Origin of the sequence: Nonomuraea sp. AD125B (assembly GCF_041402765.1) — a bacterium.
In the GTDB taxonomy this organism is placed as follows: Bacteria; Actinomycetota; Actinomycetes; order Streptosporangiales; family Streptosporangiaceae; genus Nonomuraea; species Nonomuraea bangladeshensis.
The window spans coordinates 1-56625 of sequence record NZ_JBGLOU010000007.1 but is presented as its reverse complement, the minus strand read 5'-3'; the positions used below and the strand labels follow the sequence as shown (position 1 = coordinate 56625).

Sequence of the window (56625 nt, the reverse complement as noted above, 5' to 3'; positions counted from 1 at the left end):
CGCACCAGCCGCACCGTCTCCGCCCGCCACGGCGAGCCGCTGAACCCCGACAGCGACTCCACCAGCGGGCGGAGGTCGGTCTCGGTCCTGGCGCGGGCCAGCGTGAGGTGCGGGTGCATGGGTTTGGCGTCGGTCTCGGTGGCCCCGGCGCGGCGGGCCCCGGCGCGTACGGAGTCGGCGAGCCTGGTCATGGAGTCGCCGGTGACGCCGATCCAGAAGACGCGGGCGCGGCGGGCGGACGAGAAGGCGCCGAATCCGGCGAAGGCCAGGTCGAGCGCGTGATGCCGGCGCACGGCGCGGGCCAGGCGGGTCTCCAGCTCGGGCAGCGCCCGCTCGGGCACCTCGCCGAAGAAGCCGAGCGTGATGTGCCAGGTGGCCCGGTCGGGCCAGCGCAGCCCCGGCACCTGCCCGACGTGCGGCGCGATCGCGCGTTCGATCTCGTCCAGCACCTCGTCGGGCGGCACCAGGGCCGCGAAGAGCCTCATGCCAACACATTGTGCCCGCTCGGAGCGGGCGCGGACGGGTCAGGCCATCGCGAGGGTGGGGCGGGAGACCCTGCGGCTGATCAGCCGCGACACCACGACCGCGAGCCCGGTCCCGGCCAGCACCAGCACGCCGGACAGCAGCACCCCGAGGCGCGGCCCGCCGAGCTCCGACAGCCAGCCGACCAGCGGCGCGCCGAGCGGGGCCCCGCCGGTGAAGACCAGCATGTAGATGCCCATCACCCGGCCGCGCATCTCGGCCGACGTGGCGAGCTGCACGCTGGCGTTGGCGGCCGTGTTGACGGTGATCAGCGCGACCCCGGTGGGCACCAGCAGCAGCAGGTAGACCGGGTAGAACGGGGCCAGCGCCGTGAGGATCTGGAACGCCCCGAACCCGATCGCCCCGGCGAACAGCACCTTGTTCGTCAGCTTGGCCCTGCGCGCCGCGAGCAGCGCGCCGCCCAGCGCGCCCACCGCGAACATGCTGGAGGCGAGGCCGAACGACGACGCGCCCGCCTTGAACACCTCGCGCGCCATCAGCGCTATGGACATCGAGAACGACTGCGAGAACATCGACACGAACCCGATGAGCAGCACCGGCAGCAGCAGCTCCTCGCGCCGTACGACGTAGCGCAGGCCCTCGCGGAGCTGCCCCTTCGCCCTCGGCACCGGCTCGGCCGGGTTGAGCTCGGAGGCGCGCATGAACACCAGCGAGGAGATCACCGCGCCGAACGTCAGCGCGTTGACCAGGAAGATGGGGCCGGTGCCGCCGAGCACGTAGATCAGCACGCCGGCGAGCGCCGGGCCGACCACGCGGGCCAGGTTGAAGATGGAGCTGTTGAGCGCGATCGCGTTGGGCAGGTCGCGGCGGCCGACCATCTCGACCACGAACGCCTGCCGGGTCGGCACCTCCACGCAGGAGATCATGCCGAGCAGGAACGCCATCACGTACACGTGCCACACCTGGGCGCTGCCGGTCATCGTCAGCACGCCGATGGTGAGGGCCAGCATGGCCATGAGACTCTGGGCCGCGACGAGGATGGGGCGCTTCGGGTAGCGGTCGGCGAGCACGCCGCCGAACATGCCGAACAGCAGCATCGGCAGGAACTGCAGCGCGGTCGCCGTGCCGAGCGCCGCCGCGCTGCCGTTGGTCAGGTCGAGCACCAGCCAGTCCTGGGCGGTGCGCTGCAGCCAGGTGCCGACGTTGGAGACGGCGCCACCGGCCGCGAACATGCGGTAGTTGCGAATCCTGAGCGACCGGAACATCCCGGTCCTGGGTTGCTCAGGCTCTATATCCTGCTGAGCTTCTCCAGAATCGGCGCGGCCTGCCTGAGGATCGACTTCTCCTCCGGGGAGAGCTCCTTCAGCCGCTGCGTCAGCCACGCGTCCTTGCGTCGGCGTTCCTCCTTCAGCAGCTTCTGGGCGGCCTCGGTCACGGTCACGGTCACCTGGCGCCGGTCGGTCGGATGCGGGCCACGGGCGACCAGTCCGCGCTCCTCTAGACCGGCGATCACGCGGGTCATCGAGGGCGGTTGCACCTTCTCCAGCTCGGCCAGCTCTCCGGGCGTAATCCCGGAGTGCCGCTCCACGGCGGCGAGCGTCGCGAACTGGGTGGGCGTCAGCGAGTGCGCCGCCGCCTGTCGTCTGAGTCGTCGGTTGAGCCTTGTCAGCGACACGCGCAAGGCTGAAGCCAGACCCGCGTCGCCGCGCAGACCTGTCTTGTGCGGGGTGTTGGTTAGCATGAGTCATTACCTTTGCTAACTATACGGCAGTCCACGATATTTCCCCAACCGTTTAGGCGTCTCACCCCTTGATACCCCGGAGCCGCCCCGCGTGTGCGGGGCGGCTCCGGGCCTGCGTGACGCGCGTTCAGATGCCGAGCAGCGCCCGGATCGGACCGATCGCGAAGTAGAGCACGAACAGCACCGCGGTGCCCCACAGCAGCGGGTGCACCTCGCGCGCCTTGCCGCGCACCACCTTGATCAGCACGTAGCTGATGAAGCCGGCGCCGATGCCGTTGGAGACCGAGTAGGTGAACGGCATGATGACGATCGTGAGGAACGCCGGGATGGCCATCTCGTAGTCGTTCCAGTCGATGTCGCGGATCGCGGTCATCATGAGGAAGCCCACGACGACCAGCGCGGGCGCGGCGGCCTCGTACGGCACCACCGTCACGAGCGGCGCGAAGAAGATGGCCACCAGGAACAGCGCCCCGGTCACCACGCTGGCCAGGCCGGTGCGGGCGCCCTCGCCGACGCCGGCCGCCGACTCGATGTAGGTCGTGTTGGAGGAGACGGAGCCCGCGCCGCCCGCCGCCGCGCCGATCGAGTCGACGAGCAGGATCTGCTTGGTACGCGGCAGCATGCCGTCCTCCTGCACCAGCCCCGCCTGCCGGCCGACGCCCACGACCGTGCCCATGGTGTCGAAGAAGTCGGTGATGAGCAGGGTGAAGACGAACAATACGGCCAGCAGGATCGTCACCCGCTGGAAACCGCCGATCGGGTCGAACTCGGCGAACAGCGTCAGCGGGTTGTGGAAGCCGAAGATCTGCTCGGGGACGGTGGGCCGGTTGAGCTGCCAGCCGCCGGGGTTCTCGGCCGAGAAGCTGCCGGCCTTGGTGAGCGCCTCGACGACGATGGCGAGGACCGTGGTGCCGACGATGCCGATGAGGATGGCGCCCTTCACCTTGCGCGCCACCATCGCGGCGGTGGCGAGCAGGCCCACGATGAAGACGAAGATCGGCCACGAGGTGAGGTTGCCGGCGATGCCCAGCTCCAGGGGCGTGCCCTGGGCCTTGCGCACGAAGCCGGCGTCCACGAAGCCGATCAGCGCGATGAACAGGCCGATGCCCACGCTGATGGCGGTCTTGAGCTGGGCGGGGATGGCGTGGAAGACCGCGGTGCGTAGCCCCGTCAGCACCAGGATCGCGATGATGACGCCTTCCAGGAAGACCAGGCCCATGGCCTCTTCCCAGCTCATCACCGTCGCGATGTTGAAGGTCACGAAGGCGTTGAGCCCGAGCCCGGCCGCCATCGCGAAGGGCACCTTGCCGATGACGCCCATGAGGATCGTCATCACGCCGGCCACGAAGGCGGTGCCGGCGGCCACCAGCGCGATGTTGGGCGCGCTGCCGTCGCCGATGTACTCGCCGTCGATGTCCTTGCCGGTGGCGATGATCAACGGGTTCAGCACCACGATGTACGCCATCGTGAAGAAGGTGGCCAGACCGCCCCGGACTTCCCGGGAGACGGTCGATCCTCGCGCGGTGATCGCGAAGAAGCGGTCCAGTGCGGATCGGGGTTCAGTGTTCTTTGTGTCGCTCACGACGCGAAGGGTGACAGTATGGGATGACCTGCGGAAAGTGTCAGTAATACGATCGAGACACTATTGGAAGCTAGGCTGAACCACGTGAAGCAGTGGCACCCCGACCCAGAGCCGATCAAGACCAACGACGTCGCCGCCGTCGGCGTCGGCACGGCCCTCTGGGCCGTCGCCCTGGTCGTCCTGTTGATCTTCCGTCCCGCGCCCGGGAACGAGTGGTGGATCTGGACCTGCGTCACGGGAGTGGCGTTCGGCTTCCTCGGGATGTGGATGGTGCGCCGCCCCCGCGACAACTAGCCTCAGGGGCCCGCCGTCAAGCGGACCCCTGAGACGCGGCTACGACAGGTCGGCCTCGGCCAGCAGCAGCGGCACCGCGTCGGGATCGCGCAGCAGCGCGGCCACCGCGAGCCGGTCGCCCCACTGTCCCGTCGCCCAGGCGAGCCCCCGTGCCAGCCCGTCGACCCCCGTGCAGTGCACGGCGCCCTCGAAGTAGCGCCACGCGCACTCCACGCCGTCGACCAGCAGCTTCTCGTGCTCGACGTACGTGCCGGGAGCCGCGGGCAGCAGCGAGCGCACCTCGGCCGGCACCTCGCGCACCTCGCCCGCCGAGGTCACCTCACCGGTCGTCAGCTCGCCCGCCAGCGGCAGGTCGAGCAGCTCCGACAGCGACTCGGCCAGGTCGTAAGGGGCCAGCACCAGCGGCCGGTCGGCGACGAGCTGCAGCAGGTCGGGCGCCTCCACGACCACGGCGTCCTCGGCCGCCGCCACCACGATCGACCCGCGCAGCACCGCCCGCACCCGCGACGGCGGCGCCACCCGCTCGGGATCGACGCCGGCCAGCGCCACCCACAGCGTGCGCAACTGGGCCCGGTCGACCTCGACGGACTCGTCGGCCATGAGGTCGAGCAGCTCCTCGGGGCCGCCGTGCGAGGCCAGCAGCTCGGCCAGTGTGGTGCGGACGCCGATCATCGACAGCGCCCCCTCGTCGAGCCCCGCGGGCGCGTCGGCGTAGAGGCCCTGCAGCAGCGGGTCCGCGCCGGGCAGGCGCAGCTCCAGCGGCTTGCGCCCGTCGAGCACCGGATGGCGGGCCAGCCACCACGCGGTGTAGGACGGCACCTCGACGCCCGCGATCCGCAGCGGGTGGAGCGCGGCCCGCAGCGGCGGCCTGGCCAGCAGCGCCAGCGCCGCCGGCCAGTCGGCCACCAGCTCCAGGTCGCGCACGGCCGTGAACTCGGGGATCAGCGGGGGCACGTCGAGCTCGGGCAGCAGGTCGAGCACGTGGTCGAGCCAGTCGACCTCGCCGTCGAGGTCGTGGTCGCACTCGTCGGGATCGAGCAGGACGTCCTCGTCGTGGACGACCGCGAACCCGTCGAGCACGCCCGCCGCGGCCAGCACCCGCGAGCCGTACGTCTCCTCCAGCGCCGCCGAGGCGATGCCCAGGTGGCCGCCGGGCTCCAGCACGCCGGCCAGCGCGCCGTCGGCCAGCATGAGCTCGCCGGCCGGGTAGAGCTCGCCGTCGGCGGCCGGCAGGGCCAGCTCGGCCAGCCAGGGCGCCTCCCCCGGCGCCAGCCCGGCGGCCTGGACGAGCGAGAGCACGGCCCGCGCCACCGGCTCGGGCTCGGGGCTGTCGAGCGACTGCGCCACCGCGGCCTTGGTCAGCGGGTCCTCCAGGACCGTGCGCGGCGTGGCCTCGGCCGCCCCCAGCCGCAGCAGCGCCGGGTGGGCCGCCTCCGGGTGCACGATGCGCAGCCCGAGCGGCGTCAGGTCGAGCTCGGCCCCGCCGTCGGACAGGATGAGCGTGCCGCGCGGCCCGCGCACCACGCGCCCGTCGGCGAGCGGCACCGGCAGCGCGCCCAGCGACTCGGGGTCGTCGGCGGGCAACACCTCGTACAACGAACGCCACCAGGACGGCTCGCGTCCCTCCACGGCCTCGCCCGACAGCAGGTCGACCACGTCGGCCAGCTCGACCCGGCGCACGCCGAGCGCGGTCATCGCCGGATGGCGCGGCGGCCAGCCGGCCGGCAGCAGGCCGGGCACGAAAGCGGCGACCGTGGCCAGCAGCTCGGCCGACCCGGCGGCCAGCACGGCCGCCTCGCGGCCGCTCACCACCCAGCCGCCCGCCTCCGGCTCGGGCGCGGGCTGCTCGACCTGCCAGGCGGCGTCGGGCTCGTAGACCTCGGCGTCGGCGAACGACGGCGTCTGCACGGCAGGCGCGGGCGCGGACAGGGCGGGCAGCAGGGGCGTGCCCGGCAGCCGGTCCAGCACGGCCCGCCGGATCCTGGCGTCCAGCTCTCCCTTGCCCATGAACGCGGGCACCAGGTCGAGCAGCTTGGACGTGCGGGGCAGCTCGCGCAGCAGCCGGACGTAGGCGTCGGCCGCCTTCCCGACGAGGAAGTCGGCCAGCGGCCCCTTGGCGACGTGCCGCCGGTCGGTGGCCATCGGGAACGAGGCGATCAGCAGCGCGGGCAGGTCGAGCGGCTCGTCGCTCGGCGTGGGCGCGTGCACCACGGGCGGCACGCTCGCGGGCAGCGGCCCAGGCTCGCCGGTGCCGGTGACGGGCACCGCCCAGCGCAGCGACCAGAAGGGGCGGGACCGCTCCTCGGTGGGGCGGTCCGCGAACAGCGCGGCCACCTGCTCGGGTGTGAACTCCCCGGAGTCGGAGACCACGTGCCAGCCGTCGGCGACGACCCTGCGTGTCTCGCCCTCGACGTCGATCTCGATGAGCTCCAGCGCGGGCAGGCCGAGCAGCAGCGCTGGGCTGGTCTCGGCCAGCATCCGCCGCACCGCCTCGACCGTGGCCGCGTCGCGCAGCGGCAGGCGTACGAGTGTGTCGAAGCCCTCCGGGATGTCGACCAGGGGCGGCTCGTCGAACGGCAGCCGCAGCAGCGGCACGTGCCCCGAGCGGTCGGCCAGCTCGCCGGCCAGCGCGGGGATCTCCGCGACCAGCGCCGCGGTGTCGGTGCGCGACCAGCGCACCGCCTCGAAGCCGCGCGAGCCGATGGACGGCGCGTCGGTCACCGAGACCACCGCGGCGAACCCGACGCCGAAGCGCCCGGCCGCGCCCGCCTCGTCGCGCTTGCCGGAGGCCCGCAGCGTGGAAAGGCTCTGCACGCCGGTCGCGTCGAGCGGGGCGCCGGTGTTGGCCGCGGTCAGCACGTCGCCCCGCAACGTCAGCCGCAGCACCCCTGGCACGCCCGCGCGCAGGGCCGCGTCGGCGGCGTTCTGCGCCAGCTCGACGATCAGCCGGTCGCGGTAGCCGCCGAGCGCGAAGTCCTCCTCGGCGTTGGCGTCCTCGCGGAACCTGGCGGGCGAGGCAGTCCACGCGGCGAGGACGGCGGCCCGCATCCGGTCACAGCCAAAGGTGTCGGTCATCGATCACGATCCTGATGAGGTTGAGGGTGGGCCAGGGTAGGTTAGCGGCCACCGGCGACAGGAAACCCGGTTATCGCTCTGCCCCCAGCCTGACACCTCGATCAGGAATGACCGAGCTCCTCCGACCCCGACTCGTCGACGGAACCCGGCTCCTCGGCCGAGCCCGGCTCCTCGGCGAAGCCGGCGACGGCCCCCGGCTCCTCCTCCATCAGGTCGTAGCCGAGGTCGTCGAGGATCGGGATGGCCTGCTCCACCGGCGGCGGCAGCACGGCGGCCTCGGAATGGGCGCCGCACCCGTGGTCGGCGGAGACCACCTTGCCGTCGTCGGGGGCGTACTCGTTAGTGCAGACCCCGAACGTCTGCCGCAGCCCACCCGCGAGCAGCCAGTAGAAGCCGCAGGTGGAGCACTGCGCGGGAGCGGCGTGTGCGATCGGTGTATGCGGCCCGTGCTCGCCGGAGTGCCAGCGCCTGGCAGCCCGGTCCTTGCCGATGGCCGAGAGCACACGGGCCCGGCCCAGGCCGTACTCGAAAAGCGCCTGATGGTCGGCGTCGTCGTCGACCTCGGTGAAACCCGGCGCCAGCCGGTCGTCGTCCTCGGCGGCCGGCAGCAGGTCGCCCACGCCCAGGTCGCCGGGGCGCAGCCGCTCGCTCCACGGCAGCCACTCGGGTGCGAGCAGCGCGCCCGTGCCCGGCAACAGCACCGCCTCGCTGACCGTCACCTTCTTCGCCCGCGAGGCGCGCGTGACCGTGACCGCCCAGCGCCAGCCGCGGTAGGCGCGGTCGAGGCAGGCGAAGTAATGGGTGACGATGCGGTCGCCCTCGCTCTCGAAGCCGAGGTGCTCCCCGGGCTCGCCCGGCCGCGCGAGCTCCTCGGCCGCGGCGCGTGCCAGCTCGACCGCCTCGGCACACGCCTGGTCGGGAGCGGGGACACGGGCCCTTGTGCGGCTCATCGGGCCGCCTCCGGCGAAAGGTGCTGTTCGCTCACACTTCATTCTCACCCATCACGGGACCTGGACGGGCCGGGAACGGCGCATCGTCCGCCGACTCTTCGCCCGAATCGGGTAAGACTGGTAGGCGTGGACGCAGGCTGGGACCGGGCACGCGAGGCCGCGCGGCGCATGGGGCGCGGCGTCGCCGACGCCGGCCGTGCCGCCGGACGGGCCGGCCGGGCCACCGCCGGAGGCACGGCCAGGGCGGGCCGGGCCACCGCCAACGGCGTGAAGTCGGTCGGCAGGGCCACGCGGCGGCTGACGTACGCGGGCGGCGCGGGCCGCACCGGCCTCGGCCGGCTGATCGAGCTGTCGGCCGGCAACAGCGCCGGCGACGCCCTGGTGACGGTGGCGCTGGCCAGCACGGTCTTCTTCGGGGTGCCGGTCGGCGAGGCCCGCGGCTCGGTGGCGCTCTACCTCGTCATCACGATGTTGCCGTTCGCGCTGCTGGCGCCGTTCGTCGGGCCGATTCTCGACCGGTTCAGGTCCGGCCGCCGCTACGTGATGGCGGGCACGCTGTTCGGGCGGGGCCTGCTCTGCTTCGCGATGGCGGCCGCCGTCGGTCCCGGGGACCTGCCGACGCTGTTCATCGGGGCGCTCGGCGTGCTGGTGCTGTCGAAGGCGTACAACGTGTCGCGGGCGGCCATCATGCCGAACGTGCTGCCCGCCGACATCACGTTGGTGTCGGCGAACGCGAGGGTGGCGCTGTTCACGCTGGTCGCGGCCGGCGTGGCGGTGCCGATCGGCGCGGGGCTGACCGCGTGGCTGGGCAGCGCCGTGGTGCTGCGCGTGGCCATGCTGGCCTTCCTGGCGCTCGGGGTCGTCGCGGTACGCCTGCCGCGCCACATCGACTCCCCCGACCTGGAGGAGGAGGGCGCAAGGCACCGCTGGCGGACGCTGCTGAAGGTGGGCCCGGCGGTCGCCGAGGCCGTCTGGGCCAACGTCGCCATCCGCGTCTTCTCCGGCTTCCTGCTGTTCTTCCTGCTGTTCCTGGTGCAGGACCACGCGGTGCCGTGGCTGGCGGGCCGGGACCCGTTCTTCGACGTGCCGCGGACGATCGCGCTGCTGGCCGGCGCGGCCGGGCTCGGCGGCCTGGCCGGCGCGGCCGTGGCCAACTGGACCCGCAACCACGCGCCGCAGCTCATCGTGCCGGCCACGCTGGCCCTGACCCTCGTGACCGCCGTCGTGACGGCGCTGCTGTTCGGCGTCTGGGCGGCGCTGGCGATCTCGCTGGTCACCGCGTTCGCGCAGGAGCTGGGCAAGCTCGCGCTGGACGCGATCGTGCAGCGCGAGATCGGCGAGGAGGTCCGCTCGTCCACGTTCGGGGTGGTCGAGGCGGTGCTGCAGCTCGCGTGGGTGTTCGGCGGGCTGGTCGGGCTGGTGCTGTCACTGGCCCGCGACGCCTCCACCGGGCTGGTGGGGCTGGCGGTGGCGCTGGCCGCCGCGCTCGGGTGGCTGGTGTTCGCCCGCGTACGGCGGGTGCGCGCCGCCAGGGCCGAGGCGGCCAGGAAACACGGCCTGTACGACCCGGACGCCGGCTACGACGCTGCCGCGTCCGCGCCGACCGCCGAGTGGCCCGCGCCCACGCCCACGCCCGCGCCCGCCGAGCGTGACCCCAGGCGCGGGGACACGCTCGACTCCACCAAACCGCTGACCAACCCGTTCGGCTGAGCGGGCCGGAGTGCCGCTAGGCGTCGAGGTCGTCGGCGAGGGCGCGCAGCACCTGGGCGATCTTCTTGGCGTGCGCGGTCTCGGGGTGCTTGCCCCGGCGGTAGGTGCCCGAGACCTCGTCGAGCAGCTTGATGAGGTCCTCGACGATGACGACCATCTCGTCGGGCTTCTTCCGCTTGCCCTTCGGCTTGGGCTTGGCCAGGGTGGGCGGCTGCTCCAGGATCCGCACCGACAGCGCCTGCTGGCCGCGGCGGCCCTCGGCGACGCCGAACTCGACCTTCTGGCCTGGCTTCAGCGGGCCGGTGCCAGGAGGCAGCGCGGAGGAATGCACGAAGACCTCACCGCCGTCGTCACGGGTGAGGAAGCCGAATCCCTTGTCGGCGTCGTACCACTTGACCTTGCCACTCGGCACAGGAGGACCTCGTTCAAACAGTCGAAAAGGCTGGATGGATGTAGGTTATGCCCCGAAGGGCGGCGGAGCGACCGGGTAAATGCCGATGAATTACCGGACTTCATCGCGGCGGCACCAGCGGGCGTACCAACCGGCGAATTCGGTGAGGTCGGGAAGAGCCACATCCGCGCCGTGCTCGCGCAGCTCCTCCGCTGTGTACGGCCCCGTGGCCACGGCGACGCTCACGGCGCCTCCCGCGCGGGCCGCATCGATGTCCGCGACATGGTCACCAACATAGGCGGCGGCGCCGAACCTCGCGAGTGCCGATCCTTTGCCCGCGCCGAACAGCGAGCCGACCACTTCGTCCACGACCAGCCCCAGCTTCTCGACGGTGCCGACGGCGTCGCGCGGGTTCTTGCCCGTCACCACGATGACCCGGCCGCCGGCCGCGCGGACGGCGGCGATGGCGTCGTGGGCGCCGTCCATGGCCGTGTGTACGGGAACCCCTATATCCGGATATATCTCCCGATACAGGTCGGCCGCCGCCGGGACCTGCTCGGCGGGCATCCAGTTGGCCAACTCCATCTCCAAAGGCGGCCCGAGCCGCCGCACCACGGCCGCGCTGTCGATCGGCACCCCCAAACGCGCCGACAGCTCGTCCATGGCGGCCGCTATCCCCACTCGCGTATCCGCCAATGTCATGTCAAGGTCGAAACCTACCGATGTCATCACCCGTGCAGGATGCCAAAGGCCGCTCGGCCTCCGGTAACCGCCCTTGTTGTGGGATGGTGGAATGGCCAGAAAGGAATTACTTATCGAGGGGGAGGGCTCGGTCCTGGCGAGCCCGGTCCGGCGCGCCGCTCCGTAACGACTACTCTCCTTACGGAGGTATCAGGATAGACATGAGCAGATCCACCCGTGAGCGGATCATCGATGAGTCCCTGCGGCTGTTCGCCGAGCGGGGCTACTCCGCCACTTCCGTGGCCGAGATCGAGGCCGCCTCAGGGCTGTCTCCCGGCGCCGGAGGGCTCTACAGGCACTTCAAGTCCAAGTACGAGGTGCTCGCCGCCGCCATCAACGAGCACGCCGCCCGTACCCGTAACCAGGTGGCCGGCAGCCTGGCCGAGCTGGACGCCATGGAGTCCTCGGCCGACCTGGAGGAGCGGCTGTCGCTCGTCTGCCGGGCGGGGCTCGCCAAGGTGCGCGAGGAGTCGGAGCTGACCCGCGTCTTCTTCCGCGACCTCAGCCAGTTCCCCGAGCTGGTCGCCGTCGTACGGGACGGGCTGCTGCAGCCCATGTTCGACGCGATCGTCACCTGGTTCCGCGCCCAGCCCGAATACCGCGACGTCGAGATCGACTGGTCGGGCATCGCGACCGTGCTCGGCGGCGCCGTCGTGCATTACCGGCTCTTCCAGGAGACGGTGGGCGAGCTGGCGGGGCACGCGGACAAGGAGCAGTTCGTGACGGCCTGGGTGCGGCTCGCCGTCGGGCTGCTGCCGAGCCCGGCTCCCGTGATCAGCTGAGGTCGGTGATCAGGTGAGGTCGAGCAGGCGGTAGGCCAGCCAGACCACGCCCAGCCCGGTGCCGATCATGAACATGGTGCCGCTCACGGCCCAGAACTCGGTCCGCCCACACCACCAGGGGGACCGGGAAGATCGCCAGCGACGGCAGCCCGAACGGCACCAGCAGCGCGGCCGCCACCAGGATCACCAGGGCGCCGATCTCGCGCGGGTGCTCCTTGACCACGGTCCGCGCGTCCCTGCCTCCGGTGGCCATGGGGTTGGCGGTGGACATCGCGACCCTGCGCAGCCCCGCGAACGGCAGCCCCAGACTGGTCGAACGGCTCCCCCGCTGCTGCCCGACCCTGTGGGGGGCGTGCAGGGTGTCATCGCGGATGGCGGGAAACCGCCGCGTCCCGCCCGGCCCAAGGCCGGTGCCGGGGGCGCCGGCGGCAGCAGGGCCGCTGGCCAAGCCAGTGTCGGTGGCGGGGCCCGAGCCGGGGCCGGGGCCAATGGCGGAGTCGGTGGTGGCGAGGCGGTGGGCCTCGCGTTCGACGAGCGCCGCCGGGTCGCCGAACCGGTCCAGCACCTTCGCCACCGCGCGCGGGTTCTCGCTGCCGCCCACCTCGACCTCGATCCGGGCGCGCAACCGCCTGGCGAAGTCCAGCCGCTGCTCGGAGCGCAACACGCCGTGGGCCGCGTCGGCGGCCCTGGAGACGTAGTTCAGCACGAGCTGATCGGCACGCTCTCTCACGTCTAGCCATGCTGCCCCAATCAGGGGGGACATACCATGGCAACGATGGAGTTCACGGAGTGGATCAGGGGACGCACCGACGACCAGTTGCGGGCGCTCGTCTCGTCGCGTCCCGAGCTGATCACTCCGGTGCCCGCGCACCTGGAGGGTCTGGCGTCCCGCGCGGCCAGCCCGTCGGCTATCGGCAGGGCGCTCGACCGGCTCGACCGGTTCACGCTGGCCGTCGTCGAGACGCTGGCGGTCCAGGACGGCCCGACGCCGAAGGAGCGCCTGAGCGCCCTCATCGCCGCGGCCCTGCCCCCGTCCGCGCGCAGCGACCCTCCGGCCGCCGAGCCGGCGTTGTCGGCGGCGCTCGACCGGCTGCGCGACCTCGCCCTCGTCTACGGCCCCGACGACGCACTCGACCTCGGCCCCGGCGTACGCAAGGTGCTGGAGGACCCGGCCGGCCTGGGCCCGCGCGCGGTGGAGGCGTTCCGGCACCACCCGCCCGAGCAGCTCGACGAGATGGCCGACGACATCGCCCCCGGCACCGCGGGCACCGGCAAGGAACGCCTGGCCGCGGCGCTCGCCGACCCCGCCGCGCTGGTCGCGTCCGTGTCGGCGGAGGCGCGGGCCGCGCTCGACCAGCTCGCCTGGGGCCCGCCGACCGGCCGGGTGCCCAACGCCCGGCGCGAGGTGCGGGTCGCGACCGCCCGTTCCCCCATCGAGGAGCTGCTGGCCCGCGGCCTGCTCGCGGCGACCGGCGAGGAGAGCGTGACGCTGCCCCGCGAGGTGGGCCTGCACCTGCGCGGCGGCCGGGTGCACCGCGGCCTGCCCGCGGAGCCGCCGCCGCTGGAGGGCCCCGAGCGCGATCGGGAGCTGGCCGACCGTACGGCGGCCGGGCAGGCGTTCATGTTCGTCCGCGCGGCCGAGGAGCTGTGCGAGCGGTGGAGCATCGAACCGCCGGGCGTGCTGCGCACGGGCGGCCTCGGCGTACGCGACCTGAAGCGCACGGCGGCCGACCTGGACCTGCCGGAGTGGGTGACGGCGCTGGTCGTCGAGGTGGCGCACGCGGCCGGGCTGATCGCGGCCGGCGGCGGCGTGGACGGCGAGTGGCTGCCGACCCCCGCCTACGACCTGTGGCGGGTCAGGGGCACCGCCGACCGCTGGGTGATGCTGGCCACGAGCTGGCTGCACATGGACCGCGTCCCGGGCCTGGTGGGCGAACGGGACGAGCGCGACCGCCCGCTCAACGCCCTGCACGCCGATCTGCGCCGCGCGGCCGCGCCCGGGGTACGGGCGGCGACGTTGGGCGTGCTGGCCGCGGCGCCGGGCCGCGCGCCGTCCCGCGACGCGGTGCTCGAACGCCTGGCGTGGGAGCAGCCGCGCCGCCGGGGGCCGCTACGCGAGCAGCTGACCGAGTTCGCCCTGCGCGAGGCCGAGCAGATCGGCGTGACGGGCCTGGGCGCGCTGTCCGGGCACGGGCGGGCACTGCTGGAGGGCGGCGACACCGGGGCGGCGGCGGCCGCGCTGGCGCCGCTGCTGCCCGAGCCGGTCGATCACGTGCTGCTGCAGGCCGACCTGACCGCGGTCGCGCCGGGCCCGCTGACCAGCGAGCTCAACCGGTGGATGACGCTGACCGCCGACGTCGAGTCGAAGGGCGGGGCGACCGTCTACCGCTTCAGTGAGCAGTCGATCCGCCGGGCGCTCGACGCGGGCCACGGCGGCGAGGAGCTGCTGGCGATGCTGGCCCGCCACTCGGCCACGCCGATGCCGCAGGCGCTGTCCTACCTGGTGGGCGACGTGGCGCGGCGGCACGGGCGGATCCGGGTGGGCACGGCGAGCGCGTACGTCCGCTGCGACGACCCGGCGCTGCTCGACCAGATCACCGCCGACCGGCGCTCGGCCGCGCTGCGGCTGCGCAGGCTCGCCCCGACGGTCATCGCCTCCCGTTCCTCGCGCGCGGCGCTGGTCGACTCGCTGCGGGCCATGGGCTACTCCCCGGTCGCCGAGTCGCTCGACGGCGACGTGATCATCTCGCAGCTCGACAGCAGGCGCACCGAGGCGGCGCCGCCGGTGCGCGCGGTGGCCCCGGCGAACGGCATCGACCCCCACGTGGCGGCGGCGGCCGTACGGGCGCTGCGCGCGGGCGACGCGGCGCATCTCGCCCGGCGCGAGCCCGCGGACGCCCCCGACGGCCAGATCCCGCGCGGCCCCGCGACGGCCACGATCTCGGCCCTCCAGGACGCCATCAAGCAGGGCGTACGGGTGTGGATCGGCTATCTCGACTCGCAGGGCAACGCGACCTCGCGCATCCTGGAGCCGGCGAGGATGGAGGGCGGCTACCTGACCGCGTACGACGAGACCAGGGCCGCCGTCCACCGCTTCGCGCTGCACCGCATCACCGGGGTGGCGGGGGTCTAGCCGCCCGGCGTCATCCGCCTGGCCGCCGCGACGGCCGGTCCGTCGCTGAGGCCTCAGGCGTCCGGCGTCATCCGCCTGGCCACCGCCGCGGCCGGTCCGTCGCCGTCGGCCAGCCGCCGCAGGGCCCGCTCGCAGTCGGCCGGGTAGCGCAGCGCCAGGTCGCCGCCCAGGGCCACGGCGGCCGTCGTGGCGCGGGCGGGGTCGGCCGCCCACTCCAGCGCCAGCCGGAGCGCCTCGGGGGCGAGGGTGTCGCCGGCGCACATGGACGACAGCGCCTCCGCCGCCGCCAGCCGCTCCCCCGCCGTGCCCGCCGCCCACACCTCCAGGAACTCGGCCCTCGCCTCCTTGAGCGCGTACGCGGCCAGCGCCGCCACGCCCTCGGCGGCCCGCGTGCGCACCTCGGGATCCTCATCGGTCAGCGACCTGACCCAGGCGCGCAGCGGCTGCCACAGCCAGAACCCGTACCGGGCGGCCAGTTCGGCCAGCACCGGCCCGCGGTGCTCCGGCGTCGGGAAGTCGGCCTGCCCGCCGGCGCGGCTGATGAGCGGGTGCGGCTGGGGAGGCTCGGGCGGGCCGCTCTCGTGCGCCTGCCAGATCGGGTCGAGCCGGGCGAGCCGCGCCTGAAAGGCGTCCTCGGGCAGCGGCCCGGTGAACGCCAGCGCCGCCGCGGCCAGCACCTCCCGCATGGCCGGCTTGGTGTCGAACCAGGCGGCGACCTCCTCGGCCGCCCGCGCCGCGCCCGCCCGCGCCCCGTCCGGCGCGAGCCCGGCGGCCAGCCGGACGACGTGGGCGGGCGTGGGCAGCTCGGCCGCCCGGTGCCGGGCCTTGACGAGCGTGGCGGGCGCCAGGCCGACGCGCAGGTCGTACGTGCTGAGGCACAGGTCGAACAGCTCCCGTGGGTCGGGGGCGGCCCAGGGCTGCTCGACCTCCACGGCCCGCGAGGGCGCGCCGTCGCGGGTGATGACGAGGTAGGAGCCGAGCTCGGCCAGCTCGCGCGCCAGGACGGACAGCGCGGCCGGGTCGGTGCCGACCGCGATCCAGTCGTGCAGCAGGTACGCCCGCCCCGGCGCGTACTCGGTCCCGCCGATCAGCTCGGCGACGGTGCTGGCCGGCGACAGGACGGTGATCGTGCTCTCGGCCAGCGACATGCGCGACAGCAGGGCGAGCCCGCCCAGCCGTTTGCCGATCTCCTCCTCGCCCACGAGCACGAGCAGGTGGCGGGCGGAGAGCCTGCGGACGGCCTCGGGGAAGCAGGGCGGCTCCAGGTAGGAGCGCAGCAGGGCGTCGGCCTCCCGCCGGGCGAGCTCCCCGGGGATGGGCCGGACGTCCGGCGGCGGGCGGCGCCGCGTGAACGTCAAGTGATCAAGGTCGAGCTCGCCTGGTTGAGGCGTGTCGGTCACGAAGTCACCTCGGAGCTGGACACGAAACTTGTCTCCACTAATTACCGCGCGAGCACGACTTTCTCCGTGCCGCACGAGCCGGTCGCGCTGCGTCACCGTACCGGCCTGACCAGGTGTTCCCCACCTGGGACGCCAACCCGCATCCCAGATCTCCCACATTTACACGATCTAGGCCACCGTGAAAACTCAAATGGCCCGAGTAGGAGATATCACTTTATTTACCGATAATGAAGACATCCTCCACAGTGATCAGTCAAGGGGGCCGGCAGGTCTTGACGTCACGCTCCCCCACCCAGCAGGTTGAGCATGTGACCGAGCAGACGCTGGGCCGGCTGGCCGAGGAGTCCTGGGGCCGTTTCGCCGACCACGACGCCATGTACTACGAAGGGGTCTGGCACCGCAGTCACGAGCTCGCCGAGCGCGCGCGCCGGATGTGCGGCGGCTTCGTCGCGGCGGGCGTACGGCCCGGCGACCGGGTGGCCGTCATGATGGCCAACTCGCCCGAGGTCCCGGTGCTCTACCAGGCGCTGTGGGCGGCCGGCGCGGTGGTGACCCCCGTGGTGTTCCTGGTGGGCGCGGAGGAGCTGCGGCACATCCTGCTCGACAGCGGCGCCGTGGCGATCGTCACCTCCCCCGAGCTGGAGGCGACCGTACGGGCCACGGGCGTGGACATCCCGGTCCACGTGGACACCGCCGAGCTCGAACAGGCACCCGGGCGCGGCCCCGTCGCGCGGGACCCCGGGGACCTGGCCGCCCTCATGTACACGGGCGGCACCACCGGCCGCGCCAAGGGCGTCATGCTGAGCCACCGCGGCCTCTGGCAGGTGGGCAAGGCCGTCTGGGACATGTCCCACCAGGAGGGCAAGAACCGCATCATCGTGCCGGTGCCGTTGTCGCACTCGTACGGGCTGATCGTCACGATCGCCTGGATGCACGCGACCGAGCCGCAGCACGCGGTGCTCATGCGCTGGTTCGACCCCGGGCAGTTCCTCAAGCTGGCCGGCGGCCAGCGCGTCCACTACGGCACCGTCGTGCCCGCCATGCTCCAGATGCTGCTCGCCGAGCCGCTGGAGTCGTACGCGCTGCCCGAGCTGTCCCATCTCACCTGCGGCGCCGCCCCGCTGGGGCGGAGCCTGCTGGAGGAGTTCGAGCGCCGGCTGCCCGGCGTGCAGATCCTGGAGGGCTACGGCCTGACCGAGACCTGCGCGGTCACCACCTTCAACCCGCCGGGCCGGCGCAGGATCGGCAGCGTCGGCCTGCCGCTGCCCGGCTACTCGATCGTCGTGCGCGACGGCGACGGCGAGGCGGTGGAGGCCGGGGAGGTCGGCGAGATCTGCGTCGCGGGCGAGTCGCTGATGCTCGGCTACTGGGGCGAGCACGAGCCCGACCCCGAGGGCACCACGCTGGTGGACGGCGAGCTGCGCACCGGCGACATCGGCTGCGTGGACGACGACGGCTACCTGCACGTCGTGGACAGGAAGAAGGACCTCATCATCCGCGGCGGCTTCAACGTCTTCCCCCGCGACGTCGAGTACGCCCTCGACCAGCACCCCGACGTGGCCCGCTCCTGCGTGGTGGGCCGGCCGGACGCCCGTCACGGCGAGGAGGTCGTGGCGTTCGTGCAGCTCGAACCAGGCGCGACGGCGAGCGCCGAGGAGCTCACCGAGTGGGCCCGCGACCGCGTCGGCCGCGTGAAGTACCCGCGCGAGATCCGCTTCGTCGACGACATCCCGGTCACGAGCGTGCTCAAGCTCGACCGCAAGGCCGTGCGCGCCCGCCTCTAGCCGGCACGCTGATCACGCGGCCGGGCCCGTCCGGTTCCGTGATAAGTGTTGACGTGTCTGGAGGTGACGATGACCCAACAGGACCCGCCGGGTTACCCTTACCAGCCCTACGGCGCCCCTTACGGCGAGCAGCCCCCGCCGGGCTACGGCTATGGCTACGGCTATCCGCCGCCGCCGCGCAACGAGGGGCCCAGCGCCAACGCCATCGTCTCCCTCGTGCTCAACCTCCTCGCCCTCGTCTCCTGCTGCAACGTCCTCGGCCTGCCCGGGGCGATCCTCGCCGGGCTGGCGCTCGGCAGGGCGGGCTCCGACCCCCGCGCGGCACGTAGCATGGTGATGTGGAGCTGGGTCCTGTTCGGGCTCGGCTTCGTCCTCATGATCGGCCTTTTCCTCTTCCTCGGCCTCAACGGCTATCTCGACGATTGATGACCCGTTCCGGGACTTTCCCTGCCGTCGGCTGTGTTGGATAAGGGTCAACCGTAGGAAGGGATGTCCGTGAACGACGGCCCGCTCATCGTCCAGTCGGACAAGACTCTGCTGCTCGAGGTCGACCACGACAAGGCCGACGAGTGCCGCAAGGCCATCGCGCCGTTCGCCGAGCTCGAACGCGCTCCCGAGCACGTCCACACCTACCGCGTCACCCCGCTGGCGCTGTGGAACGCCCGCGCCGCCGGCCACGACGCCGAGCAGGTCATCGACGCGCTCATCAGCCACAGCCGCTACCCGGTGCCGCACGCGCTGCTCGTCGACATCGCCGAGACCATGGCCCGCTACGGCCGCCTGCGCCTGGAGAAGGACCCGGTGCACGGCCTGGTGCTCACCTCCAGCGACCGCGCGGTGCTGGAGGAGGTGCTGCGCTCCAAGAAGATCGCGCCGATGCTGGGCGACCGGCTCGGCGCCGACTCGGTCGTCGTGCACCCGAGCGACCGGGGCAACGTCAAGCAGGCCCTGCTCAAGCTGGGCTGGCCGGCCGAAGACCTGGCCGGCTACGTCGACGGCGAGGCCCACCCGATCAAGCTCGCCCAGGAGGGCTGGTCGCTGCGCCCCTACCAGCAGGAGGCGGCCGACGCCTTCTGGCACGGCGGCTCCGGCGTGGTCGTGCTGCCCTGCGGCGCCGGCAAGACCATCGTGGGCGCGGCCGCCATGGCCCACGCCCAGGCCACCACGCTCATCCTGGTCACCAACACCGTCTCCGCCCATCAGTGGAAGACCGAGCTGCTCAAGCGCACGTCGCTGACCGAGGACGAGATCGGCGAGTACAGCGGCAACAAGAAGGAGATCCGCCCGGTCACCATCGCCACCTACCAGGTGATGACCACCAGGCGGAAGGGCGTCTACAGCCACCTGGAGCTGTTCGACGCGCGCGACTGGGGGCTCATCGTCTACGACGAGGTGCACCTGCTGCCCGCGCCGATCTTCCGGATGACCGCCGACCTCCAGGCCCGCCGGCGCGTGGGGCTCACGGCCACGCTGGTGCGCGAGGACGGGCGCGAGGGCGACGTTTTCTCGCTCATCGGTCCCAAGCGCTACGACGCGCCCTGGAAGGAGATGGAGAACCAGGGCTGGATCGCCCCGGCCGACTGCGTCGAGGTGCGGGTCACGCTCACCGACGAGGAGCGGCTGGCGTACGCGATGGCCGAGTCGGAGGAGCGCTACCGCTTCTGCGCGACCACGCCGTCCAAGACGCGGGTCACCGAGGCGCTGGTGCGCCGGCACGCGGGCGAGCAGGTGCTGGTCATCGGCCAGTACATCGACCAGCTCGACGAGCTCGGCGAGCACCTCGGCGCGCCGGTGATCAAGGGCGAGACCCGGGTCAAGGAGCGCGAGCGGCTCTACCAGGCGTTCCGCGACAAGGAGATCCAGGTCCTCGTGGTGTCGAAGGTCGCCAACTTCTCCATCGACCTGCCGGAGGCGTCCGTCGCCATCCAGGTGTCGGGGACGTTCGGCTCGCGCCAGGAGGAGGCCCAGCGGCTCGGCCGGGTGCTGCGGCCCAAGGCGGGCGGCGGGGGCGCGCGGTTCTACACGGTGGTCAGCCGCGACACCGTCGACCAGGAGTTCGCGGCGCACCGGCAGCGCTTCCTGGCCGAGCAGGGATACGCCTACCAGATCATCGACGCCGACGACGTGCACGACGGCGTCTGAGGGTGGCTCTCAGCGGGTGAAGGCCCGGCCGCTCGCGCGTGAGCGGCCGAGCGCTCGACGTGGTGTCACGTCCACGAGACTCCGCGGGCCGTCGACAATCGAACCACCCCCCTCACCTGCGTACTATCACGCCGCCTGCGACATACCCCCATGATCCGGCAAACCCACCTGATATGCCCGATTTTTTCGGTATTCCCAGGTTGTCCTCAGCTCAGGGCCGGCGGGCCAGCAGCCCGCCGACGAAGAGCACGCCCTCGGCCAGCACCCACGCCAGCACCGCCGCTCCCATGAGCCGCCCGAAGACCCGCAGGTCGCCGCGCGAGACCGGCAGCAGCCAGGCCGCCGCCGTGCAGCACGCGGCCAGCGTCGCGAACAGGCCCGACACCGTGGAGACCGTGCCGAGCCGCCGCGGACAGTCCTCGTCGCCCCCGGCGCAGAACGCCTCCAGGCCCCAGCCCGCGAACACCGACAACCCCCAGAGCGCCGCGAGCAGGAAACTCGCGATCGTGGGGATGATCGGCGACACCCGCACCCGCGCCATCCCCACGTTTTACCCGCGCCCCCGGAACGCCAACCGCCGTTGCCCAAGGCACGCCCGTCCGCCGGTAAATGCTGTGGAAGCGCTCGCCGCGCATGGCTAAACTGGCCGATTCGCTACCTTGACCACCTCCGACTCCCGACGAGGAGGCACTTTCGCATGCCCGCACACCAACTCGCCCCCGACATACCCGCCGACGTCCTCGCCGCCGAGCAACGGCACCTGGCCGAGTCCAGGGCCGCGCTGACGGCGATGCGCACCCACGCCCAGTCACTCTCCGCCGACGCGGCCGGCGACTGGGTGTCGCAGCAGATCCTCCAGTCCCTCCTCGACCAGCGCGTCGCCGCCCTCGCCGACCACCCGGACACCCCGCTGTTCTTCGGCCGGCTCGACCGCGAGTCCGGCGACGACCTGCCCGGCACGATCTACGTCGGCCGCCGGCACGTCCACGACGCCCGCAGCAAGCCGCTGGTCATCGACTGGCGGGCCCCGGTCTCACGGGCCTTCTACCAGGCGAGCCCGGCCGAGCCGATGGGCGTCGTACGCCGCCGCCGCTTCGGCTACCACGGCGGCACCCTGACCGCGTACGAGGACGAGCCCCTGGGCGAGGGGAACGTCGAGCTCGGCCCGTCGAAGATCCTCACCGAGGAGATCGAGCGCCCGCGCACCGGCCCCATGCGCGACATCGTCGCCACCATCCAGCCCGACCAGGACGAGATCGTCCGCTCGGGGCTCGCCCAGACCGTCTGTGTCCAGGGCGCCCCCGGCACCGGGAAGACCGCGGTGGGCCTGCACCGGGCCGCCTACCTGCTGTTCACCCACCGCGAGCGGCTGGCCAGGTCCGGCGTGATGATCGTCGGCCCCAACCGCGCGTTCCTGTCCTACATCTCCTCGGTCCTGCCCGCGCTGGGCGAGGTCAAGGTGGACCAGACGACCGTGGCGGGCCTGCTCGGCGAGCACGCCGCCCCGGAGGACCCGCTGGTGGCCGCGGTCAAGGGCGACGCCCGGATGGCCGCGGTGCTCGAACGCGCGCTCTGGCTGCACATCGTGAAGCCGGAGGAGGGCCTGGTGTTCACCAAGGGCGCCTACCGCTACCGGGTGGCCGACCATGAGGTGCGCGAGATCGTCGCCTCCCTGCGCGGCACCACCCGCTACCTGCCGGGACGGGCGGCGCTCGCGCAACGGCTGGCCCACCTGGTGCTGGTGCGGATGGAGCAGCGCGGCGAGTCGCCCGACGACCGGGTGCAGGACGCCGTGGCCCGCTCCAAGCCGGTCAAGCAGCTCGTGGACGCGGTCTGGCCGAAGCTGACGCCCGAGCAGGTGCTCTACCGGCTGCTCGCCGAGCCGGAGTTCCTCGCCAGGGCCGCCAGGTCCGACCTGTCGGCCGACGAGCAGAGCCTGCTCCTCTGGCCGAAGCCGTACCGCAGCCACAAGTCCGCCAAGTGGTCGGCGGCGGACGCCGCGCTCCTCGACGAGCTGCGCGACCTCATGGAACGCACCCCCTCGCTCGGCCACCTGGTCGTGGACGAGGCCCAGGACCTGTCGGAGATGCAGCTGCGGGCGCTCGGCCGCCGCTGCCGCAACGGCTCGGCCACCGTGCTCGGCGACCTCGCCCAGGGCACCACGCCCTGGTCCACCAGCTCGTGGGAGAGCGTGCTCCAGCACCTCGGCCAGGCCGAGGGCGAGGTGACCGAGCTGACGCTCGGCTTCCGCGTGCCGCGCGAGGTGCTCGACTTCGCCGCCCGGCTGCTGCCGTCCATCGCCCCCGGACTGGCCGCGCCGCGGTCCCTGCGCCCCGGCGCGGGCTCGCTGAACATCCGCCCGGGCGGCTCGGTGGCGGAGGCCGCCGACGCGGCCCTCGCCCAGGAGGGCTCGATCGGCGTCATTGTCCCGGACGCGCTGGTCGGCGAGGTCTCGCGGGCGCTGTCCGGCCGTCCGCACTCCGTGCTCGACCCCGACGCCCCGGAGGGCGAGCACCGCCTGCTCGTCGTCCCCGCCACGCTCGCCAAGGGTCTGGAGTACGACCACGTGATCGTGGTCGAGCCCGCCGACATCGTGGCCGCCGAGCCCCGCGGCCTGGCCCGGCTGTACGTCGTCCTGACCCGTGCGGTGACCTCGCTCACGGTCCTGCACGACAAGCCCCTGCCGGCGCAGCTCGCCATGTGACCGCGCCCCGCGCGGGAACCGGCGACGCCATGACCGGCGACCGGCCCGGCCGCTTCTAGGATGGCGATCAGGAACGCTTGCCTACCTAGGAGGATGCCGTGCCAGCACCGCTGCCCCATGAACACCTGCCGTCGGTTCCCGCGCTCGTGGTCGAGAGCGACGACATCCAGGACGGCGAGCGGCTCAGCGACCTGCACGTCTTCAACGACTGGGGCATGACGGGCCAGAACGTCTCGCCCCAGCTCCGCTGGTCCGGCGCGCCCGAAGGGACCCGGAGCTACGCCGTCACCTGCTACGACCCCGACGCCCCCACGGGCAGCGGGTTCTGGCACTGGGTGCTGTTCGACCTGCCGGCCTCGGTGACCGAGCTGCCCGCGGGCGCGGGCAGCGCCCCCGACTTCAAGGGGCTGCCCGAGGGTGCCGCCCACGCCCGCAACGACTACGGCGCCAAGGCCTTCGGCGGCGCGGCCCCGCCGCCCGGCGCCCCGCACCGCTATGTCTTCACCGTCCACGCCCTCGGCGTCGACAAGCTGGGCGTGGACGGCGACGCCAGCCCGGCGGTGGTCGGCTTCAACATCACGGCCAACACGCTGGCCCGCGGCCACATCGTCCCGGTCTACGGCGTCTGACCGCGGTCAACGCACACGAACACGCCGTCAATGCACAAGAGCGGCCCGGAAGATCCGGGCCGCTCTTGTGCTTCGGCTTCGCGAGCGAACAGACCTAGAAGTCCATGTCGCCGCCACCCGGCATGGCGGGAGCGGCAGCGGCCTTCTCGGGCTTCTCGGCGATGACAGCCTCGGTGGTGAGGAAGAGCGCCGCGATGGAGGCGGCGTTCTGCAGCGCGGAGCGCGTCACCTTGGCCGGGTCGATGATGCCCGACTCGAACATGTTGACGTACTCGCCGCTGGCGGCGTTGAGGCCCTCGCCCGGAGTGAGGTTGCGGACCTTCTCCACCACGACGCCGCCCTCGAGACCGGCGTTGACCGCGATCTGCTTGAGCGGCTCCTCCAGAGCCTTCTTCACGATCGAGGCACCGGTGGCCTCGTCGCCGGCCAGCTCCAGCTTGTCGAACGCCTTGGCGCCGGCCTGCAGCAGCGCCACGCCACCGCCGGGGACGATGCCCTCCTCGACGGCCGCCTTCGCGTTGCGCACGGCGTCCTCGATGCGGTGCTTGCGCTCCTTGAGCTCGACCTCGGTGGCCGCGCCCGCCTTGATGACGGCCACGCCGCCGGCCAGCTTGGCGAGGCGCTCCTGGAGCTTCTCGCGGTCGTAGTCGGAGTCGGTGCGCTCGATCTCGGCGCGGATCTCGTTGACCCGGCCGGAGATCTGCTCGGCGTCGCCGGCGCCGTCGACGATCGTGGTCTCGTCCTTGGTGACGACGACCTTGCGCGCGCGGCCCAGCAGGTCGAGGGTGGCGTTCTCGAGCTTGAGACCGACCTCCTCGGCGATGACCTGGCCACCGGTGAGGATGGCGATGTCGTTGAGCATGGCCTTGCGGCGGTCGCCGAAGCCCGGGGCCTTGACGGCCACGGAGCGGAACAGGCCGCGGATCTTGTTGACGACCAGGGTGGCCAGGGCCTCGCCCTCGACGTCCTCAGCGATGATCAGCAGCGGCCTGCCGGACTGCACGACCTTGTCGAGCAGGGGCAGCAGGTCCTTGTTGGCGGAGACCTTGCTGTTGACGATCAGGATGTAGGGGTCCTCGAGGACGGCCTCCATGCGGTCGGAGTCGGTGACGAAGTACATCGACACCATGCCCTTGTCGAACCGCATGCCCTCGGTGAGCTCCAGCTCCAGGCCGAAGGTGTTGCTCTCCTCGACGGTGATGACGCCTTCCTTGCCGACCTTGTCCATCGCCTCGGCGATGAGCGAGCCGATCTCGGGGTCGGCGGCGGAGATGGAGGCGGTGGAGGCGATCTGCTCCTTGGTCTCCACGTCCTTGGCCAGCTTGGAGAGCTCCTCGCTGACGCGCTCGACGGCGGCCTCGATGCCCTTCTTCAGGGCCATCGGGTTGGCGCCGGCGGCGACGTTGCGCAGGCCCTCACGAACCAGCGCCTGGGCGAGCACGGTGGCGGTGGTGGTGCCGTCGCCCGCGACGTCGTCCGTCTTCTTGGCGACTTCCTTGACCAGCTCGGCGCCGATCTTCTCCCAAGGGTCCTCGAGCTCGATCTCCTTGGCGATGGACACACCGTCGTTGGTGATCGTGGGGGCGCCCCACTTCTTCTCCAGCACGACGTTGCGGCCCTTGGGGCCCAAGGTCACCTTGACGGCGTCAGCGAGCTGGTTCATACCGCGCTCGAGACCGCGCCGGGCGTCCTCGTCAAACGCGATCATCTTGGCTGCCATAAGGCTAGACCTCCCAGATGCAGGGTGGCTTGTCCTGGACCGAGCCGACGCCCGCGACGGCCAGGGACTGCATCTCCGTTCGGCAGACCCCATCGTCTCGATCCCGAGTTATTGGCACTCTGCCACACAGAGTGCCAACGACTGTTTAGCACTCTACCCTGCCGAGTGCAAGCGAACGACCTTCTGGAGGGGCCTCCGCGCAGGTCAGCCGATCGACGTAGGGACGGCGGGCCGCTCACCGTGTGGCCCGCCGTCGATCGCCGACTACGAGGGTGGCGGGCTCGTACGGACTGCGCTGCCGCACGGGCCCCGCCGGTGCATACCAGGTGACGTAAATCAGACCGAGCGGACAGACTCGGCCTGCGGTCCCTTCTGGCCCTGCGTGATCTCGAACTCGACCCGCTGGCCCTGCTCGAGAGATCGGTACCCGTCCATCAGTATCGCGGAGTAATGGACGAATACATCCTTACCACCGTCTACCGCGATGAAGCCGTAGCCCTTGTCCGCGTTGAACCACTTGACGGTGCCCTGCGCCACTTCCGACTCCTCTTACTGGGGCTACGGATCTCGCCCATTCCACCGCGAGACCCGTAATCGTCCGACTTAACGACAAAACAGCCAGACGATCGCCTCGACCATACCTGTGGCAAGGGGTTTGGCAACAGAGTCAATCCACGAAAGACGCATTTGTTCGCAGTGCGGGTACTTCAACGTTTGAATAGGCCCGAAAAGCAGAAGGCGCCCGCTTGGGGCGCCTTCCGTGGAGTCGTACGGGCACTCAGCCGCCGGCGACCGCCGGGATGATGGAGATCTGCGCGCCCTGAGGGACGGCGGTGTCCAGGCCCTCGGCGAAACGGACGTCCTCTTCCCCAACGTAAACGTTGACAAAACGCCGAATCTTGCCCGATTCATCCAGAATTCTCGCGCCGATGCCCGGGTAGTCGGCATCGAGCTTGGCGAGCACGTCACGAAGAGTCGCGCCTTCGCCACTCACTTCCGCGTTTCCGCCGGTGTAGGTGCGCAGAATGGTGGGAATCCGAACAGTAACGCTCATGGTTATCTCGCCTTTCCTGGTTGTCAGACAGCCGCGCGGAACGCGTCGAGAGACGGCTTGATCACGGCGGTGGGCCGCGACGACTCGCCGGCGATGGCGTCCAGCGTCTTCAGGCCGTCGCCGGTGTTGAGGACCACGGTCTCCGCCTCGGGGTCGAGCCGCCCCGCCTCGACGAGCTTCTTGAGCACGCCCACGGTGACGCCGCCCGCGGTCTCGGCGAAGATGCCCTCGGTCGAGGCCAGCAGCTTGATCGCGGCCACGACCTCGGCGTCGGTGACGTCCTCGACGGCCCCGCCGGTGCGCCGGGCGATGTCCAGCACGTACGGGCCGTCGGCCGGGTTGCCGATCGCCAGCGACTTCGCGATGGTGTTGGGCTTGACCGGCTGGACGACGTCGTGCCCCGCCTTGTACGCCGCCGACACCGGCGAGCACCCGGCGGCCTGCGCCCCGAAGACCTTGTAGGGGGTGTCCTCGACCAGGCCCAAGGCGATGAGCTCCTTGAAGCCCTTGTCGATCTTGGTGAGCTGCGAGCCCGAGGCGATCGGGATGACGATCTGCTCAGGCAGCCGCCAGCCGAGCTGCTCGGCGATCTCGTACGCGAGCGTCTTGGAGCCCTCGGCGTAGTAGGGCCGCAGGTTGACGTTGACGAACCCCCACTTGTCGCCCAGCGGGTCGCCGATCAGCTCGGAGCAGAACCGGTTGACCTCGTCGTAGGTGCCGTCGATGCCGATCAGCTTGCCGCCGAACACCCGGGCCATGGCGATCTTCGCCTCTTCCAGGTCGGCCGGGATGAACACGCAGGCGTCGAGCCCGGCCCGCGCCGCTGCGGCGGTCACCGCGCCCGCGAGGTTGCCGGTGGAGGAGCAGGAGAGCGTGTGGAAGCCGAAGTTGCGCGCCGCCTCGACGGCGATGGCGACCACCCGGTCCTTGAAGGAGTGGGTGGGATTGCCGGAGTCGTCCTTGACGTGCAGGGACTTGATGCCGAGCGCCCGCCCGAGGTTGCCCGCCCTGACCAGCTTCGTCCAGCCGGGGTTCATGTTGGGCTTGGTCGCCACGTCGGCGGGGACCGGGAGCAGCGAGCGGTAGCGCCAGATGTTGGCCGGGCCCGCGGCGATGTCCTCGCGGGTCACCCGGCCGAACTCGTAGGCCGCTTCGAGCGGCCCGAAACACTCCAGGCACGCGAAGCTCGGCCCGAGCGGGTAACGGGCGCCGCACTCGCGGCAGGACAGAGCGACGGCAGGACCAAAGTCGTGCGACATGAAGCGAGGCCTTCCCTCATCTTCGCCCACGGCCACCTTGACCGCGAACCGGAATTGGCACCTTGTCCCGGTCGGCCTCGCCAGGTCGCGAGTCGAAAGCCGGGAGGGTTGCCGGGGCTTCGCAGGGCCGGTCCCTCCACCCCTCTGGATGAGCTGTATGAAGTTGTTGCACACGACTCTACCCGCCGAAGCGGCGGGAACGACCACCTGTCTCAAAGACTGAGACGGGGCGTCTCACCGATAGTCGTCACCCAGCGCCGCCTGGACGTACTTGCGCGCCTGGTGGATGCGCGACTTCGCGGTGCCCAGCGGGATGCCGAGCTGCTCGGCCACCTCGTTGTAGTCGAGCTGCACGATGTCGCGCAGGACCAGCGCCTGCGCGAGATCGGGCTTGTCGGCCTCCAGCGCCTCCATCGCGTCGAGCAGGTCGAGCCGCGAGCCGGCGATCACGCTGACCCGCCGCGCGTCGGGCTTCTGCGTCGGCAGCTCGTCGGAGGTCTGCTCGGCCGCCCTGCGCTTCAGCGACCGGTAGGTGGTGCGCGCGCAGTTGGCCGTCACGATGTGCAGCCAGGTGCTGAACCTGGCCCGCCCCTCGAAGCGGCCGATGTTGCGCGCCACCGCGAGCAGGGTGTCCTGCGACGCCTCCTCGGCATCCTGGTGGTACGGAAGAATCCGGGAGCAGTGGCGCATCACATCCGGCTCGATCCTGGCCAGCAACTCGCCGAGCGCGCGATGATCTCCAGCGGCGGCGGATCGGGCGAGTTCCTCGGTTAGCTCATCAAGCGCCATAGCTGCGATCCTATGATCGGAAGGAGCTTCGATGAACAGCGTCCTCGTGGCCTCCAACAGAGGGCCGGTCTCCTTCACCGTCTCCGACGACGGTGTTCTCATCATGAGACGGGGCGGCGGCGGTCTCGTCTCCGGGTTGTCCGGGGTCGCCAAGGACGACGGGGTCCTGTGGGTCTGCGCGGCGCTGTCCGACGACGACCGCGGCGCCGTGCGCCTGTCCCCCGGCGGCCGGCTCGACCAGGCCGGCTACGACACCGGGCCGCTGCGCATGCTCGACATCCCCGCGACCACGTTCCACCGCGCCTACAACGCCGTGGCCAACTCCACCCTGTGGTTCGTCAACCACCTGCTCTACGACATCCCCAACGCGCCCAGCTTCGGCATCCGCTTCGCCCGCGAGTGGGAGTCCTACCGCGACTACAACGGCGCCTTCGCGCTCGCCCTCGCCGAGGAGGCCGGCCACGGCGCCCGCGTGATGGTGCAGGACTACCACCTCACGCTCACCCCCGCCATGCTCAGGGCCGAGCGGCCCGACCTGCGCATCGCGCACTTCAGCCACACCCCGTGGGCGCCGCCCGAGTACTTCTCGCTGCTGCCCGACGAGGTGGCCGGCGAGGTCCTGGAGGGCATACTCGGCGCCGACCACGCCGGGTTCCTGGCCGAGCGGTGGGCGGCGGCGTTCATGGACTGCTGCGAGGCGGTGCTCGGGGCGGAGGTCGACCGGGCGGCCCGCAGCGTCACCCACGAGGGCCGCACCACCAGGATCGGCGTCCACAGCCTGGGGGTGGACGGCGCGGCGCTGTGGGAGCGGGCCGGCGAGCCCGACGTCGAGTCGCACATCACGGCGATCAGGGAGCAGGTCGGCGACCGCCGCCTCATCGTCCGCATCGACCGCACCGAGCTGTCGAAGAACATCGTGCGCGGCCTGGTGGCCTACGGCGAGTTCCTGGCCGCCCATCCCGAGTGGCACGGCCGCGTGGTGCACCTGGCCTTCGCCTACCCGAGCCGGCACGACCTGCCGGAATACCGCGAGTACACCGCCTCGGTGCAGCGCTGCGCCCAGGAGATCGAGAACGAGTTCGCCACCGAGGACTGGGACCCGCTCATCCTCAACGTCCACGACGACTATCCGCGGTCGCTGGCCGCGTACCGGATGGCCGACGTGCTGCTGGTCAACCCCATCCGCGACGGCATGAACCTGGTGGCCAAGGAGGGCCCGGTGCTGTCGCCGCGCTGCGCGCTGGTGCTCTCGCGCGAGGCGGGCGCGGCCGCCGAGCTGGGCCCGTACGCGCTGATGGTCAACCCCTACGACATCAGCGGCACGGCCGACGCCCTGCACAGGGCGCTGGTCATGCCGGAGGACGAGCGGCGGGCGCGGCGCGACAAGCTGCGCGCCGCGGCCACCGCCCTGCCGCCCCAGAAATGGCTCGCGGCCCAGCTCGACGCCCTCGGCTGAGCCACGATCGCGCGCTCACCGCCAGTCGGCGTGCTTGAGCGTGTCGGCCAGGCCGGGGGTGTTCCACTGGTCGACGACCAGGATCTTGCTCTTCGGCAGATACCACTCGCGCTGGGTGAAACGGGCCTTGATCGCGGTGCCGCTGTAGCTCGTGCAGGTGGACTTCCAGGCGTTGTACGTGGCCTTGTGGCCGGGCCCGACCTGGCGCAGCCCCCGCGAGCCCTTCGGGCCGATGCTCTCGCCCCACTTCTCGTTGAACGGGCACGGCTGCACGTCGCTCGCCGTGTAGTACGGGTTCTTGCCGGTGTAGGGGCCGAAGCCCTCCGCGCCGTACTTGATGAAGGACGGCCCGAGAATGTAGAAGGAGTCGCACTCCGGCGTCCGCCAACCCCGGGCCTTCCCGCACTTGCCGGTCACGACCTGCACGTTGTCCGGGCCGAAGCGGTGGACCACCCACTGGATCGGGATGTAGAGGGTGAGCCCGGCACGCAGCCTCAGCTCCTGGGCGGGCGCGGCGTGGGCGGGGAAGGCGCCGGCGGTGAGGGTGACGGCGGCGGTGGCGGCGACGGCGAGGTAACGCTTGATCATGAGCCCGACTCTAGAGAACCGGACTTGCAGTCCAGTCGTCAACGGCTGAACGCCGACGCCAGCTCCGCCAGCAACGCCAGCACGCCGTCCGGGCCGTCCACCACGATGTCGGCCCGCTCGGCCAGCGCGGTCACCTCCGCCGAGCCGCTGCACACGGTCACCCCGGGCAGCCCGGAGGACCGTACGGCGTCGAAGGCGGCGAGGTCGCCCAGGTCGTCGCCGGCGAACAGCACCGAGCGCGCGTCCCGCTCGGCCAGGAACAGGCCGAGCGCGTGCCCCTTGTCCATGCCCGGCGGCCGCAGCTCCAGCACCATGCGGCCCGGCTCGACCACCAGCCCGTGCCGCTCGGCGAGCCCGGCCAGCGGCTCGCGCAGCGCGGCCAGCGCGCCCTCGGGGTCGGGGGCGCGGCGGGTGTGCACCGCGACGGCCCGGCCCTTGTCCTCGACGGTCACGCCCTGGACGCCGAGCGAGTCGAGCAGCAGCGGCAGGTCGGCCTTCGCCCGTGGCACGCCGGCCGGCGGGGGCGGCGCGGAGATCCGGCCGTTCTCCCAGCGTTCGAAGCCGTAGTGGCCGAGGATGACCAGCCCGGGAACGTCGGCCAGCCCCGGGCCCAGCTCCAGCGCGGTGGCCGGCGGCCGGCCCGTCACGATGGCCACGGCCCCCACGTGCGCGCCGAGCTCGGCGAGCACCGCGGGCGCCTGGGGGTGGATCACGGCGGCCGCCGGATCGGGCACGATCGGGGACAGGGTTCCGTCGAAGTCGAGCCCGATCACGGCCCCGGCGGGGTCCTTCAAGATTGCTTCAATTCCAGGGATGTTCTCCACGCGCCTGCCGTACCCAGCAGGTCAGGGGCGCATGCCAAGCCTTCTGGCCGCGCGGTCGCGCTGCCGCTCGGCGCGCACCCTGCGAAGCCGCTTGACCAGCATGGGGTCATGCTCAAGCGCCTCCGGACGGTCGATCAACTCGCCCAGCATCTGGTAGTAGCGCGTGGCGGAGAACCCGAAGGTCTCCTTGATGGCCTGCTCCTTCGCGCCCGCGTAGCGCCACCATTGGCGTTCGAAGGCGAGGAGCTCGATGTCGCGTTCGGTCAGTGGTTGTCGGGACGGCTCGTGGGCAGCATCGTCACCGCTGAGGGGTGCTCCCATGGTGTCCTCCTCTGAGGGGACGGGTGACGGTCCCGTCACCCGCACGGCCCGTGGCCAATCGTAATGTGCTGAGCTCCCGCGCTGCGGGTATGTCCCGACTTTCGCCTACGAGGTAGCAGAAAAGCCCACAGAACGGAACTACTCCGCGTATCGGGCTGTTTACCGAACCGTCGGATTGCGGTGGCGGCCGCGTGTCAGAATGCCGGTCAGTTCGAGCGTTCCCCCCTCTTCTCCCCGCTCGAGGTCCTCCGTGCACCAGCTCTCCTCCGCGCTGCCACGCCCGGGTCGCGACCGCGCCGCGGCGGGCCCCGCCGCCATGAGGAGCCTCCTCGCCGTGGCGCTGACCATCTGCTGCGTGCTCGCCGTCCCGGCCTCCGTGACCGCCGCCGGCGGCGCCAGGGCCGGCGACAGGATCGGGGCGGTCGCGCGGGCCGGGCAGTGGCAGCTCGGCGCGCTGCGCCTGCCCGAGGCGTGGCGGCGCAGCGAGGGCCGGGGCGTGCTGGTCGCCGTCCTCGACACCGGGGTCGACGCCCGCCACCCCGACCTCGCGGGCGCCGTCGTCGAGGGCCCCGACCTCACCGGCGCGGCGCGCGGCCACGGGCCGTGGGGCCACCACGGCACCGCGATGGCCGGCCTGATCGCCGGCCGCGGGCACGGCCCCGGCCGCGCCGCCGGGGTCGTCGGCGTCGCGCCCGGGGCCCGCGTCCTGTCCGTACGGGTCACGCTGGAGAGCGGCGACCCGCAGCGCGAGCGGCAGCCCCGGGGCGGGAGCGACGCCCTGGCGCGCGGCATCCGCTACGCGGCCGACCAGGGCGCCGACGTGATCAGCATGTCGCTGGGGGGCGGCAGCGGCACGCGGGAGGGCTCGGCGGCCGAGGAGGAGGCCGTCAGGTACGCGCTCGGCAGGGGCGCGGTGCTGGTGGCCTCCTCGGGCAACGACGGTGACAGCGCCAACAGGAAGAACTTCCCCGCCGCCTACCCCGGCGTGATCGCCGTAGGCGCGGTGGACCGGGGGCTCCGGGTGGCCGGCTTCTCCAACCGGCAGGACTACCTGTCGGTCGTCGCGCCCGGCACGCAGATCGTCACGGCCGACGGCGCGGGCTCGTACGCGGTGGGCGACGGTACCAGCTCGGCCGCCGCCATGGTGGCGGGCATCGCGGCCCTCGTCCGCTCCGCCCATCCCGGCCTGTCGCCGCAGGAGGTCCGCAAGGCCATCGAGCAGGGCACCAGAAGACGCCCGCCGGGCGGCCACAACCGCACCTACGGCCACGGCGTGGCCGACGCCCTGCTGGCACTCCGCGCGGCCGACGAACTGCGCGCGCCGTACGAACTGGGCACCGCAGACGGACCAGGCACCACCGACAGGCCGGGCACCGCCGACGAGCTGGGCGCCACCGGCGGAGTCGGCGCGGCCAACGGGCCGGGCGCGGCGGTGGGCCCGCCCGCGCGGCCCACCCCCCGCCTCGGGGCGGGGCCGGGCGTGCCCGTTCCCGCGAGCAGGGCCCCCGTGATCGCGGGGCTGCTGGGGCTGCTGGCGGCCATGTCCGTACGCGTTCTGGCGAGGCGGCGGCGCGACGGGGATTCACCCTAGCAAGCGCTTGTGTGATACTCCCTGCTATGACGTACGCGATCGAGGGCTGGTTCGCCGTCGACGCCGACGGGGTCGTCCTGCTCGGCACCCGCTGCACGGCCTGCAGCACCCTCTGCTTCCCGCCCCGCCGAGGGTCCTGCCCCGACCCCCGCTGCCACGGGACCGACATGGAGGTCGCCCGGCTGCCCCGGCGGGGGCGCGTGTGGTCGTACACGAACGCCGCCTACCCCCCGCCCCCGCCCTACGTGGCCGCGCAGCCGTACGTGCCGGTGACCCTCGCGGCGGTCGAGCTCGACGGAGCCGGGATCGTGGTGCTCGGCCAGGTCGCCGGCCTCACCGTGGACGAGCTGGAGGTCGGCATGGAGCTGGAGCTCACGGCGGGCCCCCTGGCGGACGGCCCGCTCGTGTGGATGTGGCGGCGCGCCTCATGAGCGGCCAGGCGAACGGCGTCGTGGTCCTGGGCACCGGCATGCACCCCTGGGGCAAGCAGGGCCGCCCCTTCACCGAGTACGGCCTGGCCGCCGCCCGCGCCGCCCTCGCCGACGCCGGGGTCGCCTGGACCGACGTCCAGTACCTCGTCGGCGCCGACACCATCAGGAACGGTTACCCGGGCTTCGTCGCCGGCGCCACCTACGCCCAGGCGCTCGGCTGGACCGGCGCCAGGATCGCCTCCTGCTACGCCGCCTGCGCCTCCGGCGCCCAGGCCGTGGACCTGGCCCGCACCAGGATCCTCGCCGGGCTGTGCGACCTCGCCCTGGTCGTCGGCGCCGACTCCACCCCCAAAGGCTTCTTCGCCCCGGTGGGCGGCGATCGTCCCGACGATCCCGACTGGCTGCGGTTCCGGCTGCTCGGCGCCACCAATCCGGCCTATTTCGGCCTGTACGCCCGCCGCCGGATGGCCCTGCACGGCTCGACCCCGTACGACTTCGCCGCTGTCAAGGTCAAGAACGCCCGCGCCGGCGCGCTCAACCCCATGGCCCGCTACCGCAGGACCGTCACCACGGAGGAGGTCCTGGCCTCGCCCATGGTGGCCGACCCGCTGCGGCTGATGGACATCTGCGCCACCTCGGACGGCGGCGCGGCCGTGGTGCTGGCCTCGGAGGAGTACGCCCGCCGCCACGCGGGCGCCCGCGGCCTGGTGCGCCTGGCGGCCGTCTCGACCGTCACGCCCACGTTCCCCAACACGGTCCTGGAGCTGCCGAACTTCGCCACCGACTCCTGCGCCGCCGTCCCCCCGCCCGAACGGCCCTTCCGCGCGGCCATCGCGCACGCCGCGTACGAGGAGGCCGGCCTCGGCCCCGAGGACCTGTCACTGGCCGAGGTGTACGACCTGTCCACGGCCCTGGAGCTGGACTGGACCGAGGACATCGGCCTGTGCCCTCCGGGCGGGGCCGAGAAGCTGCTGCGCGACGGGGCCACCGCGCTCGGCGGCCGGATCCCGGTCAACCCGTCGGGCGGCCTGGCCTCGTTCGGCGAGGCGATCCCCGCCCAGGCCGTCGCCCAGCTCTGCGAGCTGACCGACCAGCTGCGCGGCCGGGCCGGCCCCCGGCAGGTCGAGGGGGCCAGGGCCGGGCTGGCGGCCAACCAGGGTCTGTTCGGCCACGGCAGCGCGATCGTCGTGACGCGATGAGACGCGAGAAGGCCCTCCGCGAGGGGAGGGCCTTCTCCGAACGCCGGACGGCGTCAGTTGACGTGGACCACGTCGTGCGTCTCGGCGAAGTGGCAGGCGCTCTCGTGCGCCGTGCCCGGCCGGATCTGGAGGAGCGGCTCCTCCTCGGCGCAGATCTCCTGCGCCTTCCAGCACCGCGTACGGAACCGGCAGCCCGACGGCGGGTTGGCCGGCGACGGCGGGTCACCCTGGAGGATGATGCGCTCCCGCTGCTCCCGCCCCTCGGGGTCGGGCACCGGCACCGCCGACAGCAGCGCCTGCGTGTACGGGTGCGCCGGCCGGTCGTAGATCTCGGTGTCCTTGCCGAGCTCCACGTACTTGCCGAGGTACATCACCCCGACCCGGTCGGAGATGTGGCGGACCACCGACAGGTCGTGCGCGATGAAGATGTAGGCCAGCCCGAACTCGTTCTGCAGCCGCTCCAGCAGGTTGATGACCTGCGCCTGGATCGACACGTCGAGCGCGGACACCGGCTCGTCGCACACGATGATCTCCGGCTGGAGCGCCAGCCCGCGGGCGATGCCGATGCGCTGCCGCTGGCCGCCGGAGAACTGGTGCGGGTAGCGGTTGATGTGGTCGGGGTTGAGCCCGACCACCTCCAGCAGCTCCTGCACCTTCTTGCGCCGGTCGCCCTTGGGCGCGACCTCGGTGTGGATCTCGTACGGCTCGCCGATGATGTCGCCGACGGTCATCCGGGGGTTCAGCGAGGTGTACGGGTCCTGCATGACCATTTGGATGTTGCGCCGCATGCGCTTGAGCTCGGCGCCCTTGGCCTTGCCGATGTCGCGGCCGTTGATCATGACCGACCCCGACGTGGGCCGCTCCAGCGCCATCAGCACCTTGGCCAGCGTGGACTTGCCGCAGCCCGACTCGCCCACGATGCCCAGCGTCTCGCCCTTGTGCAGGTCGAACGACACGCCGTCCACGGCCTTGATCGCGCCGATCTGCCGCTTGAAGAGGATGCCCTGGGTCAGCGGGAAGTGCTTGACCAGGTCACGCACCTCGAGGATCTTCTCACCGATCGCCATCGAGGACCTCCCTCCAGTAGTGGCAGGCGCTGCCGCGCGTGCCGCTGATCTGATGCAGTGGGGGGACGTCGGTCTCGCAGTTGCCCTGCCGGTAGGGGCAGCGCGGGTTGAACGAGCACCCGCTGGGCAGTTCGAGCAGGTTGGGCGGCAGGCCCTTGATCGCGTACAGGTCCTGGCCCTTCTGGTCGACCCGGGGGATCGACTCCAGCAGACCCTTGGTGTACGGGTGGGCGGGCGCCCGGTAGATGTCGTGCACGAGGGCGTTCTCGACGATGCGCCCCGCGTACATGACGGCGATCTTGTCGGCCACGTCCGCCACGACGCCGAGGTCGTGGGTGATCAGGATGAGGCCCATCTGGCTCTCGCGCTGCAGCTCGGCCAGCAGCTCCATGATCTGCGCCTGGACGGTCACGTCGAGCGCCGTGGTCGGCTCGTCGGCGATGAGCACCTCGGGGTCGAGCGCGATCGACATCGCGATCATGATGCGCTGCCGCATGCCGCCCGAGAACTGGTGCGGGTAGTCGTTGACGCGCTGCCTGGCGGCCGGGATGCGGACCCGGTCCATCAGCTCGACCGCCTTCTTCATGGCGTCGCCCTTGGACATGCCCCGGTGCACCCGGAACATCTCGCTGATCTGCCAGCCCACGGTGAAGACCGGGTTGAGCGCGGAGAGCGCATCCTGGAAGATCATGGCGATGCGCTGGCCGCGCACCTGGGTGCGGGCCTCCTCCGACAGCTTGAGCACGTCGGTGCCCTTGAAGCGGATCTCTCCCTTGGGGATGCGCGCGGGCGGCATGTCCAGAATGCCCATGATCGCCTGCGCGGTCACCGACTTGCCCGAGCCCGACTCGCCCAGCACCGCCAGTGTCTCACCCGGGTTGACCGTGTAGCTCACGCCGTTCACGGCGCGTACGATCCCCGCCCGGGTGTGGAACTCCACGTGCAGGTTGTCGACGGCGAGCAGCGGTTCGTTGCCGAGTCCTCCCTCGACCGGCAACACGTCCGCTGACGTCCTGCTCACTGTTCGGTCCCCCCTTCTACCTGAGCTTCGGGTCGAGCGCGTCGCGTACGGCGTCGCCCAGCATGATGAACGCGAGCACCGTGATGCTCAGGAAGACCGCCGGGAAGATCAGCGGCAACGGCGCCTCAAGGAAGCGGCGCTGCGCGTCGGCGATCATCAGACCCCACGAGATCTCCGGCGGCTGCACGCCCACGCCCAGGTAGGACAGCGCGGCCTCGGCCGCGATGAACCCGCCCAGGTTGATCGTCGCCACGACGATCACGGGAGCGAGCGCGTTGGGCAGCAGATGCCGGAACATGATCCGGATCGGCCCGGCGCCCAGCGCCCTCGCCGCGACCACGAAGTCCTGCGACTTGGCCGTGATGACCGCCGCCCGCATGATCCGGAACGTCATCGGCCAGCCCAGGATGGTGAGCGCGGCCACCACCAGCCAGATGCCCCACCCGCTGTCGCGGAAGGTCGAGCCGATGAGCAGCGCGCCCAGGATGCTGGGGATGGCGAAGAAGATCTCGGTGACCCGGGAGGCCACGCTGTCCACGCCGCCGCCGAAGAACCCGGCGATCAGGCCCATGAGCCCGCCGATCAGCGCGGCGAAGATGGTCGTGCTGATGCCGATGATCAGCGAGTTCGCCGCGCCGTAGATGGTGCGGGCGTACAGGTCGCAGCCCAGGTTGTCGCGGCCGAACGGATGGCCCGCGCTGGGCCCCTGACGGGCGGTGGCGAGCTCGCAGGTGCGGGCGTTGAACGGGTCCACCGAGCTGAACAGCGACGGCCAGAGGGCCATCAGCGCCAGCACCGCGATGATGCAGAGCGAGATGATGAAGATCGGCCGCCGGCGCAGGTCGTGCCAGGCGTCGGACCACAGGCTGGCCGGCTTGGCCGCCTTCTCCTTCTTGTGGGGTCTCGGTGCGGGGGTCTCCTCGGGCGCGATGACGGGGCCGCCCGGTCGAATGTCACTCATAGCGGATCCTCGGGTCGAGCACTGCGTACATCACGTCCACGGCCAGGTTGGCCAAGATGTAGATCAGGACCAGGATGGTCACGATGCCGACCACGACTGGCTGTTCCCTGAGGTACACCGACATGAAGAGCTGGTTGCCGATGCCCGGCAGGTTGAAGATTCTCTCGGTGATGACCGCTCCGCCCATGAGGTTGCCGAGGTCGGCGCCCAGGAACGTGACGAGCGGGATCAACGCGTTGCGCAGGCCGTGCCTGCCGACGACCCGCCGCCGGGGCAGGCCCTTGGCGGTGGCCGTCCTGATGTAGTCGGCGCGCAGCGTCTCGGCCAGGCTGGTCCTGGTCAACCGGGTCAGATACGCGATCGACACGCCCGCGAGCACGAAGCCGGGCAGCAGATAGCTGCGGAAGCCCTCGGTGATGCCCGCGATGGGGAAGATGTCGAGCCCCGTCCACAGCTTGAGCCGTACGCCGAGCAGGAACTGCAGCACGAAGCCGGACACGAGCGTCGGCACCGAGATCAGCAGCAGCGTCGAGGCGAGGATCATGGTGTCGATGGCCTTGCCGCGCTTGAGAGCCGCCCAAAGGCCCAGACCTACGCCGATGAGGGCCTCGATCACGAGCGCGGTGATCGCCAGATTGAGCGTCACCTGGAACTTGCCCGCCATGATCTGCGAAACGGGCACGTCGGCGAAGGTGACGCCGAAGTCCGCGCGGAAAATCACACCGCTGATGTAGTACCAATACTGGAGCAACAGCGGATCATTGAGGTGGTACTGCTCGCGCAGGATCGCGACGATGTTGGGATCCGCCCGTTTCTCGCCCGCCAGCGCCGCGATGGGATCGCCGGGCAGCGCGAAGACGATGGCGAAGATGAGCAGGGTGGCACCCAACAACACGGGGATCGACTGGAGCAGACGCCTGATGATGTAACGGCCCATATAAGCCTCCCGTACACGCGAAGAAGGCCACCCCCCTGACCTTATGGGTTTTCGGCCGGGGAGCCGCCTCCTCGCTTACCCCTGTGGGGTGGGCGCGGCGTCCGCGCCCACCCCGGGAACAACGTCAGACCTTCTCGACGTCAGCCCACTCGACCTGGTTGAGCAGGTTGATGTGGACGTTCTTGACCATCTTGGAGTAGCCGGAGTTGTTCCGGTAGAAGTACACCGGGATGTACGGCAGTTCCTCGTTGAGGATGTCGTCGGCCTGCTGGTAGAACTTCAGGCCCTCCTCCACCGAGGGAGCCTGGTCGCCCTGGGCGATCAGGTCGTCGAACTTCTTGTTCGAGTAGCCGCCGTAGTTCGAGCCGGTCGCGATGGCGCCGGTGCTGAAGATCGGCGACAGGTAGTTCTCGGCCGACGGGTAGTCGATGGCCCAGCCCATGCGGAACAGGCCCTTGTACTTCTTGGCGTCCAGCTCGTCGAGGATGCTGGCGAACTTCTCGAAGGGCTTGGCGACGGCGTCGATGCCCAGGTTGGCGCGGAGGTTGTTGGCGACGGCCTCGATCCACTCCTTGTGCGGACCGTCGGCGTTGTAGCCGATCTCCAGGGTCTTGGGACCGCCGGCGGACTCGTACAGCTTCTTGGCCTCGGCCGGGTTGTACGTGCAGGCCTTGCACGCGCCCTGGCGGTAGCCCGCGATGGCCGGGTTGATGAAGTCGTCGGCCGGGGAGCGGGTGCCGGAGAAGACCGTCTCGGCGATGGTCTTGCGGTCGATGGCCATCGAGATGGCCTTGCGGACGTCGACCTTGTTCAGCTCGTCGTTGTACTTCAGCGGCACGCCGATGTAGCCGACGCCGGCGTCCGGCTGGTCCTGGTAACGCTCACCGAGGGAGGACTTGGCCTGGGCGATCGCCGCCGGGCCGAGCGAGTCGTGGATGTCCAGGTTGTCGGCCATCAGGTCGTTGAAGGCGACATCCGAGTCGGTGTAGAGCTTGAACTGCAGCTTGGTCCAGTTGCTCGGCTTCTTGCCCGGGTACTTGTCGTACACGGTCATGTCGATGCTCTGGTCGGTGCCCTTCTTGTAGGGCTTGTCCAGCTTGAACAGGCCCTGACCGATGGGCTGCTCGCCGAACTGCTGCGTGATCTTGCCGTCGGGGCCGAAGGCGGCCTTGGGCAGCGGGTAGAACGCGGTGTAGCCGAGCATCGTCTTGAACTGCGAGAACGGCGCGGCCAGGGTGACCTTGAACGTCGTGTCGTCCACGACCTCCAGGCCCTTCATGCCCTTGGCGGTGACCGACTTGCCCTCACCCGGGTTGAGGTCGGCGAAGCCCTCGACGCGGCCGAAGAAGTAGCCGGCGCTCTGGGCGTTCTCCTGGTTGGCGGCGTAGTTCCAGGCGTCCACGTAGTTCTGCGCGACGAGAGGCTCGCCGTTGTGCCACGTGTAGCCGGACTTGAGCTTGATCGTCCAGACCTTCTGGTCATCACTGGTGATCGACTCGGCCGCGGCCTCGACGGCGTTCTTGTTCTCGTCGTAGGTGACGAGAGGCTCGAACACGGCCGCGAGGACCTCCGAGCCCTCGGACTCCGTGGTGTTCGACGGCACCAGGAGCTCCTGGGGCTCACCGAGCTCCATGCGGACCGGCGTTTCGGCGCCGCCGCTCGCGGCAGTGCCACTCTCCGAGGCACCGCCACCACACGCGGCAACCGCGAGGGCGAGCAGCGCGGTACCGGCGACGATCTGTGCGCCCTTAGTAACACGCATGGTAAAGAAAAATCCTCCCTCTACAGTGGGCGTACAGCGCTGAGCTGCGTGTTCGTGAGCAGCCTGACGGGGGAGTCCTGGTATCCCCCCCGGGTTTGGCCGACCAGGTCAAGCCAGCCGTACGCCCTGCCAGTCGATCGCGACTATCCCTTACTACTTGCCACCAGCGAGTCTCTGGCGCGTTGCAGTTCGGTCACACGTCCGCCTATCAACCGTCACAGACAATCGGTGCGATCTGTGGTAAATCGTACAAAGAGCCCAGTACCGGTTGGACCTGGACCTGAACAGACGATGAAAATTACCCCCTGGCCAAGACTGCTCGTGCCTCCGCCACCATCGCCCGCCCCTCCTGGGCTACGGTTGAACAGGTCTTGGCGGTGGCTTGGAACCCCGGCGCCCCGAGACACCGTCCAACAGTCTGCCGGTCACGGTCCAGCGTGACAGGCACCCCACCGACCCGGATCCAATAGAGTCCTTGCCATGAGCCAGCCGGAATCCGCTGTAGCGGACGCCCAGGCGGGCGGCCGGAGCGGGGAGCCGCTGGCCAAGCTCGCCAAGAGATACGGGCTTCGCCGTGCCATCGCACGGCCGAGGTTCCCTGTCTACGTGCGCCAGCTGTGGGAGCGGCGACACTTCATCCTGACGTACGCGACCTCCCGCAACGTCTCGAAGTACTCCAACTCGACGCTGGGCCAGCTGTGGCAGGTGCTGACCCCCCTGCTCAACGCCGCCATCTACTTCCTGATGTTCGGCCTCATCCTGGGCGGCAGCAAGAACATCGAGAACTACCCGGCCTTCCTGCTGACCGGGATGTTCATCTTCACCTACACCCAGCGCACGGTCACCGCGGGCGCCAAGTCGATCACCGGCAACCTGTCGATGATCCGGGCCCTGCACTTCCCGCGCGCCTCGCTGCCGCTGGCCTACACGATCCAGGAGCTGCAGCAGCTCGCCATCTCGATGAGCGTGCTCCTGGTGCTCGTGGTCGCCACCGGAGAGTTCCCCACCTGGTTCTGGCTCATGATCCCGGTGGTGCTCCTCCTGCAGACGATGTTCAACATCGGGGCCGGGCTCGTCGTGGCCCGCCTCGGCGCCTCGATGCGCGATCTCAACCAGTTGCTGCCGTTCATCACGCGCACCTGGCTCTACGCCTCGGGCGTCTTCTTCTCGATCCAGGCCAAGGTCGTGGGCTCGGCCGGCCTCCCCCAGTGGGTGGCCGACGTGATGTACCTCAACCCCGCGGCCTCCTACATCGAGTGGATGCGGGAGATCCTGATCAAGAGCCACAACCCCGAGCTCGGGCACCACCCCCCGACAATGGTGTGGATGTCTTGCGTATTCTGGGCGGTGTTCGCGCTCGGATTCGGCTTCTGGTACTTCTGGCGGGCCGAGGAGAGGTACGGGCGTGGCTGAGACCAAGGAGCTGCAGCAGGTGAAGGGCGACAAGCCCGCCGTCCCCAAGGACGCCAAGGCGCGCCCCGCCGCCGCCAAGTCCGCGGGCAAGGCGCCACTCGACGTCCCCACGGGCACGCCGACCGTCATCGTCGACGACCTCCACATCGTCTACCGCGTCTACGGCGCGGCCTCCGACGCCGAGAAGGGCAACGCGGTCAACGCCCTCACGCGCATTCTCAAGCGCCAGGGCCGCCCGCAGATGAAAGAGGTCCACGCGGTCAAGGGCGTGACGTTCGTGGCCTACCACGGCGACGCCATCGGCATCGTGGGCCGCAACGGCTCGGGCAAGTCCACGCTGCTGCGTGCCATCGCGGGCCTGCTGCCCCCGCACGAGGGCGCCGTCTACACCGACGGCCAGCCCTCGCTGCTGGGCGTCAACGCCGCCCTGATGCGCGAGCTCACCGGCGAGCGCAACATCGTGCTCGGCTGCTACGCGATGGGCATGACGCCGGCCGAGGTCCGGGAGAAATACCAGGAGATCGTCGACTTCTCCGGCATCGACGAGTTCGTCCAGCTGCCGATGTCGACCTACTCGTCCGGCATGGGCGCCCGCCTGCGCTTCGCGATCTCCTCGGCCAAGACCCACGACGTCCTGCTCATCGACGAGGCCCTCGCCACCGGCGACCGCGAGTTCCGCAAGAAGAGCGAGGAGCGCATCCGCCAGATCCGCGAGTCGGCCGGCACCGTCTTCCTCGTCGCCCACGACCTGCGCGTCATCGAGGAGACCTGCAACCGCGTGATCTGGCTGCACAAGGGCAAGATCCGCATGGACGGCGACCCGAAGGAAGTCATCGCCGCCTACAACAAGGGCTGAGCCCGACAAGGACTGAGACCGCAGGTCCGAGCGCCGTGCCCCCGCGAAGGGCGCGGCGCTTTCCTGTGCGCGAAACGCCCGCGACGGGAGGGACGAAAGACTGACACCGGGCCCTGGGTTCCGATAGGATTCGAACGTCAATTCGATCCGAGGACCGGTGATGGACAAGGACCGGTGATGGAGTGGGAGCGCGCGATGGGAGAGCTTTCGGCCGCGATCGACCACCTGGCCACCGAAGACGTGACCGAGATCCCGCGGATGCAGCTCGCCGAGCAGCTCCTTGAGCTGCACTGGCAGATGGCGAGGCTGCAGGCCCAGATCGCCCGTCGCACGGGCGTCCGACTGCCCTGACCGACCGACATACCCCGCCGCGGCGAGCGGCAGACCCCGACGTGAGCCGGACATGAGAATGCCGCCGACCCTGATCGGGCCGGCGGCGGGGCTCGGGGGCGCCGCTGCCCTGCATGAGAACGGCGTTGCCCGAGCCCGGGCCTGGGCGCGTCCGCCCGAGCCCGCCATTGAGACCGCCCGCTCGCCGCGGGAGGCTCGTAACCCACGCGCGCCAGCTCTTCGAGCGCCCGGCACCTTGAAGGGCGTCCCGGAGACCTGCCGCGTCAGTGCGACGACGTCCCGGCCCGTTTGCTGCGGCCCAGGGGAAATCACGTCGTCAGGGGACCACTGGGGGTGGGGCAGAAACGAAGCCGCCTTGCGCCGGCACGACCGGTTCCCGGGCATCGGCACCCAGGGCGCCCGCGAACCACCACGCCGGCTCTCGGCGAGCCACGCTCAGCACCGCCTCCATCGCGTTTCCTAGCCGCGATTCCAGGTGTCCCGCACCGAGCCCGTCAGCGCGTCGGTGGTCCATCCGAGAGCGGCCATCAGGTCGCCGTAGCCGGGGACGGCGCCGGCCCCGTTCGCCTCGACGGCGTCCGCGGCGTCGACCGCGAGCGGCACCAGCTCGTCCACGGTCGCGTGCCGTACGGCGGCGGGCAGGACCTCGGCCACCGCCGCCGTCCCGACCGGCGCGGCCCGGCCGACGACCGGGGCCTGCTCCCCCTTGTACGGCAGCGCCCGCAGCGCCGCCTGGGCGAGCCCGGCGGGCGAGGCGCCGCCCGGCAGGGAGCCGAAGTCACGCGCGGGTGCGGCCAGCAGCCCGGCCGCCGGCGGGCCGGACAGCGCGCCCAGAGGGCCCTGGGACAGCGCGCCCAGAGGGCCTCCCGACAGCGGGCTTCCCGACAGCGCGTTCAGCGGCAGCGAGGCCAGGCCGGTCACCGGCCCGGCGAGCGCGTCCAGCGGCGCGGGGCCGCCGGTGAGCTCGCTGACCGTCCGGTCGGAGACCCCGTGCACGCCGCCGACCGGCAGGCCGCCGCCCGTCAGCCCGGACGGTCCGGGCAGGCCGGGCAGGGCGGCGCCGTCCAGCATGTCGCCGGCCTGCACCTTGCCCGCCGCGCCCACGGCGTCCTTGGCGAGGCCGGTGACGAGGTGGAACGGCCCGTAATCGGCGCCGTCCGCGTTCAGCGCCGCGGCCTGGGGCTGGATCCGTCGGGCGGTTCCGGCCGCCGGGGCGGCCGCGCGGCGCGCGCCCGACACCACGGGCAGCGACTCGGTCATGCCGCCGCCGCCGAGCGGGATCCCGCTGCGGATCGGCGACAGCTCGGGAATCGGCCGGCCCCTCCTCGTGGCGTCCTCGGCGGAGTTCGGCGTCTGGGACCGGCCGACCGGCCCCCGCCGCCCGCTCGCGGCGATGGCGTCCTTCTCGGCCTCGCTCGGCTCGCGGCGGACCTGGCCGCCGGCCGACTTGGCCTTGCTCCCGAGCAGGCCGCCCAGGAGCCCCCCGCCGGTCGCGGCGCCCGCCAGCCCGCCGCCCGTCAGCCCGCTCAGGAGACCTCCCGCAGGGCTGCCGCCGGCGACGCCGGGGCCCCCGCCCGGGCCGTCGGCGAGCGCGTTCCCGGCGGTTTCGTATAGGGCTTCGGCCTGGGCGGGCGCGGCCAACGCCGCGGCCAGGCCGAATGCTGTAGCGGCTACCGCCGCCTTGACTACTCGATTCATGATTGCCTTCCCGGCTCGTGATCGATCGCTCTCGAATGCGGTGGAAATGCGAATCGATAACCCCCGTATGCCGCGTCGTGCACGCTATGGGCACCACACTGAGCGTGTGCGTCACGGCTGAGCTACGCCAGCAGTTGTACCACTGGGCCAGGCGCGTGAATGCCCACGTGACAGGGGTTTGCAGGCCGGTTACCGAGTAAGGGGAGAGCGTTGAGCGGGAAGACAAACCGGGAAATAGGAGGGTCTTGTTTCCGATATTGCAGAGGCGGTTGTGAACGCGGCTGTCAAGTGGTATGGCGTCTTCCGGCCCACGAACAATAGAGACGCGAAATGAATTGCCGCGGGCCGGATGACGGGGATTTCCAAGGGCGCCGCCCCCCGCTCAGGAGGGCAGCAGAGCCCCTTCCGGTTCGAACGGGAAACGTTCGTCGAAGGCCGGCCGCAGGTCCGTCAGCCAGACCGCCTCCGGGTCGTAACGCGCGAAGAAGGGCCGCCCCACGAGCGAGGGGTCGCGTGCCTGGATGAAGTGGAGCACGAAGACCTGCTGCCCCGCGACCTCCATGACGCCGTCCACGCACACCTTGCCCGGGGTGGCCGACATCGACGGGCCGCGCACCGTGCGGCACAGGCCGGAGACGGACGCGTACGCGTCACGGAAGACCTCGTACGCGCGGGCCAGCGGCACCGCGAAGTAGTCCTGCGGCCCGGTGTCGCGCTCGACGAACAGGTAATAGGGGACCATCCCCATGCGCAGCTGCCGCCGCCACATTGACGTCCAGACGGCCGGGTCGTCGTTGATGGAGCGGATGAGCGGCGCCTGCGTCCTGATCGTGGCCCCGGTGCCGATGATGCGCTCGACCGCCGCCTGCACCTGCGGCGGCTCCAGCTCGCGCGGATGCGTGAAGTGGGCCATGAACGCGAGGTTCTTGCCGGCCGCCACCGTCCGCTCGAACAGGCGGAGCGTGTCGTCGGCGTCGGGATCGCCGGTGAAGCGCTGCGGCCAGTAGGCGAGCGACTTGGTGCCGATCCTGATGGATTCGAGCTGCTCCAGCTCCAGCAGCGGTTCGAGGTAGCGCCGGAGCACCGGCTCTCCCATGATCATCGCGTCGCCCCCGGTGATGAGGACGCTGGTGACCTCGGGGTGCCGGCGGATGTATCCCACCATCCGGTCGACGTCGTCGGAGGCGAACTTCAGGTCCGCGTCGCCGACGAACTGCGCCCACCGGAAGCAGTACGTGCAGTACGCGTGGCAGGTCTGCCCCTGTTTGGGGAAGATCAGCACGGTCTCGGGATATTTGTGCTGCATGCCCGGCACCGGCTCGTCGCCGATCCTCGGGACGTTCAGCTCCTTCTGGCCCGCGGGATGCGGGTTGAGCTGCGCGCGCACGCGGTTGGCCTCGGCCTGGAGCTCCGCGTTCGGCGCCTCCGCCTTGATCAGATCGGCCAGTCGGGCGACGTCCGCGGCGGGAAGCATGTCCGCCTGCGGGAAGACCAGCCGGTATATGGGGTCGTCGGGCGCGGCCGACCAATCGATGAGTTCGTCGACGACATAGGCGTTCGTCCGGAACGGCAGGACCGTCGCGACGGCGCGGACCTTCAGCCGTTCCTCGTCGTCGAGCCCCGCACGCTGCAGGAGCTCGTCGAGATGCTTGGACGTGTACGCCTTGAAGCGCCGCGTGCCGGTTTGTTGCAAGATCACTAGGCCGTTCCCATCTTTTTTGTTCGATCGGACGTAAACCGAAGGACCTCTTCGCGCGTCTAAGGACCTTAATACCGAGACGTGCATGCTCACGCCCACGGTTCCGCCAGGCTCCAAGTTTTCCTTCAGTTTCACCAACACTCACGACATATCGCGATTAGTCATAGACTCCGATGTCGTGACCGATGAATCCGCGATACGCGCCTCGGACGCCGACCGCGACCAGGTGGCCGCGGTCCTGGGCGAGGCGCTCGCCACAGGACGACTCACCAGCGTCGAGCACGCCGACCGTCTGGACCTCGCCTACTCGGCGTCCACGAAGGGCGAGCTCGTCCCCCTGACCAGGGACCTTCCCGAGGTGACCGCCTCCGGAGCCCCCGCCGCCGTCGAACGGCAGGTCATCCACTCCACGTTCAGCAAGATCATCCGGCGGGGGCGCTGGGTGGCCTCCCGCCACACCAAGCTCACCGCCCGCTTCGGCGCCCTCATCATCGACCTGTCCGACGCCGTGCTCCCCGGCCGGGAGATCACCTTGGAGGCCGACGCCTGGTTCAGCAAGATGATCGTGCGCGTCCCCGAGAACGCCCACGTCGTCGACGAGGGCGGCTCCGTCTTCGGCAAGCGGCTGGTGACCGGCGGCTCCCAGGCGGACGGGCCGCTCATCCGGGTGACCGGGAAGTCGGCGTTCTCCAAGGTCATCGTGTCCCGGGCGAAGACCGACTGGAACCTCGGCTGAAGGACTGCGACCGGCGGCGCGGGGAACGACAACCCTTACCCGCCGGTTAACCTGGCAGCAGCCTCGCCCTCGATGCGGACATACCGAGCCCGCGCGCCGGCCAAGCCGTGACGGCGGGCGAGATGCCGTACGAGGTGACGATTGTCCGACAGCAGGCCCGTCGCGCTGGACGCCATGGGCGGCGACCACGCACCGCACGAGATCGTGGCCGGCGCCGTGCACGCCGTCCGTGAGCGCGGCCTGGCCGTCGTGCTCGTCGGCTCCCCCCGCGTGCTCTTCGAGGCGCTCGCCGACCACGACGCGACCAAAGAGGTGCCGATCGTCCGCGCCGAGGAGGCCCTCGCCATGAACGAGGGCGCGCTCGCCAGCCTGCGCCGCCCCCGCTCCAGCATCGCGGTGGCCTGCCACCTCGTCCGCCGCGGCGACGCCTGCGCCGTGGTGTCGGCCGGCTCCACGGCGGGCGTCGTCGCCACCGGCCGGCTGCGGCTCAAGGCGCAGCAGCACGTGCTGCGCCCGGCCATCGCGGTCCGCCTCCCCACGCTCCCCCGCCCGACCCTGCTGGTGGACGCCGGCGCCAACGCCGACGCCAAGCCGGAGATGCTGGTGCAGTTCGCCCATCTGGGCGCCGCCTACGCCGAGCTCGCCCACGGCGCCACCGAGCCCAAGATCGGTCTGCTCACCATCGGCAGCGAGCCCGAGAAGGGCAACAAGCTGGTCAAACGGGCCAACGAGCTGCTGCAGAGCTCCCCCGGCCTGCAGTTCGCCGGCAACATCGAGGGCCACGACCTGCTCACCGGCAAGGTGGACGTGATCACCACCGACGGCTTCACCGGCAACGTCGCGCTCAAGACCATGGAGGGCGCGGTCCGCTACGCCTTCGCCGAGCTGCGCACCACCATCGAGGAGAGCAGGCTCGCCAAGCTCGGCGCCGCCCTGCAGCGCAACCGCCTGCGCGAGCTGCGCAACCGCCTCGACGCGGAGGCGTACGGCGGAGCCGTGCTGCTCGGACTGAACGGCACCGTGGTCATAGCCCACGGTTCCTCGCGGGCGCCGGCGATCAGCGCGGCCTGCCAGCTCGCCGCGGATATGTCCGCCAATGGGATCGTCGCCCGAATCGGCGACAGAATAGCGACATCACACCGCTCCCACAGACTCTGGTGAACCCGTAAGGTGTGAGACCGATCCACAGATACAGGGGGTTATGTGGTCGGGCTCACCTTTGACGGGCTCACTGCTGCCCAAGTCGCGGCGGCGAAGCCCAACGACGTCCCACGCCGGTCCAGCAGATCGTTCAGCGCCATCATCAGGGCGAACGTCCTCACCCTGTTCAACCTCGTCATCGGCGTGCTCTGGGCGCTCATCCTGATCTTCGGCGAGTGGCAGGACGGTCTGTTCGGCCTGGTCATCGTGGCCAACGCGCTCATCGGCATCATCCAGGAGCTGCGGGCCAAGCACACGCTCGACAAGCTCGCGGTCGTCAACGAGGCACCCGTACGCGTGCGCCGCGACGGCGCCGAACGCGAGATCCACCCGCGGGAGATCGTGCTCGGCGACCTGATCCTGCTCGCCCCCGGCGACCGCCTCCTCGTGGACGGCGACGTGATCCGCTCCGACGGCCTGGAAGTGGACGAGTCGCTGCTGACCGGCGAGGCCGACCCCGTGCACAAGAAGCCCGGCGACCAGGTGCTGTCGGGCAGCTTCGTCGTGGCCGGCGCGGGGGCGTTCGTGGCCACGAAGGTCGGCACCGACGCCTACGCCGTGCGCCTCGCCGAGGAGGCCAGCAAGTTCCACCTCGCCCACTCCGAGCTGCGCGAGGGCGTCTCCAACTTCATCAAGTACATCACCTGGCTGGTCATCCCCATCGGCGCCCTGCTGATCTACAGCCAGGTCAGCAACTCCGTCGACTTCGGCACCGCGATCACCGGCGCGGTCGCCGGCATCGTCACCATGATCCCCGAGGGCCTGGTGCTGATGACCTCGATCGCGTTCGCCGTCGGCGTCGTACGCCTCGGCCGCCGCCGCTGCCTGGTCCAGGAGCTGCCCGCGATCGAGGGCCTGGCCCGGGTCGACGTGCTCTGCCTGGACAAGACCGGCACCCTCACCGCCGGCGGCATGGAGCTCGACGAGGTGCTGCCGCTCCGCCACGACCAGCCCGTGACCGACGCCCTGGCCGCCCTCTGCCACGCCGACCCCCGCCCCAACCCCACCGCCCAGGCCATCCGCGACCGCTACGCCGCCCCCGCCGACGGCTGGAAGCCCGGGGAGAGCGTGCCGTTCTCCTCGGCTCGCAAGTGGAGCGGCACCGACTTCGGCGAGCGCGGCGCCTGGGTGCTCGGCGCCCCCGACGTGCTGCTGCAGAGCGGCGACGGCTACGACCGCGCCGCCGCGCTCGCCACCACCGGCGCGCGCGTGCTCGCGCTCTGCCGCGCCGACCGGCTGCCCGACCCCGGCGACGGCTCCGCCGCGGCGCTGGAGCCCGTCGCCCTCGTCACCCTCAAACAGCGCGTACGCCCCGACGCCGACGAGACCCTGCGCTACTTCGCCAAGCAGGGCGTCACGGTCAAGGTCATCTCCGGCGACAACCCCGAGGCGGTCGCCGCCATCGCCACCGGCCTCGGCATCCCCGACGGCCACCGCTTCATCGACGCCCGCACCCTCCCCGACGACGACCCGCAGAAGCTGGGCGAGCTGCTGGACGAGCACGCCGTCTTCGGCCGGGTCTCCCCCCAGCAGAAACGCAAGTTCGTCACCGCCCTGCAGGCCCGCGGCCACACCGTCGCCATGACCGGCGACGGCGTCAACGACGTGCTCGCGCTCAAGGACGCCGACCTCGGCATCGCCATGGGCGCGGGCAGCCCGGCCACCAAGGCGGTCGCGCAGGTCGTGCTGCTGGACAACAAGTTCGCCACCCTCCCCCACGTCGTCGGCGAGGGCCGGCGGGTGCTCGCCAACATCGAGCGGGTCTCCAACCTCTTCCTCACCAAGACCTTCTACGCCATCGCGCTGTCGCTGGCCGTGGGCGTCGCCGGGGTGATGTTCCCGTTCGCGCCCCGCCACTCGACCCTCGTCAACGCCCTCACCATCGGCATCCCCGCCTTCTTCCTGGCACTCGCGCCGACCCTCGAACGCGCCCGCTCCGGATTCGTCCGCCGGGTGCTGCGCTTCGCCGTGCCGTCCGGGGTGCTGTGCGCGGTCGCGGTGCTGGTGTCGTTCTGGCTGGCCCACAGGGGCGACTCCACGCTGATCGAGGACCAGACGTCGGCGGTGATCACGCTCTTCATGGCCACGTGGTGGGTGCTCGTCCTCATCGCCAGGCCGCTCACCTGGTGGCGGGTGCTCCTGGTCGGGGCCATGGGGGTGGCGTTCGCGATCGCGATGTCGCTGCCCTTCGTACGGACCTTCTTCGCCCTCGAACCGGGCGGCCTCGCAGGCGACCTGACCGCCATCGGCGTCGGCCTCGGAGCGGCCGTTTTGATCAGCGTCGCGGTCAAGCTCGCCGGTACCCTTAGAACATGACCGACCCGCAGATAGTGCTCACCGAGCGCGTCCAGCAGGCGCTGGCGCACGCGTTCGGCGCCGAGCACGCCGACGCAGACCCGCTGATCCGGCCCTCACAGTTCGCCGACTTCCAGGCGAACGTCGCGATGAGCCTGGCCAAGCGGCTGCGACGAGCCCCGCGGGAGGTCGCCGAGGCGATCAGGGCGGAGCTGTCCGACTTCCCCGGCACGGTCGAGGTCAGCGGCCCCGGCTTCCTCAACATCACCCTCGACGACGGCTGGATCGCCGCCGAGGCCCAGCGCATGCTCGACGACCCGCGGCTCGGCGTCGGCACGGTCACGCCCACGCAGACCGTGGTGATCGACTACTCCGCGCCCAACGCGGCCAAGGAGATGCACGTCGGCCACCTGCGCACCACCATCGTCGGCGACGCGCTGGCCCGCCTGCACGAGCACGTCGGCAACACCGTCATCAGGCAGAACCACCTGGGCGACTGGGGCACCCCGTTCGGCATGCTCATCGAGCACCTGCTCGACATCGGCGAGGAGGCCGCGGTCGAGCAGCTCGAAGCCGGCCAGGGCACCGAGTTCTACCAGGCGGCGCGGGCCAAGTTCGACGGCGACGAGGCGTTCAAGCAGCGCGCCAGGGTGCGGGTGACCACGCTGCAGTCCGGCGACCCCGACACGCTGCGGCTCTGGCACGTCTTCATGGACGCCACCGTCCGCTACTTCAACAAGGTCTACAGCCTGCTCGGGGTCACGCTCACCGACGCCGACATCGCCGGCGAGAGCATGTACAACCCGATGCTGGAGCGCACCTGCGCCGACCTGGAGGCGTCCGGCACCGCCGAGCTCAGCGAGGGCGCGCTCTGCGTCTTCCCGCCGGGCTTCACCGGCTCCGACGACAAGCCGCTGCCGCTCATCATCAGGAAGAGCGACGGCGGCTACGGCTACGCCACCACCGACATGGCGGCCATCCGCTACCGCGTCCACGACCTTAAGGCCGGCCGCATCCTTTACGTCGTCGGCGCCGACCAGGCGCTGCACTTCCGCATGGTGTTCGCCGCGGCCCAGCAGGCCGGCTGGCTGCCCGACGAGGTCTCGGCCGAGCACGTCCAGATCGGCATGATGCTCGGCAAGGACGGCCGCCGCTTCAAGACCCGCTCCGGCGAGTCGGTCAAGCTGACCGACCTGCTCGACGAGGCCATCGAACGCGCCACGGCGGCCATCGCCGACCGCGGCTATGACGCGGCCACCCAGGCCGAGATCGCGCGGGCGGTCGGCATGGGCGCGGTCAAATACGCCGACCTGTCGGTCAGCCACGACAGCGAATACGTCTTCGACTTCGACCGCATGCTCGGCTTCACCGGCAACACCGGCCCCTACATGCAGTACGCCACGGCCCGCATCCGCTCCATCTTCCGCAAGGCGGACATGGAGCCGGCCGAGGCGCAGGGCGCCATCACGCCCGGCGAGCCCGCCGAGCGCGCGCTGAGCCTGCACCTGCTGGGGTTCGGCGAGCTGGTGTCGCAGGTCGCCGCCCAGTCCGAGCCGCACCGGCTGTGCGCCTTCCTGTTCGAGACCGCGAGCCTGTTCAGCACCTTCTACGAGCAGTGCCCGGTCCTCCGCACCGACGTCGCACCCGAGGTGCGGGCCTCCCGGCTCGCCCTGTGCGCGCTGACCCTCCGCACGCTGGAGACCGGGCTCGACCTTCTGGGCGTCCCTGTCCCCGAGCGCATGTAACACACAGTTGGCTCGAAGCCGCCCGTTCCGTCGTGGGCGCGCCTCCACCGGGTTGGCGCGCCCATACGGCTAGGCTTTACGCGGTCATGAACTGAGGCCGAAATGGGGGAGTTCTCTGCCTTGAGCACGGACCTTACTGCGAGCCCCCAAGCAGCGACGGAGGTGCATCGCTACGCGGAGGCACTGCTGGCGCACCTCGCCGCCGACGGCGCGGCGCCGCCCGCCGCCCCGGTCGGCTTCCGCGACGTCCCCGGCTACTGGCTGCCCCCGGCCGTCGAGGCCCTGGTCGCCCTGCTGTCCGGTGACGACCCGCTGGAGCCGCTGAGCCGGGCCGCGAGCCGCGACCAGCAACGCACCGCGCTGTTCCTGTGCCTGGCGCTCGCCGTGTCCGGGCAGGGCAGCCGCATCCACGCCTCCTGGCTGGGCACCGCCTTCGGCGAGCTGTCACTCGACCGGCCGGTCACCCACGGTCAGCGCTCGCTCTGGCTGGCCGCCGCGCGCGGCGCGTACGGCCCCGCCGGCAAGATCTTCGTCCTGCGCAAGCTCGACGCCCTCGCCGTCCAGGAGCACGCCGACGCCGAGCAGTGGATCCAGGCGCTCATCCCCGGCGAGCCCGCGGTCGTCGTGCCGCCCTCGCTGGCCGACTTCCCCGAGATGGCCGAGATCCCCGAGCTGGCCCGCCCCGCCATGGCCGCCGACCGGCTGGCCCGGCTGCGGGGCCGATGCGCCGAGATCACCTCGGCCCGCAAGACCGGCCCCGACGCCCGCGTCCCGCTCGACACCCCCGCCACGCACCTGGCCGAGAACGAGCCGCTGGCCGTGCTCCGCTCGCTCATCGGCTCCGGCGGTCCCGAGGGGCCGATGGCTTCGCTGGTGTCCTACCTGCTGGACGACCTCCGCCCCGGCGCCGACCCGCAGCTGGCGGCGATCGCGCTGCACGTGGCGGCCCCGATCCTGCGGATGGTGGCCGAGGAGCTGGAGACCGACAGCAGCCTGGAGCCGCCCGAGACGCTCACGGTGCCGATCCTCGGGCACCGCATCCACCTGCGCCCCGAGGGCCCTGACCGGGCCTCGCTGGCCGTGGCCGAGCAGTCCATCGTCACGGAGGGTGTCATACCGCGCGCCCGTCCGTGGGCGGCGATCCTGCTGATCGTGGCCGGAGTGGCCTGCCTCGCCGGCGCCGTCCTGATCACCCCCCTGCTGGCCGCGGCCGGCGTCGCCAAGATCGGCCTGGCCGGCTGGCAGCTCTGGCAGCGCCGCAAACTGGTCGACGCCGACGCCCAGTACGTCGCCGGCCAGGTCAGCGAGCTGCGGGAGCTGGCCGAGGGCGCGGTGTGGGCGCTGCACGCCTACGCCCGCGAGTCCGACGCCCGCGCCAAGCAGGCCGCCGAGGACGCCAGCGAACTCTTCCGCCTCATCCGCCGCGGCCCCCGCGCCGCCTGACCCGCCGCCCCACCCCCACCGCCTGACCCGCCTTGGACCCCAGCCGCCCGGCCCACCCCCAGCCGTCCGGCCCCATCAGGCCGAACGGGCGGCGGGCTGCCCACCTGACCGCGTTCCTCGGCCAGGCACCGATGCGGCGGATGCGGCCCCAACAGCAAGAACCCGGGCCTGATCACCTCAGACCCGGGTTCTGAAAGCCGGTCGTCGGCCCCGAGGCGCCCCCAGCACCCCGTCACCAGCCCGTCCGGTCGCCCTTCGCCCCGGCAACCGGACTGCACTCCCTCGGCCGACTATGTCGTCTCGATCTCCACATGCGCCGGGGCAAGCAGGAACACCCGCTCCGCGATGCGCTCGATCCGCCCCTCGCATCCGAAGGCCAGCCCGGCGGCGAAGTCGACCATTCTGGTGGCCTCAGGCAACGCCATGCCGGAAACGTCCATGATCACCGTCTGGCCGTCACGGAAGTGCTGGCCGATCAACGGTGCGTCGTTGTACTTGAGCGGCTGGACCATCACGATGCGTGAGGAGTCGACGTTCGCGCGCCACCGCCGAGCTGCCCGCTCGGTCGCCGGGACATACTCGTCCTCGTAGTGCTCGTCGTCGTCATAGGCCTCGTCGTAGTGATCGACCCCGCTCAGGCCAAGGTAGCTCACCACCTTGCGCACTGCCCCCATCGGCTTGTCCTTTCCTCAGGAACTCACCGTAATCGGCACGTCCCTACACATTGGACGGTAACCGACGATTCCGCATTCGCCACGCGACACGCCCAGGCCTAATTCCAGTTTGTACGGCTTGCAGCCCGGTTGCATCTTGATATCCACTGCCCAGATACCATCGCCCCCATGCGCCTCTACACCGTCGATGCCTTCACCAGCACAGCTTTCCAGGGTAATCCGGCCGCCGTCTGCCTGCTGGACTCTCCCGTTACCGACGGTTGGATGCAGAGCGTGGCCACCGAGATGAACCTCTCGGAGACCGCGTTCCTTCACGGGGATTCGCTCCGCTGGTTCACTCCGGCGGTAGAGGTCACGCTCTGTGGTCATGCCACCCTCGCCACGGCACATGTCCTCTATTCGACCGGTGCGGCGACGGGACCGATCCAATTCCGTACGGCCAGCGGCACGCTCACCGTGAATCGGCTCCCGAGCGGGGGGATCACGATGGATTTCCCGGCGAAGGAGGTGACCCCCGTCACACTTCCGACCGGCCTGGAGAAAGCCCTCGGGGCGACCCCTGTGCGCGTCGGGATAAGCCAGCTCGATCTGCTGGTCGAGCTGGAGTCGGAGGAAACGGTTCGGAACCTGACCCCCGACATCACCGCCCTCGGGGCCGTGGACGCCCGCGGCGTCATCGTCACCGCCCGGGGCACGGAAACGGACTTCGTCTCCCGTTTCTTCGCGCCCAAGGTCGGCGTCCCGGAGGACCCCGTAACCGGCTCGGCCCACTGTGCGCTCTCCCCCTACTGGTCGGCCCGTCTCGGGCGCGCTTCGCTTGTCGGCGCGCAATTGTCCAAGAGAGGCGGAATCGTCCACGTCACTTATGCCGGAGACCGCGTTCACCTGGCGGGCAACGCCGTAACCGTGCTGTCCGGCACCCTACACGTCTAGCGACGCGACCTCACTTTGCGTAATCATTAGAGCGCAGAAAGTGGGGTGCTTTGTTCGTCGCCATCGTCGGGCTGCTCATCGCAGCCGCCGCGGCCGCCGTCACCGGCGTCGTCGCCTTTTACGCCAACCGGTTCATCGCCGCGCCGCTCCGCCACGATTTCCGCGAGGGCAGCAGCACGGTCACCGGAATCGTCGGCACGCTCTTCGCCGTCAGCATCGGCCTCGTCGTGGTGGCGGCCTGGAACCAGGTCAACTCCGCCCACCAGACCGCCTCCACCGAGGCGAGCAACCTCACCGACGTCTACTGGTACTCCCGCTCGCTCCCCGACACCCAGCGCCAGACTCTGCAGACCCTCGCCACGGACTACGCCACGACGGTGGTCCGCGAGGAGTGGCCGCGCATGGCTCAGAACCACACGCTCTCTCCGCGCGCCTGGCGCCACGTCGAACAGCTGCGCGCCTACTTCCAGACCATCGAGCCGGCCACCGGCGCCGCCTCCACCCGCTACAGCCAGGCGATGAGCCGCATCCAGGCCGTACTGGACGCCCGCCGGGCCCGCGCCCAGATGGCCGCCTCGGGCGTCCCACCGCTCCTCTGGACGGCCCTGGCCGGCTGCGGCCTCGTCGTGCTCCTCCCGGCCATCGTCTGCGGCAGCCCGGTACGCAAGGTCCACGTCACGGTCGCCGCCGTCGTGGGCGGCCTCGTCGGCCTGGTCCTGTTCCTCGTCCACCAGCTCGACTTCCCGTTCAGCGGCGGCATCGCCATCGGCCCCGAAGCCTTCGAACAGGCCCTGACCCGCTTCACCAGCATCCGCACCCTGGAAGGCACCGGTTAGCACTGGGAGGACGGTGCTCACCTCTCGCTGAATGCGAGCCGGCGGCCGACGCTACCGACCTGCCACGCGAGAGGACACAGACCCCGAGCAAGGGGCAGAAATGCAGAAGGGCCCCGACTGAACCAGTCGAGGCCCTCCATAAAGATTGTCCGGCGGTGACCTACTCTCCCACACCCTCCCGAGTGCAGTACCATCGGCGCAGAGAAGCTTAACTTCCGGGTTCGG

50 protein-coding genes, 1 rRNA gene and 1 riboswitch (1 of these 52 only partly in view) are annotated in these 56625 nt (G+C 71.1%); of the genes, 23 read left to right on the top strand and 28 right to left on the bottom strand.

What is annotated here, in order from left to right; translation table 11 throughout:
• The 4 genes from thpR to ACBR40_RS19625 all read right to left on the bottom strand — a co-directional run.
• Positions 1-485, bottom strand: the 5' portion of a protein-coding gene (gene thpR / locus ACBR40_RS19640) for an RNA 2',3'-cyclic phosphodiesterase (RefSeq protein WP_344211594.1). It extends 73 nt beyond the left edge of the window; the window shows 485 of its 558 coding nt (coding positions 1-485); its start codon is at positions 483-485; its stop codon lies beyond the left edge, outside the window.
• Between the two features lie 39 nt (positions 486-524).
• Positions 525-1748 (bottom strand): MFS transporter, encoded by a 1224-nt coding sequence (locus ACBR40_RS19635; protein WP_344211596.1) that lies wholly within the window; start codon positions 1746-1748, stop codon positions 525-527.
• Between the two features lie 23 nt (positions 1749-1771).
• On the bottom strand, positions 1772-2224 hold the full coding sequence (locus ACBR40_RS19630; protein ID WP_329589302.1) for a MarR family transcriptional regulator: 453 nt from the start codon (positions 2222-2224) through the stop codon (positions 1772-1774).
• A 127-nt stretch (positions 2225-2351) separates the two neighbouring features.
• Positions 2352-3806 (bottom strand): NCS2 family permease, encoded by a 1455-nt coding sequence (locus ACBR40_RS19625; protein ID WP_344211599.1) that lies wholly within the window; start codon positions 3804-3806, stop codon positions 2352-2354.
• Positions 3807-3890: 84 nt separating this feature from the next.
• Here ACBR40_RS19625 and ACBR40_RS19620 point away from each other — a divergent pair, with 84 nt between their 5' ends.
• Positions 3891-4100: a DUF2530 domain-containing protein gene (locus tag ACBR40_RS19620; protein ID WP_344211601.1), complete on the top strand. Its 210-nt coding sequence runs from the start codon at positions 3891-3893 to the stop codon at positions 4098-4100.
• Between the two features lie 39 nt (positions 4101-4139).
• Here the strand turns inward: ACBR40_RS19620 and ACBR40_RS19615 are convergent, their stop codons facing one another.
• Together ACBR40_RS19615 and ACBR40_RS19610 are read right to left on the bottom strand one after the other, a co-directional pair.
• Positions 4140-7175: a sacsin N-terminal ATP-binding-like domain-containing protein gene (locus tag ACBR40_RS19615; RefSeq protein ID WP_371249647.1), complete on the bottom strand. Its 3036-nt coding sequence runs from the start codon at positions 7173-7175 to the stop codon at positions 4140-4142.
• 101 nt (positions 7176-7276) lie between these two features.
• The gene (locus ACBR40_RS19610) at positions 7277-8125 is read right to left on the bottom strand and encodes a DUF3027 domain-containing protein (protein ID WP_344211605.1); all 849 of its coding nucleotides are present in this window, start codon (positions 8123-8125) and stop codon (positions 7277-7279) included.
• A 126-nt stretch (positions 8126-8251) separates the two neighbouring features.
• Here ACBR40_RS19610 and ACBR40_RS19605 point away from each other — a divergent pair, with 126 nt between their 5' ends.
• Positions 8252-9835, top strand: a complete 1584-nt coding sequence (locus tag ACBR40_RS19605; protein ID WP_371249646.1) for an MFS transporter — start codon at positions 8252-8254, stop codon at positions 9833-9835.
• A 16-nt stretch (positions 9836-9851) separates the two neighbouring features.
• Here the strand turns inward: ACBR40_RS19605 and ACBR40_RS19600 are convergent, their stop codons facing one another.
• The gene (locus tag ACBR40_RS19600; protein WP_344211609.1) at positions 9852-10247 is read right to left on the bottom strand and encodes a cold-shock protein; all 396 of its coding nucleotides are present in this window, start codon (positions 10245-10247) and stop codon (positions 9852-9854) included.
• A gap of 90 nt (positions 10248-10337) precedes the next feature.
• Positions 10338-10955 (bottom strand): HAD family hydrolase, encoded by a 618-nt coding sequence (locus tag ACBR40_RS19595; RefSeq protein ID WP_344211663.1) that lies wholly within the window; start codon positions 10953-10955, stop codon positions 10338-10340.
• Positions 10956-11128: 173 nt separating this feature from the next.
• Here ACBR40_RS19595 and ACBR40_RS19590 point away from each other — a divergent pair, with 173 nt between their 5' ends.
• Entirely contained in the window at positions 11129-11749 is a 621-nt protein-coding gene (locus ACBR40_RS19590; RefSeq protein WP_371249645.1) for a TetR/AcrR family transcriptional regulator, read from the top strand.
• On the opposite strand, the gene ACBR40_RS19585 is transcribed toward ACBR40_RS19590, so the two are convergent.
• The gene (locus ACBR40_RS19585; protein ID WP_371249644.1) at positions 11742-12479 is read right to left on the bottom strand and encodes a hypothetical protein; all 738 of its coding nucleotides are present in this window, start codon (positions 12477-12479) and stop codon (positions 11742-11744) included. The two genes, ACBR40_RS19590 and ACBR40_RS19585, sit on opposite strands and share 8 nt — an antisense overlap.
• Before the next feature lie 45 nt (positions 12480-12524).
• Here ACBR40_RS19585 and ACBR40_RS19580 point away from each other — a divergent pair, with 45 nt between their 5' ends.
• On the top strand, positions 12525-14882 hold the full coding sequence (locus tag ACBR40_RS19580; protein WP_371249643.1) for a helicase-associated domain-containing protein: 2358 nt from the start codon (positions 12525-12527) through the stop codon (positions 14880-14882).
• Between the two features lie 53 nt (positions 14883-14935).
• Here the strand turns inward: ACBR40_RS19580 and ACBR40_RS19575 are convergent, their stop codons facing one another.
• Entirely contained in the window at positions 14936-16240 is a 1305-nt protein-coding gene (locus tag ACBR40_RS19575; RefSeq protein WP_371249642.1) for a hypothetical protein, read from the bottom strand.
• 350 nt (positions 16241-16590) lie between these two features.
• Between ACBR40_RS19575 and ACBR40_RS19570 the strand changes: the two genes are divergently transcribed.
• The 3 genes from ACBR40_RS19570 (at position 16591) to ACBR40_RS19560 (ending at position 20208) form a co-directional block, all read left to right on the top strand.
• Positions 16591-18066 (top strand): class I adenylate-forming enzyme family protein, encoded by a 1476-nt coding sequence (locus ACBR40_RS19570; protein ID WP_371249641.1) that lies wholly within the window; start codon positions 16591-16593, stop codon positions 18064-18066.
• 69 nt (positions 18067-18135) lie between these two features.
• Entirely contained in the window at positions 18136-18492 is a 357-nt protein-coding gene (locus tag ACBR40_RS19565) for a hypothetical protein (protein WP_371249640.1), read from the top strand.
• Between the two features lie 63 nt (positions 18493-18555).
• Positions 18556-20208, top strand: a complete 1653-nt coding sequence (locus ACBR40_RS19560; RefSeq protein WP_344211625.1) for a DNA repair helicase XPB — start codon at positions 18556-18558, stop codon at positions 20206-20208.
• A 211-nt stretch (positions 20209-20419) separates the two neighbouring features.
• On the opposite strand, the gene ACBR40_RS19555 is transcribed toward ACBR40_RS19560, so the two are convergent.
• Positions 20420-20749 (bottom strand): hypothetical protein, encoded by a 330-nt coding sequence (locus tag ACBR40_RS19555; RefSeq protein WP_344211627.1) that lies wholly within the window; start codon positions 20747-20749, stop codon positions 20420-20422.
• Positions 20750-20905: 156 nt separating this feature from the next.
• On the opposite strand from ACBR40_RS19555, the gene ACBR40_RS19550 reads away from it, so the two are divergent.
• Both ACBR40_RS19550 and ACBR40_RS19545 read left to right on the top strand, forming a co-directional pair.
• Entirely contained in the window at positions 20906-22912 is a 2007-nt protein-coding gene (locus ACBR40_RS19550; RefSeq protein ID WP_371249639.1) for an AAA family ATPase, read from the top strand.
• A gap of 98 nt (positions 22913-23010) precedes the next feature.
• On the top strand, positions 23011-23541 hold the full coding sequence (locus tag ACBR40_RS19545) for a YbhB/YbcL family Raf kinase inhibitor-like protein (protein WP_329589271.1): 531 nt from the start codon (positions 23011-23013) through the stop codon (positions 23539-23541).
• A gap of 94 nt (positions 23542-23635) precedes the next feature.
• On the opposite strand, the gene groL is transcribed toward ACBR40_RS19545, so the two are convergent.
• The 5 genes from groL to ACBR40_RS19520 form a co-directional block, all read right to left on the bottom strand.
• A complete protein-coding gene (groL, locus tag ACBR40_RS19540) occupies positions 23636-25261 on the bottom strand; it encodes a chaperonin GroEL (RefSeq protein ID WP_371249638.1) in 1626 nt (541 codons plus the stop codon).
• Between the two features lie 336 nt (positions 25262-25597).
• Positions 25598-25798 (bottom strand): cold-shock protein, encoded by a 201-nt coding sequence (locus ACBR40_RS19535; RefSeq protein ID WP_090947280.1) that lies wholly within the window; start codon positions 25796-25798, stop codon positions 25598-25600.
• Between the two features lie 241 nt (positions 25799-26039).
• The gene (locus ACBR40_RS19530) at positions 26040-26315 is read right to left on the bottom strand and encodes a MoaD/ThiS family protein (RefSeq protein ID WP_344220162.1); all 276 of its coding nucleotides are present in this window, start codon (positions 26313-26315) and stop codon (positions 26040-26042) included.
• 23 nt (positions 26316-26338) lie between these two features.
• Positions 26339-27574, bottom strand: coding sequence for a threonine synthase (gene thrC, locus ACBR40_RS19525; RefSeq protein WP_371249637.1), 1236 nt, complete (start codon positions 27572-27574; stop codon positions 26339-26341).
• A 13-nt stretch (positions 27575-27587) separates the two neighbouring features.
• Positions 27588-27729, bottom strand: a riboswitch (SAM riboswitch).
• 79 nt (positions 27730-27808) lie between these two features.
• Positions 27809-28363, bottom strand: coding sequence for an RNA polymerase sigma factor (locus ACBR40_RS19520; protein WP_091094399.1), 555 nt, complete (start codon positions 28361-28363; stop codon positions 27809-27811).
• A gap of 31 nt (positions 28364-28394) precedes the next feature.
• Here ACBR40_RS19520 and ACBR40_RS19515 point away from each other — a divergent pair, with 31 nt between their 5' ends.
• Positions 28395-29819, top strand: a complete 1425-nt coding sequence (locus ACBR40_RS19515; protein WP_344220157.1) for a trehalose-6-phosphate synthase — start codon at positions 28395-28397, stop codon at positions 29817-29819.
• A 15-nt stretch (positions 29820-29834) separates the two neighbouring features.
• On the opposite strand, the gene ACBR40_RS19510 is transcribed toward ACBR40_RS19515, so the two are convergent.
• Genes ACBR40_RS19510 through ACBR40_RS19500 form a run of 3 tightly spaced genes read right to left on the bottom strand, consistent with a single transcriptional unit; the run spans position 29835 to position 31552 of the window.
• Positions 29835-30407, bottom strand: coding sequence for a hypothetical protein (locus ACBR40_RS19510; protein ID WP_364464284.1), 573 nt, complete (start codon positions 30405-30407; stop codon positions 29835-29837).
• Between the two features lie 38 nt (positions 30408-30445).
• A complete protein-coding gene (gene otsB, locus ACBR40_RS19505; RefSeq protein WP_371249636.1) occupies positions 30446-31201 on the bottom strand; it encodes a trehalose-phosphatase in 756 nt (251 codons plus the stop codon).
• Between the two features lie 51 nt (positions 31202-31252).
• Positions 31253-31552 (bottom strand): DUF3263 domain-containing protein, encoded by a 300-nt coding sequence (locus tag ACBR40_RS19500; protein ID WP_329589251.1) that lies wholly within the window; start codon positions 31550-31552, stop codon positions 31253-31255.
• 250 nt (positions 31553-31802) lie between these two features.
• Between ACBR40_RS19500 and ACBR40_RS19495 the strand changes: the two genes are divergently transcribed.
• From ACBR40_RS19495 to ACBR40_RS19485, 3 genes are read left to right on the top strand one after another with little or no spacing between them, the layout of a single operon-like run.
• Positions 31803-33143 (top strand): S8 family serine peptidase, encoded by a 1341-nt coding sequence (locus ACBR40_RS19495; protein WP_371249635.1) that lies wholly within the window; start codon positions 31803-31805, stop codon positions 33141-33143.
• A 26-nt stretch (positions 33144-33169) separates the two neighbouring features.
• A complete protein-coding gene (locus ACBR40_RS19490; protein ID WP_371249634.1) occupies positions 33170-33574 on the top strand; it encodes a Zn-ribbon domain-containing OB-fold protein in 405 nt (134 codons plus the stop codon).
• The gene (locus tag ACBR40_RS19485; RefSeq protein WP_344220145.1) at positions 33571-34773 is read left to right on the top strand and encodes a lipid-transfer protein; all 1203 of its coding nucleotides are present in this window, start codon (positions 33571-33573) and stop codon (positions 34771-34773) included. The genes ACBR40_RS19490 and ACBR40_RS19485 overlap by 4 nt, the downstream gene beginning before the upstream one ends.
• Before the next feature lie 53 nt (positions 34774-34826).
• Here ACBR40_RS19485 and ACBR40_RS19480 read toward each other — a convergent pair whose 3' ends face one another.
• From ACBR40_RS19480 to ACBR40_RS19460, 5 genes are all read right to left on the bottom strand, one after another.
• Positions 34827-35840 (bottom strand): dipeptide ABC transporter ATP-binding protein, encoded by a 1014-nt coding sequence (locus ACBR40_RS19480; protein ID WP_344220143.1) that lies wholly within the window; start codon positions 35838-35840, stop codon positions 34827-34829.
• Positions 35827-36861, bottom strand: a complete 1035-nt coding sequence (locus tag ACBR40_RS19475; RefSeq protein WP_344220141.1) for an ABC transporter ATP-binding protein — start codon at positions 36859-36861, stop codon at positions 35827-35829. The genes ACBR40_RS19480 and ACBR40_RS19475 overlap by 14 nt, the downstream gene beginning before the upstream one ends.
• Positions 36862-36877: 16 nt before the next feature.
• A complete protein-coding gene (locus ACBR40_RS19470) occupies positions 36878-37822 on the bottom strand; it encodes an ABC transporter permease (RefSeq protein WP_344220139.1) in 945 nt (314 codons plus the stop codon).
• Positions 37815-38759, bottom strand: coding sequence for an ABC transporter permease (locus ACBR40_RS19465; protein ID WP_329589237.1), 945 nt, complete (start codon positions 38757-38759; stop codon positions 37815-37817). The genes ACBR40_RS19470 and ACBR40_RS19465 overlap by 8 nt, the downstream gene beginning before the upstream one ends.
• Before the next feature lie 124 nt (positions 38760-38883).
• Complete coding sequence (locus ACBR40_RS19460; RefSeq protein WP_344220137.1) at positions 38884-40392, bottom strand: ABC transporter substrate-binding protein; 1509 nt, start codon at positions 40390-40392, stop codon at positions 38884-38886.
• A 609-nt stretch (positions 40393-41001) separates the two neighbouring features.
• On the opposite strand from ACBR40_RS19460, the gene ACBR40_RS19455 reads away from it, so the two are divergent.
• The 3 genes from ACBR40_RS19455 to ACBR40_RS19445 all read left to right on the top strand — a co-directional run bounded on the left by ACBR40_RS19455 (position 41002) and on the right by ACBR40_RS19445 (position 43141).
• The gene (locus ACBR40_RS19455) at positions 41002-41934 is read left to right on the top strand and encodes an ABC transporter permease (RefSeq protein WP_344220135.1); all 933 of its coding nucleotides are present in this window, start codon (positions 41002-41004) and stop codon (positions 41932-41934) included.
• Positions 41927-42790: an ABC transporter ATP-binding protein gene (locus ACBR40_RS19450; RefSeq protein WP_344220133.1), complete on the top strand. Its 864-nt coding sequence runs from the start codon at positions 41927-41929 to the stop codon at positions 42788-42790. Before ACBR40_RS19455 ends, ACBR40_RS19450 begins: the two co-directional genes overlap by 8 nt.
• Before the next feature lie 195 nt (positions 42791-42985).
• Entirely contained in the window at positions 42986-43141 is a 156-nt protein-coding gene (locus tag ACBR40_RS19445) for a hypothetical protein (RefSeq protein ID WP_329589229.1), read from the top strand.
• A 459-nt stretch (positions 43142-43600) separates the two neighbouring features.
• Here the strand turns inward: ACBR40_RS19445 and ACBR40_RS19440 are convergent, their stop codons facing one another.
• Positions 43601-44839 (bottom strand): hypothetical protein, encoded by a 1239-nt coding sequence (locus ACBR40_RS19440; RefSeq protein WP_344220131.1) that lies wholly within the window; start codon positions 44837-44839, stop codon positions 43601-43603.
• Positions 44840-45221: 382 nt separating this feature from the next.
• Positions 45222-46538 carry a lysine 2,3-aminomutase gene (locus ACBR40_RS19435; RefSeq protein WP_344220129.1) on the bottom strand — a complete coding sequence of 439 codons (1317 nt, stop codon included), beginning with the start codon at positions 46536-46538 and terminating at the stop codon, positions 45222-45224.
• 178 nt (positions 46539-46716) lie between these two features.
• Here ACBR40_RS19435 and ACBR40_RS19430 point away from each other — a divergent pair, with 178 nt between their 5' ends.
• The 5 genes from ACBR40_RS19430 (at position 46717) to ACBR40_RS19410 (ending at position 53957) form a co-directional block, all read left to right on the top strand.
• Complete coding sequence (locus ACBR40_RS19430) at positions 46717-47274, top strand: DUF1707 domain-containing protein (protein WP_371249633.1); 558 nt, start codon at positions 46717-46719, stop codon at positions 47272-47274.
• A gap of 141 nt (positions 47275-47415) precedes the next feature.
• Positions 47416-48435: a phosphate acyltransferase PlsX gene (gene plsX, locus ACBR40_RS19425; RefSeq protein WP_344220125.1), complete on the top strand. Its 1020-nt coding sequence runs from the start codon at positions 47416-47418 to the stop codon at positions 48433-48435.
• A gap of 42 nt (positions 48436-48477) precedes the next feature.
• Complete coding sequence (locus tag ACBR40_RS19420) at positions 48478-50790, top strand: HAD-IC family P-type ATPase (RefSeq protein WP_371249632.1); 2313 nt, start codon at positions 48478-48480, stop codon at positions 50788-50790.
• Entirely contained in the window at positions 50787-52514 is a 1728-nt protein-coding gene (gene argS, locus ACBR40_RS19415) for an arginine--tRNA ligase (RefSeq protein ID WP_371249631.1), read from the top strand. The genes ACBR40_RS19420 and argS overlap by 4 nt, the downstream gene beginning before the upstream one ends.
• A gap of 162 nt (positions 52515-52676) precedes the next feature.
• A complete protein-coding gene (locus tag ACBR40_RS19410; RefSeq protein ID WP_371249630.1) occupies positions 52677-53957 on the top strand; it encodes a hypothetical protein in 1281 nt (426 codons plus the stop codon).
• 290 nt (positions 53958-54247) lie between these two features.
• On the opposite strand, the gene ACBR40_RS19405 is transcribed toward ACBR40_RS19410, so the two are convergent.
• Positions 54248-54631: a cell division protein SepF gene (locus tag ACBR40_RS19405; RefSeq protein ID WP_020546507.1), complete on the bottom strand. Its 384-nt coding sequence runs from the start codon at positions 54629-54631 to the stop codon at positions 54248-54250.
• A gap of 168 nt (positions 54632-54799) precedes the next feature.
• Here ACBR40_RS19405 and ACBR40_RS19400 point away from each other — a divergent pair, with 168 nt between their 5' ends.
• Entirely contained in the window at positions 54800-55564 is a 765-nt protein-coding gene (locus ACBR40_RS19400; protein WP_344220117.1) for a PhzF family phenazine biosynthesis protein, read from the top strand.
• Between the two features lie 50 nt (positions 55565-55614).
• Positions 55615-56400 carry a DUF4239 domain-containing protein gene (locus ACBR40_RS19395; protein WP_371249629.1) on the top strand — a complete coding sequence of 262 codons (786 nt, stop codon included), beginning with the start codon at positions 55615-55617 and terminating at the stop codon, positions 56398-56400.
• Positions 56401-56547: 147 nt separating this feature from the next.
• Here the strand turns inward: ACBR40_RS19395 and rrf are convergent.
• Positions 56548-56625: ribosomal RNA gene (rrf, locus tag ACBR40_RS19390) — 5S ribosomal RNA — on the bottom strand; the annotation flags it as partial.

What these genes read in the sequence shown, in the direction of transcription:
- ACBR40_RS19635 (WP_344211596.1), bottom strand. Translation starts at nt 1,748, where the DNA reads ATGTTCCGGTCGCTCAGGATTCGCAACTACCGCATGTTCGCGGCCGGT.
- ACBR40_RS19630 (WP_329589302.1), bottom strand. Translation starts at nt 2,224, where the DNA reads ATGCTAACCAACACCCCGCACAAGACAGGTCTGCGCGGCGACGCGGGT.
- ACBR40_RS19615 (WP_371249647.1), bottom strand. Translation starts at nt 7,175, where the DNA reads ATGACCGACACCTTTGGCTGTGACCGGATGCGGGCCGCCGTCCTCGCC.
- ACBR40_RS19610 (WP_344211605.1), bottom strand. Translation starts at nt 8,125, where the DNA reads ATGAGCCGCACAAGGGCCCGTGTCCCCGCTCCCGACCAGGCGTGTGCC.
- ACBR40_RS19595 (WP_344211663.1), bottom strand. Translation starts at nt 10,955, where the DNA reads ATGACATCGGTAGGTTTCGACCTTGACATGACATTGGCGGATACGCGA.
- ACBR40_RS19590 (WP_371249645.1), top strand. Translation starts at nt 11,129, where the DNA reads ATGAGCAGATCCACCCGTGAGCGGATCATCGATGAGTCCCTGCGGCTG.
- ACBR40_RS19580 (WP_371249643.1), top strand. Translation starts at nt 12,525, where the DNA reads ATGGAGTTCACGGAGTGGATCAGGGGACGCACCGACGACCAGTTGCGG.
- ACBR40_RS19565 (WP_371249640.1), top strand. Translation starts at nt 18,136, where the DNA reads ATGACCCAACAGGACCCGCCGGGTTACCCTTACCAGCCCTACGGCGCC.
- ACBR40_RS19560 (WP_344211625.1), top strand. Translation starts at nt 18,556, where the DNA reads ATGTCCGTGAACGACGGCCCGCTCATCGTCCAGTCGGACAAGACTCTG.
- ACBR40_RS19555 (WP_344211627.1), bottom strand. Translation starts at nt 20,749, where the DNA reads ATGGCGCGGGTGCGGGTGTCGCCGATCATCCCCACGATCGCGAGTTTC.
- ACBR40_RS19550 (WP_371249639.1), top strand. Translation starts at nt 20,906, where the DNA reads ATGCCCGCACACCAACTCGCCCCCGACATACCCGCCGACGTCCTCGCC.
- groL (WP_371249638.1), bottom strand. Translation starts at nt 25,261, where the DNA reads ATGGCAGCCAAGATGATCGCGTTTGACGAGGACGCCCGGCGCGGTCTC.
- ACBR40_RS19530 (WP_344220162.1), bottom strand. Translation starts at nt 26,315, where the DNA reads ATGAGCGTTACTGTTCGGATTCCCACCATTCTGCGCACCTACACCGGC.
- thrC (WP_371249637.1), bottom strand. Translation starts at nt 27,574, where the DNA reads ATGTCGCACGACTTTGGTCCTGCCGTCGCTCTGTCCTGCCGCGAGTGC.
- ACBR40_RS19520 (WP_091094399.1), bottom strand. Translation starts at nt 28,363, where the DNA reads ATGGCGCTTGATGAGCTAACCGAGGAACTCGCCCGATCCGCCGCCGCT.
- ACBR40_RS19515 (WP_344220157.1), top strand. Translation starts at nt 28,395, where the DNA reads ATGAACAGCGTCCTCGTGGCCTCCAACAGAGGGCCGGTCTCCTTCACC.
- ACBR40_RS19510 (WP_364464284.1), bottom strand. Translation starts at nt 30,407, where the DNA reads ATGATCAAGCGTTACCTCGCCGTCGCCGCCACCGCCGCCGTCACCCTC.
- ACBR40_RS19500 (WP_329589251.1), bottom strand. Translation starts at nt 31,552, where the DNA reads ATGGGAGCACCCCTCAGCGGTGACGATGCTGCCCACGAGCCGTCCCGA.
- ACBR40_RS19490 (WP_371249634.1), top strand. Translation starts at nt 33,170, where the DNA reads ATGACGTACGCGATCGAGGGCTGGTTCGCCGTCGACGCCGACGGGGTC.
- ACBR40_RS19485 (WP_344220145.1), top strand. Translation starts at nt 33,571, where the DNA reads ATGAGCGGCCAGGCGAACGGCGTCGTGGTCCTGGGCACCGGCATGCAC.
- ACBR40_RS19480 (WP_344220143.1), bottom strand. Translation starts at nt 35,840, where the DNA reads ATGGCGATCGGTGAGAAGATCCTCGAGGTGCGTGACCTGGTCAAGCAC.
- ACBR40_RS19470 (WP_344220139.1), bottom strand. Translation starts at nt 37,822, where the DNA reads ATGAGTGACATTCGACCGGGCGGCCCCGTCATCGCGCCCGAGGAGACC.
- ACBR40_RS19465 (WP_329589237.1), bottom strand. Translation starts at nt 38,759, where the DNA reads ATGGGCCGTTACATCATCAGGCGTCTGCTCCAGTCGATCCCCGTGTTG.
- ACBR40_RS19460 (WP_344220137.1), bottom strand. Translation starts at nt 40,392, where the DNA reads ATGGAGCTCGGTGAGCCCCAGGAGCTCCTGGTGCCGTCGAACACCACG.
- ACBR40_RS19455 (WP_344220135.1), top strand. Translation starts at nt 41,002, where the DNA reads ATGAGCCAGCCGGAATCCGCTGTAGCGGACGCCCAGGCGGGCGGCCGG.
- ACBR40_RS19445 (WP_329589229.1), top strand. Translation starts at nt 42,986, where the DNA reads ATGGGAGAGCTTTCGGCCGCGATCGACCACCTGGCCACCGAAGACGTG.
- ACBR40_RS19440 (WP_344220131.1), bottom strand. Translation starts at nt 44,839, where the DNA reads ATGAATCGAGTAGTCAAGGCGGCGGTAGCCGCTACAGCATTCGGCCTG.
- argS (WP_371249631.1), top strand. Translation starts at nt 50,787, where the DNA reads ATGACCGACCCGCAGATAGTGCTCACCGAGCGCGTCCAGCAGGCGCTG.
- ACBR40_RS19405 (WP_020546507.1), bottom strand. Translation starts at nt 54,631, where the DNA reads ATGGGGGCAGTGCGCAAGGTGGTGAGCTACCTTGGCCTGAGCGGGGTC.
- ACBR40_RS19400 (WP_344220117.1), top strand. Translation starts at nt 54,800, where the DNA reads ATGCGCCTCTACACCGTCGATGCCTTCACCAGCACAGCTTTCCAGGGT.